Origin of the sequence: Turneriella parva DSM 21527 (genome assembly GCF_000266885.1) — a bacterium.
GTDB classification, from domain to species: domain Bacteria; phylum Spirochaetota; class Leptospiria; order Turneriellales; family Turneriellaceae; genus Turneriella; species Turneriella parva.
The window spans coordinates 976,639-1,030,143 of record NC_018020.1 but is presented as its reverse complement, the minus strand read 5'-3'; the positions used below and the strand labels follow the sequence as shown (position 1 = coordinate 1,030,143).

The 53,505-nt window shown below is 54.8% G+C and carries 62 protein-coding genes (2 of these 62 cut by a window edge); 21 read left to right on the top strand and 41 right to left on the bottom strand.

The window, feature by feature from the left end:
- The 4 genes from TURPA_RS04940 to TURPA_RS04925 form a co-directional block, all read left to right on the top strand.
- Positions 1-435, top strand: partial view of a PadR family transcriptional regulator gene (locus TURPA_RS04940; RefSeq protein WP_014802188.1) — the 3' portion only. It extends 141 nt beyond the left edge of the window; only the last 435 of its 576 coding nucleotides appear in the window; its start codon lies beyond the left edge, outside the window; it ends in the stop codon at positions 433-435.
- Positions 432-1,013, top strand: coding sequence for an NAD(P)H-dependent oxidoreductase (locus tag TURPA_RS04935; protein ID WP_014802187.1), 582 nt, complete (start codon positions 432-434; stop codon positions 1,011-1,013). Before TURPA_RS04940 ends, TURPA_RS04935 begins: the two co-directional genes overlap by 4 nt.
- Entirely contained in the window at positions 1,010-1,558 is a 549-nt protein-coding gene (locus TURPA_RS04930; RefSeq protein WP_014802186.1) for a DUF2269 family protein, read from the top strand. The genes TURPA_RS04935 and TURPA_RS04930 overlap by 4 nt, the downstream gene beginning before the upstream one ends.
- 86 nt (positions 1,559-1,644) lie before the next feature.
- Positions 1,645-2,454: an NADase-type glycan-binding domain-containing protein gene (locus tag TURPA_RS04925; protein ID WP_014802185.1), complete on the top strand. Its 810-nt coding sequence runs from the start codon at positions 1,645-1,647 to the stop codon at positions 2,452-2,454.
- A 13-nt stretch (positions 2,455-2,467) separates the two neighbouring features.
- Here the strand turns inward: TURPA_RS04925 and TURPA_RS04920 are convergent, their stop codons facing one another.
- The 5 genes from TURPA_RS04920 to TURPA_RS21430 form a co-directional block, all read right to left on the bottom strand.
- A complete protein-coding gene (locus TURPA_RS04920) occupies positions 2,468-2,815 on the bottom strand; it encodes a nucleotidyltransferase domain-containing protein (protein ID WP_014802184.1) in 348 nt (115 codons plus the stop codon).
- Positions 2,812-3,201 (bottom strand): HEPN domain-containing protein, encoded by a 390-nt coding sequence (locus tag TURPA_RS04915; protein WP_014802183.1) that lies wholly within the window; start codon positions 3,199-3,201, stop codon positions 2,812-2,814. Before TURPA_RS04915 ends, TURPA_RS04920 begins: the two co-directional genes overlap by 4 nt.
- Before the next feature lie 36 nt (positions 3,202-3,237).
- Complete coding sequence (locus tag TURPA_RS04910; protein ID WP_014802182.1) at positions 3,238-4,530, bottom strand: glycoside hydrolase 5 family protein; 1,293 nt, start codon at positions 4,528-4,530, stop codon at positions 3,238-3,240.
- Positions 4,531-4,621: 91 nt separating this feature from the next.
- Complete coding sequence (locus tag TURPA_RS04905; protein WP_014802181.1) at positions 4,622-5,023, bottom strand: DUF3703 domain-containing protein; 402 nt, start codon at positions 5,021-5,023, stop codon at positions 4,622-4,624.
- Positions 5,024-5,090: 67 nt separating this feature from the next.
- Positions 5,091-5,849 (bottom strand): AraC family transcriptional regulator, encoded by a 759-nt coding sequence (locus TURPA_RS21430; RefSeq protein ID WP_014802180.1) that lies wholly within the window; start codon positions 5,847-5,849, stop codon positions 5,091-5,093.
- Between the two features lie 154 nt (positions 5,850-6,003).
- Here TURPA_RS21430 and TURPA_RS04895 point away from each other — a divergent pair, with 154 nt between their 5' ends.
- Complete coding sequence (locus TURPA_RS04895; RefSeq protein WP_014802179.1) at positions 6,004-6,429, top strand: PaaI family thioesterase; 426 nt, start codon at positions 6,004-6,006, stop codon at positions 6,427-6,429.
- 32 nt (positions 6,430-6,461) lie between these two features.
- On the opposite strand, the gene TURPA_RS04890 is transcribed toward TURPA_RS04895, so the two are convergent.
- From TURPA_RS04890 to TURPA_RS04845, 10 genes are all read right to left on the bottom strand, one after another.
- On the bottom strand, positions 6,462-6,980 hold the full coding sequence (locus TURPA_RS04890) for a hypothetical protein (RefSeq protein ID WP_014802178.1): 519 nt from the start codon (positions 6,978-6,980) through the stop codon (positions 6,462-6,464).
- 107 nt (positions 6,981-7,087) lie between these two features.
- The gene (locus TURPA_RS04885; protein WP_157210400.1) at positions 7,088-7,756 is read right to left on the bottom strand and encodes a hypothetical protein; all 669 of its coding nucleotides are present in this window, start codon (positions 7,754-7,756) and stop codon (positions 7,088-7,090) included.
- A 290-nt stretch (positions 7,757-8,046) separates the two neighbouring features.
- The gene (locus TURPA_RS04880; protein ID WP_014802176.1) at positions 8,047-8,352 is read right to left on the bottom strand and encodes a hypothetical protein; all 306 of its coding nucleotides are present in this window, start codon (positions 8,350-8,352) and stop codon (positions 8,047-8,049) included.
- A 39-nt stretch (positions 8,353-8,391) separates the two neighbouring features.
- Positions 8,392-9,267 (bottom strand): alpha/beta fold hydrolase, encoded by an 876-nt coding sequence (locus TURPA_RS04875; protein ID WP_014802175.1) that lies wholly within the window; start codon positions 9,265-9,267, stop codon positions 8,392-8,394.
- Positions 9,268-9,283: 16 nt separating this feature from the next.
- On the bottom strand, positions 9,284-9,676 hold the full coding sequence (locus TURPA_RS04870) for a hypothetical protein (RefSeq protein ID WP_014802174.1): 393 nt from the start codon (positions 9,674-9,676) through the stop codon (positions 9,284-9,286).
- Positions 9,673-10,299, bottom strand: a complete 627-nt coding sequence (locus tag TURPA_RS04865) for a DUF4386 domain-containing protein (protein ID WP_014802173.1) — start codon at positions 10,297-10,299, stop codon at positions 9,673-9,675. Before TURPA_RS04865 ends, TURPA_RS04870 begins: the two co-directional genes overlap by 4 nt.
- Positions 10,286-11,281 carry an NAD(P)-dependent alcohol dehydrogenase gene (locus TURPA_RS04860; protein WP_014802172.1) on the bottom strand — a complete coding sequence of 332 codons (996 nt, stop codon included), beginning with the start codon at positions 11,279-11,281 and terminating at the stop codon, positions 10,286-10,288. Before TURPA_RS04860 ends, TURPA_RS04865 begins: the two co-directional genes overlap by 14 nt.
- Positions 11,278-11,709 carry a DUF6326 family protein gene (locus TURPA_RS04855; RefSeq protein WP_014802171.1) on the bottom strand — a complete coding sequence of 144 codons (432 nt, stop codon included), beginning with the start codon at positions 11,707-11,709 and terminating at the stop codon, positions 11,278-11,280. The genes TURPA_RS04860 and TURPA_RS04855 overlap by 4 nt, the downstream gene beginning before the upstream one ends.
- Before the next feature lie 70 nt (positions 11,710-11,779).
- On the bottom strand, positions 11,780-12,991 hold the full coding sequence (locus TURPA_RS04850) for an adenylate/guanylate cyclase domain-containing protein (protein ID WP_041948308.1): 1,212 nt from the start codon (positions 12,989-12,991) through the stop codon (positions 11,780-11,782).
- Positions 12,992-13,105: 114 nt separating this feature from the next.
- On the bottom strand, positions 13,106-13,762 hold the full coding sequence (locus TURPA_RS04845) for a hypothetical protein (RefSeq protein WP_014802169.1): 657 nt from the start codon (positions 13,760-13,762) through the stop codon (positions 13,106-13,108).
- 208 nt (positions 13,763-13,970) lie between these two features.
- Here TURPA_RS04845 and TURPA_RS04840 point away from each other — a divergent pair, with 208 nt between their 5' ends.
- Complete coding sequence (locus TURPA_RS04840) at positions 13,971-14,654, top strand: TetR/AcrR family transcriptional regulator (protein WP_014802168.1); 684 nt, start codon at positions 13,971-13,973, stop codon at positions 14,652-14,654.
- A 27-nt stretch (positions 14,655-14,681) separates the two neighbouring features.
- Here the strand turns inward: TURPA_RS04840 and TURPA_RS04835 are convergent, their stop codons facing one another.
- Genes TURPA_RS04835 through TURPA_RS04815 form a run of 5 tightly spaced genes read right to left on the bottom strand, consistent with a single transcriptional unit; the run spans position 14,682 to position 17,512 of the window.
- Complete coding sequence (locus TURPA_RS04835; protein ID WP_014802167.1) at positions 14,682-15,449, bottom strand: nucleotidyltransferase family protein; 768 nt, start codon at positions 15,447-15,449, stop codon at positions 14,682-14,684.
- Positions 15,450-15,454: 5 nt separating this feature from the next.
- Positions 15,455-15,865 carry a peptide chain release factor family protein gene (locus tag TURPA_RS04830; RefSeq protein WP_014802166.1) on the bottom strand — a complete coding sequence of 137 codons (411 nt, stop codon included), beginning with the start codon at positions 15,863-15,865 and terminating at the stop codon, positions 15,455-15,457.
- Positions 15,865-16,896, bottom strand: a complete 1,032-nt coding sequence (locus TURPA_RS04825; protein ID WP_014802165.1) for an aminoglycoside phosphotransferase family protein — start codon at positions 16,894-16,896, stop codon at positions 15,865-15,867. The genes TURPA_RS04830 and TURPA_RS04825 overlap by 1 nt, the downstream gene beginning before the upstream one ends.
- Positions 16,893-17,288 (bottom strand): type II toxin-antitoxin system death-on-curing family toxin, encoded by a 396-nt coding sequence (locus TURPA_RS04820; RefSeq protein ID WP_014802164.1) that lies wholly within the window; start codon positions 17,286-17,288, stop codon positions 16,893-16,895. Before TURPA_RS04820 ends, TURPA_RS04825 begins: the two co-directional genes overlap by 4 nt.
- Positions 17,285-17,512 carry an AbrB/MazE/SpoVT family DNA-binding domain-containing protein gene (locus tag TURPA_RS04815; protein WP_014802163.1) on the bottom strand — a complete coding sequence of 76 codons (228 nt, stop codon included), beginning with the start codon at positions 17,510-17,512 and terminating at the stop codon, positions 17,285-17,287. The genes TURPA_RS04820 and TURPA_RS04815 overlap by 4 nt, the downstream gene beginning before the upstream one ends.
- 264 nt (positions 17,513-17,776) lie before the next feature.
- Between TURPA_RS04815 and TURPA_RS04810 the strand changes: the two genes are divergently transcribed.
- Positions 17,777-17,989 (top strand): hypothetical protein, encoded by a 213-nt coding sequence (locus TURPA_RS04810; RefSeq protein ID WP_014802162.1) that lies wholly within the window; start codon positions 17,777-17,779, stop codon positions 17,987-17,989.
- 155 nt (positions 17,990-18,144) lie between these two features.
- Here the strand turns inward: TURPA_RS04810 and TURPA_RS04805 are convergent, their stop codons facing one another.
- Positions 18,145-19,089, bottom strand: a complete 945-nt coding sequence (locus TURPA_RS04805) for a hypothetical protein (RefSeq protein ID WP_014802161.1) — start codon at positions 19,087-19,089, stop codon at positions 18,145-18,147.
- A 289-nt stretch (positions 19,090-19,378) separates the two neighbouring features.
- Between TURPA_RS04805 and TURPA_RS21425 the strand changes: the two genes are divergently transcribed.
- From TURPA_RS21425 to TURPA_RS04785, 3 genes are all read left to right on the top strand, one after another.
- Entirely contained in the window at positions 19,379-21,133 is a 1,755-nt protein-coding gene (locus tag TURPA_RS21425) for a Kelch repeat-containing protein (protein ID WP_053332117.1), read from the top strand.
- Between the two features lie 96 nt (positions 21,134-21,229).
- A complete protein-coding gene (locus TURPA_RS04790) occupies positions 21,230-21,628 on the top strand; it encodes a hypothetical protein (RefSeq protein WP_014802159.1) in 399 nt (132 codons plus the stop codon).
- 2 nt (positions 21,629-21,630) lie between these two features.
- Positions 21,631-22,821, top strand: a complete 1,191-nt coding sequence (locus tag TURPA_RS04785) for a heparan-alpha-glucosaminide N-acetyltransferase domain-containing protein (RefSeq protein ID WP_014802158.1) — start codon at positions 21,631-21,633, stop codon at positions 22,819-22,821.
- A gap of 40 nt (positions 22,822-22,861) precedes the next feature.
- Here the strand turns inward: TURPA_RS04785 and TURPA_RS04780 are convergent, their stop codons facing one another.
- The 3 genes from TURPA_RS04780 to TURPA_RS04770 all read right to left on the bottom strand — a co-directional run bounded on the left by TURPA_RS04780 (position 22,862) and on the right by TURPA_RS04770 (position 25,424).
- Positions 22,862-23,845, bottom strand: a complete 984-nt coding sequence (locus TURPA_RS04780; RefSeq protein WP_014802157.1) for an ATP-dependent 6-phosphofructokinase — start codon at positions 23,843-23,845, stop codon at positions 22,862-22,864.
- Positions 23,842-24,267 (bottom strand): DUF3995 domain-containing protein, encoded by a 426-nt coding sequence (locus TURPA_RS04775; RefSeq protein WP_157210399.1) that lies wholly within the window; start codon positions 24,265-24,267, stop codon positions 23,842-23,844. Before TURPA_RS04775 ends, TURPA_RS04780 begins: the two co-directional genes overlap by 4 nt.
- Positions 24,268-24,365: 98 nt before the next feature.
- A complete protein-coding gene (locus tag TURPA_RS04770; protein ID WP_014802155.1) occupies positions 24,366-25,424 on the bottom strand; it encodes a DUF5018 domain-containing protein in 1,059 nt (352 codons plus the stop codon).
- A gap of 307 nt (positions 25,425-25,731) precedes the next feature.
- Here TURPA_RS04770 and TURPA_RS21420 point away from each other — a divergent pair, with 307 nt between their 5' ends.
- Positions 25,732-26,337: a GDSL-type esterase/lipase family protein gene (locus TURPA_RS21420; protein ID WP_157210398.1), complete on the top strand. Its 606-nt coding sequence runs from the start codon at positions 25,732-25,734 to the stop codon at positions 26,335-26,337.
- Positions 26,338-26,341: 4 nt separating this feature from the next.
- On the opposite strand, the gene TURPA_RS04760 is transcribed toward TURPA_RS21420, so the two are convergent.
- The 5 genes from TURPA_RS04760 to TURPA_RS04740 form a co-directional block, all read right to left on the bottom strand.
- On the bottom strand, positions 26,342-26,863 hold the full coding sequence (locus TURPA_RS04760; RefSeq protein ID WP_014802153.1) for a CsgG/HfaB family protein: 522 nt from the start codon (positions 26,861-26,863) through the stop codon (positions 26,342-26,344).
- Position 26,864: 1 nt separating this feature from the next.
- The gene (locus TURPA_RS04755; protein ID WP_014802152.1) at positions 26,865-28,007 is read right to left on the bottom strand and encodes a hypothetical protein; all 1,143 of its coding nucleotides are present in this window, start codon (positions 28,005-28,007) and stop codon (positions 26,865-26,867) included.
- 75 nt (positions 28,008-28,082) lie between these two features.
- The gene (locus tag TURPA_RS04750) at positions 28,083-29,816 is read right to left on the bottom strand and encodes an ABC transporter ATP-binding protein (protein WP_014802151.1); all 1,734 of its coding nucleotides are present in this window, start codon (positions 29,814-29,816) and stop codon (positions 28,083-28,085) included.
- A gap of 3 nt (positions 29,817-29,819) precedes the next feature.
- A complete protein-coding gene (locus TURPA_RS04745) occupies positions 29,820-31,094 on the bottom strand; it encodes a replication-associated recombination protein A (RefSeq protein ID WP_014802150.1) in 1,275 nt (424 codons plus the stop codon).
- Entirely contained in the window at positions 31,091-31,300 is a 210-nt protein-coding gene (locus TURPA_RS04740; RefSeq protein WP_014802149.1) for a hypothetical protein, read from the bottom strand. Before TURPA_RS04740 ends, TURPA_RS04745 begins: the two co-directional genes overlap by 4 nt.
- Positions 31,301-31,383: 83 nt before the next feature.
- Here TURPA_RS04740 and TURPA_RS04735 point away from each other — a divergent pair, with 83 nt between their 5' ends.
- Positions 31,384-31,869 (top strand): asparaginase domain-containing protein, encoded by a 486-nt coding sequence (locus tag TURPA_RS04735; RefSeq protein ID WP_014802148.1) that lies wholly within the window; start codon positions 31,384-31,386, stop codon positions 31,867-31,869.
- Positions 31,870-31,877: 8 nt separating this feature from the next.
- On the opposite strand, the gene TURPA_RS04730 is transcribed toward TURPA_RS04735, so the two are convergent.
- Together TURPA_RS04730 and TURPA_RS04725 are read right to left on the bottom strand one after the other, a co-directional pair.
- Positions 31,878-33,752, bottom strand: a complete 1,875-nt coding sequence (locus TURPA_RS04730) for a SpoIIE family protein phosphatase (RefSeq protein WP_014802147.1) — start codon at positions 33,750-33,752, stop codon at positions 31,878-31,880.
- 64 nt (positions 33,753-33,816) lie between these two features.
- A complete protein-coding gene (locus TURPA_RS04725; RefSeq protein ID WP_014802146.1) occupies positions 33,817-34,818 on the bottom strand; it encodes an LLM class flavin-dependent oxidoreductase in 1,002 nt (333 codons plus the stop codon).
- Between the two features lie 103 nt (positions 34,819-34,921).
- Between TURPA_RS04725 and TURPA_RS04720 the strand changes: the two genes are divergently transcribed.
- Positions 34,922-35,290: an SPRY domain-containing protein gene (locus TURPA_RS04720; RefSeq protein WP_014802145.1), complete on the top strand. Its 369-nt coding sequence runs from the start codon at positions 34,922-34,924 to the stop codon at positions 35,288-35,290.
- On the opposite strand, the gene TURPA_RS04715 is transcribed toward TURPA_RS04720, so the two are convergent.
- The 3 genes from TURPA_RS04715 to TURPA_RS04705 all read right to left on the bottom strand — a co-directional run bounded on the left by TURPA_RS04715 (position 35,287) and on the right by TURPA_RS04705 (position 37,264).
- Positions 35,287-35,682 (bottom strand): aspartyl protease family protein, encoded by a 396-nt coding sequence (locus TURPA_RS04715; protein ID WP_014802144.1) that lies wholly within the window; start codon positions 35,680-35,682, stop codon positions 35,287-35,289. The two genes, TURPA_RS04720 and TURPA_RS04715, sit on opposite strands and share 4 nt — an antisense overlap.
- 82 nt (positions 35,683-35,764) lie before the next feature.
- Positions 35,765-36,406 carry a hypothetical protein gene (locus TURPA_RS04710; protein WP_014802143.1) on the bottom strand — a complete coding sequence of 214 codons (642 nt, stop codon included), beginning with the start codon at positions 36,404-36,406 and terminating at the stop codon, positions 35,765-35,767.
- 6 nt (positions 36,407-36,412) lie between these two features.
- Positions 36,413-37,264 (bottom strand): class I SAM-dependent methyltransferase, encoded by an 852-nt coding sequence (locus TURPA_RS04705; protein ID WP_014802142.1) that lies wholly within the window; start codon positions 37,262-37,264, stop codon positions 36,413-36,415.
- 101 nt (positions 37,265-37,365) lie between these two features.
- Here TURPA_RS04705 and TURPA_RS04700 point away from each other — a divergent pair, with 101 nt between their 5' ends.
- The gene (locus TURPA_RS04700; RefSeq protein WP_014802141.1) at positions 37,366-38,148 is read left to right on the top strand and encodes a hypothetical protein; all 783 of its coding nucleotides are present in this window, start codon (positions 37,366-37,368) and stop codon (positions 38,146-38,148) included.
- Positions 38,149-38,220: 72 nt separating this feature from the next.
- Here the strand turns inward: TURPA_RS04700 and TURPA_RS04695 are convergent, their stop codons facing one another.
- Positions 38,221-39,279 (bottom strand): hypothetical protein, encoded by a 1,059-nt coding sequence (locus TURPA_RS04695; RefSeq protein ID WP_014802140.1) that lies wholly within the window; start codon positions 39,277-39,279, stop codon positions 38,221-38,223.
- 181 nt (positions 39,280-39,460) lie between these two features.
- On the opposite strand from TURPA_RS04695, the gene TURPA_RS04690 reads away from it, so the two are divergent.
- From TURPA_RS04690 to TURPA_RS23340, 4 genes are all read left to right on the top strand, one after another.
- Positions 39,461-39,925: a hypothetical protein gene (locus TURPA_RS04690; RefSeq protein ID WP_041948306.1), complete on the top strand. Its 465-nt coding sequence runs from the start codon at positions 39,461-39,463 to the stop codon at positions 39,923-39,925.
- Positions 39,926-40,129: 204 nt separating this feature from the next.
- On the top strand, positions 40,130-41,284 hold the full coding sequence (locus tag TURPA_RS04685) for an NADH-quinone oxidoreductase subunit D (RefSeq protein WP_245536826.1): 1,155 nt from the start codon (positions 40,130-40,132) through the stop codon (positions 41,282-41,284).
- A gap of 48 nt (positions 41,285-41,332) precedes the next feature.
- Positions 41,333-41,608: a DUF3817 domain-containing protein gene (locus TURPA_RS04680; RefSeq protein ID WP_014802137.1), complete on the top strand. Its 276-nt coding sequence runs from the start codon at positions 41,333-41,335 to the stop codon at positions 41,606-41,608.
- A gap of 65 nt (positions 41,609-41,673) precedes the next feature.
- On the top strand, positions 41,674-42,507 hold the full coding sequence (locus tag TURPA_RS23340) for a hypothetical protein (RefSeq protein ID WP_014802136.1): 834 nt from the start codon (positions 41,674-41,676) through the stop codon (positions 42,505-42,507).
- An 18-nt stretch (positions 42,508-42,525) separates the two neighbouring features.
- Here the strand turns inward: TURPA_RS23340 and TURPA_RS04670 are convergent, their stop codons facing one another.
- The 5 genes from TURPA_RS04670 to TURPA_RS21415 form a co-directional block, all read right to left on the bottom strand.
- The gene (locus TURPA_RS04670) at positions 42,526-44,067 is read right to left on the bottom strand and encodes a UDP-N-acetylmuramoyl-L-alanyl-D-glutamate--2,6-diaminopimelate ligase (RefSeq protein WP_014802135.1); all 1,542 of its coding nucleotides are present in this window, start codon (positions 44,065-44,067) and stop codon (positions 42,526-42,528) included.
- A 54-nt stretch (positions 44,068-44,121) separates the two neighbouring features.
- Complete coding sequence (gene ligA / locus TURPA_RS04665; RefSeq protein WP_014802134.1) at positions 44,122-46,155, bottom strand: NAD-dependent DNA ligase LigA; 2,034 nt, start codon at positions 46,153-46,155, stop codon at positions 44,122-44,124.
- Between the two features lies 1 nt (position 46,156).
- Entirely contained in the window at positions 46,157-46,873 is a 717-nt protein-coding gene (locus TURPA_RS04660) for a YqjF family protein (RefSeq protein ID WP_014802133.1), read from the bottom strand.
- Between the two features lie 37 nt (positions 46,874-46,910).
- The gene (locus tag TURPA_RS04655) at positions 46,911-47,315 is read right to left on the bottom strand and encodes a hypothetical protein (protein ID WP_014802132.1); all 405 of its coding nucleotides are present in this window, start codon (positions 47,313-47,315) and stop codon (positions 46,911-46,913) included.
- Positions 47,316-47,378: 63 nt separating this feature from the next.
- On the bottom strand, positions 47,379-49,445 hold the full coding sequence (locus TURPA_RS21415) for a sensor histidine kinase (RefSeq protein WP_014802131.1): 2,067 nt from the start codon (positions 49,443-49,445) through the stop codon (positions 47,379-47,381).
- An 89-nt stretch (positions 49,446-49,534) separates the two neighbouring features.
- Between TURPA_RS21415 and TURPA_RS04645 the strand changes: the two genes are divergently transcribed.
- Complete coding sequence (locus TURPA_RS04645) at positions 49,535-50,392, top strand: pirin family protein (RefSeq protein WP_014802130.1); 858 nt, start codon at positions 49,535-49,537, stop codon at positions 50,390-50,392.
- 23 nt (positions 50,393-50,415) lie between these two features.
- Here TURPA_RS04645 and TURPA_RS04640 read toward each other — a convergent pair whose 3' ends face one another.
- Positions 50,416-51,132: a hypothetical protein gene (locus TURPA_RS04640; RefSeq protein ID WP_014802129.1), complete on the bottom strand. Its 717-nt coding sequence runs from the start codon at positions 51,130-51,132 to the stop codon at positions 50,416-50,418.
- Between the two features lie 246 nt (positions 51,133-51,378).
- Between TURPA_RS04640 and TURPA_RS04635 the strand changes: the two genes are divergently transcribed.
- Positions 51,379-52,119: a hypothetical protein gene (locus tag TURPA_RS04635; protein ID WP_014802128.1), complete on the top strand. Its 741-nt coding sequence runs from the start codon at positions 51,379-51,381 to the stop codon at positions 52,117-52,119.
- 147 nt (positions 52,120-52,266) lie between these two features.
- Positions 52,267-53,505, top strand: the 5' portion of a protein-coding gene (locus TURPA_RS04630) for a hypothetical protein (RefSeq protein WP_014802127.1). Its footprint extends 90 nt past the window's final position; only the first 1,239 of its 1,329 coding nucleotides appear in the window; the start codon lies at positions 52,267-52,269; its stop codon lies beyond the right edge, outside the window.

The window sequence follows — 53,505 nt, the reverse complement described above, 5'->3', positions numbered from 1 at the left end:
CTGAAAAAACTCGAGCAGCAAGGGTTAATCCGCAAGGCAAAAACCCTCGATGCAAAAGGCACCGACCGTATCGTCTACGCAATTACCGCCACCGGCCGCAAGAAGCTGCAGCAATGGCTCGCCAAACCAGCCGAGCCGCTCGCTGAGCGTAACGAGCTCTTGCTGAAGCTTTTCTTTGGCAGCCAGCTTGATCATAACGGCATTCGCCGGCACCTGCAGCGCCACCAGGAAATGGGCGAGGCAACGCTCAAGGTTTATGCCGGCGTCGAAAAAGACATCGCCGATTACAAAGACAAGTCGCCCGATTACCCTTTCTGGCGCATGACGCTCGACTATGGTATCGAGCGCACGAAGATGGAGCTCAGATGGGTGAAGTCGGCCCACGAAATTCTCGACTCCATCGCCAAAAAGAAAACCGGGAGCAAAAAGCCATGAAAAAGATACTCGTCATCCAGGGCCACCCGCGGTCAGAATCATTGTGCGGCAGCATTGCGCGCGAATATGCAACGGCAGCGCAGCAAGGGGGAGCTCAGGTTGACCTGCTCGATCTGCCCCGGCTGCAGTTTGACCCCATTCTGCGCGAGGGCTATAAAGCAGAGCAGGCGCTCGAACCTGATCTGGCAAAGGCGCAGCAGCTGATTCGTGCGGCTGACCATCTCGTCTTTGTGTTCCCGAGCTGGTGGGCTTCGATGCCGGCATTGCTTAAAGGTTTTCTCGACAGAGTTTTTCTGCCGGGGTTTGCTTTCAAGTACCGCAAAAACTCCCCCTTACCCGAGAAGTTACTCAAGGGCAAAACCGCGCGCATCTTCATCACGATGGATGCCCCTGCGTGGTATTACCGCTGGTTCAACCGCGCGCCCGGGTTGCGGCTGTTGAAGTTTGCGACGCTCGAATTCTGCGGAGTGAAGCCGGTGAAATACCATATCTTTGGGCCGGTGCGTGGTGCACCTGAGAAGCGGCTGCAAAAATTTCTGAATGAAGCGCGCCGCACTGGTGCGCAGGAGGCAAAATGAAAAAGTTCAAAATCGCATTCGCGGTTGAGCTCGCGATCATCGGCGCGCTCACGACCTTGCTTTTTGTGGGTGTGTCGCTGCCAGAGGTCTTTCCACGTGCGGTGCACCGGTTTCTGCACATTCTGGGAGCGATCATCTTTCTCGGGAATATTGTCGTGAGTGCGCTCTGGTTCTCTGTCGCAGTGGCCTCGCGCAAGAACGATTGGTTCGCTTTCGCTGCAAGACTCATGAATATCACCGACCTCGCCTTTACGGGGCCTGGTCTGATTCTTCTACTCTGGAACGCCACCGTGCTCGTGGGTGCTTACGGTCATCCGCTTGCGGTTGAGTGGCTCAAATGGGCACTGATCTATTTCGCGGCGACGGGCGCTCTTTGGATGGGCGTGCTGATACCCCTGCAATTTCGCTTCATGAAGCAGGCAGATGCAGGTATCATGCCGTGGAATGATGCGCGGGAGCAGAAATTGCTCGGTCTCTACAATGCAGCGGGCGGCGCGGCAGTGTTGCTGGTGGTATTGAGTCTGGTGAAGATGGTGTTGAAGTAGATTCGGCCCGTCGTGACGGCTGACTCTTGAGCGAAAGACTCTCAAATAAATACTCGTCGTTTTGATGTGGGTTAATAGCACAGGTCATGACGCTTTACCGAAACTTCTCTCTCAAACTGCGCTACGCAATGATACCAGTGATACTGGTTCTGACCATGTATCCATCGGAGCCGCCCGCCCCATGTTCAGGGCAGGCAAATCCTTACTTGCTGCAAAATATCAGGAGTGCTGATTTCAGCTTGTTGCGGTACAATAGTGAAGACGTCTGGGGTAAAACCGGCGCCAAAGAAGGCGCGTGGGAATCGTGGGCAACCTCGACGCTCACTGCCGAAGGCAAGCCGCCGAAAATTGTCGCCGATGGCCCCGATGCCCTTGAGTCGCAAGGTAAAAACTACACCTGGAGCTGTATGTTCTCTGCCGGTTCTTTGATTGATAAGAGGACAGATACCGGGTGGTCTGAAGCCGTCGAGGGTGATGGCGTCGGGCAGGCAGTGCTTTTTCCAATAAAATATATTCCGCGCGGCAAGCGTAAGACGGCGACGCTGAAGATCTTTAACGGTTACGGCAAGTCGCAGCGCATTTGGAAGAACAATAATCGCGTGAAAGACCTGGTGCTGCATATCGCGAGTGCGCAGGCGGGAGGCATTGAAACCTGGACGTCCTATTCCCAGATTAAATCGCACTGCAAAGTTCCGTTGCAACTAAAGGACCAGTTTGGTTATCAGAAGATTACCGTTCCGCTCGAAGGTTGCAATTGGAATGTCCAGATATCAAAAGAAGACAGAGAAATGGGCATCGAGATCAAAGAGGCTCTGGTGATCGGTATTGAAATCGTTTCGGTTTATCCCGGCGATAAGTATAAAGATACGCTAATTTCTGAGGCGGATTTCTACTGAGCGCGCGGAGTAATCAAAGCAGCTTCACCATTTCACGCACCGCACTCTGCCAAAAACCAACAGTAGGGTCGGATGTCAGGTGCAGCCATTCTGCAGGCGTGTAGACCAGTGGCTCGATGTTGGCGTTAAAATCGCGTAGATCGTCAAACAGTGCGCCGCGTTCGTGAAACGGCAGATCGGTATCGGTAACGATAAACAGATCTACATCACTATCGGGTCGTGCTTCGCCCCTTGCGACCGAGCCGTACAGCCAGGCGCTATGCACACGGTCGGTGAGCATTTCCCTTAGCTTGGACGTGAAATCTTCGAGCGAAAGACCATTGAGCGGGTCTTTGAATGTGGGAAAAACAATCGTACTCATTGAGACTGCCCCAGCAGCAGCTTAACTTTGTTCAGAACTAACAAAGCCTCGCTCTGCGCCGATAATGCCGCTTCGCGATCGAGAAAGTCGCTGGGAATACCCTCGGGAAAAGCGTCCGGATAACGCCCGGAGATATAGTAACGATCTAGAATCTTGCCCGCGCGTTCGATCTCAGCATTGATCGCAAGTGCCTGCGCGATTTTCGTTACGGAGTGGCCCTTGATTTCTGAGGCGCCCCGTGAAAACGCCAGGCTCTTCAGTGCCTTCTCAGCAACCTGTTGAGCGATGTAGCAAGCTTGAGAAAAATGACCGTCTTCGATCGAATCGGCGAGCCATGCCGCGTCATCTTCGGCCTGCCTCAGCCAGTCAGCGGCACGTGAAGCCATGCCACTCTATGCGCAAGAGGGAAAGGCGCGTAAAGCCTATTTAAGCCTTCCCGCCACCTCACGAATCAACTTCAGCGTCGTCGCGTCGGTGTCGTAAACACTGTACCAACCCTGCGCTTCGTGCGGTGGGTCGCCGATGAAATTGTCGCCAGGTTTCCACTCGTTGTGCGCGGGCCGGCCCTCGCCACCCCAGGCCCAGATGTTGACGCCGGCGATCGGCGAATCCGTCTTCTGTGATTCGAGCACGTGGTAGAATGCCTGCGCGTAGAAATCGTCGCGCAGGGTCACGGGAGTGCCCGCCGCAAAGCGGTTCATGTCGCGTGAAAAACCGAACTCCTCGAAGACGAGCGGCTTGCCGAGTTTCTTCGCCATTTCGCGGTGTTGTGCCAGCTGTTTGTGCAGCACTTCGACAGATTTAGTGTATGTCTCACTCGCCTTCCAAGGGTTATAGAGCCCCGAGTTCTGCACCCAGATGTGCACGGTGGTATAATCGATATCTTTGTGGGAGTGATTCTTGACCTGGTCATTGCCCGAAAACTGGAAGACCTCTCCCATGGCACCGGTGCTCACCAGGTGGTTGCGGTCGAGCGACTTGATGAGCGCCGCAGACTCGGCGATCCACTTGTCATAGCTGTCGCCGCTCAGAAATCCGGCTGGCTCGTTTGCGAGCTGCCAGGCCATGATCGTCGGGTCGTCTTTATACGCCCTGCGCGTGACATGGTTCACGCGTGTCACGAGCATGCGCACGGTGTTGTGGTAGAAGCCGACTGCCACGGGGTTCTTGTAGAAACGGGTCACGTAGTAGTTGTAACGAAACCAGCGCCACCACGAAGAGAGTTTGTAGTCAGACCCGCCACGCGCCTGGGGGTCAAACTCGGGGTAAGGAATCGCTCCCTTGCCGGCCCACGCCTGGTACTGCCCAAAACCACCCGACCAGTGCCAGTAGTTGCCGAGCACCAGCACCGCGGTCATGTCGCGCTTCGCCATTTCAGCGAGCAGGTAGTCGAGCCCCTCGAGCAGCCTCTGGTTGTAGGCACCGGGCGCAGTCTGCAGCGCCGGCACAATGCGCCAGCGTTCGTTGTCAGGCCCTTCGCTCGCTGCCAAAATGCGCAGGTTCTTGATACCGAGTCTCTGCAAGCGGTCGAGCTCGCGTTTGAGGCGTGGCCGGTCGAACGCGCCGAGGTTCATGCCGTACCAAAGGTTCGCTCCCATGAAGGTGTACTTCTTGCCACCCCGCACGAGATCCATGCCGCGGGTTTGCACGAACGGATTGACAGCGTGCAGCGACGTTACCAGTGACGCGGCTATGAGCAGCTTGATTGTTATCATGGGTTGTTGTCTGGCAGATCGCTGAATTCTTCCGTAGGTGTCGACTGTTTACGTGCAAGCACCGGCGTAGATGATCGAGGCCTGACCAGCCTTAGCGCGGCTTTCGCTTGATACCCGCGAGTCCTTTCGCTTCGACATCAGCGTCTGCCAACAGTTCACGCAGGTCCTCAGGAATCGGCATGCGCGCGAAAATGTACACGTTGGCACCACCTGTATTGCCGACGGGTATGCGGTTCAGCAATGAACCCAGCCAACCACCTGCAATGCGCAGTATCTGGCCGAACACTTCAGTCAGGTTTGCTGATCGCAAGCCGAACCAGAGCATGCGGCAATGGATCGCGGTGTGCGGCACGGGGTGGTACTGTCCAATAATATGGGCGCGCTCGAGGTGCCGCCATGCCTGCGGCAAGTTTAGGCCGTTCAGGCTCGTGCGGTATTGGCGTAGTTCTTCTTTATAAGCTTCTTTCCAGGCTTTGGGCATCTTAAAGTTCATGATTCCTCCTATTGCTGGCTGAAGAATAAGCTTTGTGGGAGCGATCGACTTGAACGAAGCGGCTGCTTCAAAGAAAAAAATTCACCCGAAACCCGTTCTTAAAAAGCTCGGCTGGCCTGAGGCCAAACGCGCGTCGAAAGACCCGGTTGAAGTGTGCCTGGTCTGAAAAGCCCGCCCGGTGTGCTGCATCGCCAAACTGCGTGTGCTCTTCCAGGGCTAAGATTGCCTGTCGGGTTTTCTGCCAAAGCCTGTAGCCAGAAAAGCTGATACCCGTCTGTTCGCTAAACAGATGCCGAAATCGATCGGTCGAAAGGCCTGCTTCGGCCGCTGCCAGGCTGAGCGGCAGATTTTCCGAAGTTTGTTGCAGCGACTCTACCGCCCTGCTAATGCGCGTGTCCAATGCCGCGGTATTCGCGTGCTGCCTGTACCGGTGCATTATCGTGAGTACATCATCGCGTACCCGCTGATCACTGCCGGTCACCCTGCTTCGCAGTTGCCTGAGGTCTTCTTTCGTGAGCCGGTGGGCGACCTCTTTTGCTGGGTGCATTTTGGCCAAGACAACCTCATTCCACAGGCCATGGGAACATTGAATGGGGTCGAGCAACACCAGTGCAAATTCGTCGTCAGATCGCACGGTCTGGTGGCTGACCCCCGAGGGGATATAAGCGACTTCAAACTTTCGCTCCACACCGTCGCGACCGATTAGTCTTACCGGCTCGCGTGCCCCGATGACGAGTTGCGAATAGAAATGGCTGTGCCGTTCGGTCGCATAAGAAGGTCCGTTGTAGATGCCCATGTCGGGCCAAATGGTTAAGGTCGGTTGCATTATTTACGGCGAATGCTGACTATGACTCGCCTGCAATGGCCGATAGTTTTCTGAAATCCAGGGTTGTAAAGTCGGTTCTTCGTTTTCAGGTAATTTCAAGCCGCGAAGGTACAGACTGCTTGACGATACGAGTTCCGCACACAATACAAAGTCAGTGCCTCAGGGGGATCTCAGACTCGAACAGTTTTCTCAATCATTGAACGAATCGGCTCTGCTGAAATTTCTAAATCTCACGCTCAAATTCGAAGCCGACCAGATTGTGCTGCGGCTCGACCCGATTGAAGAGCGACACCGCGGTGGTTCAACGGGTGACTCGGTAAACGGTGCGGTCGTTGCCGCCGTCTGCGACATCGCAGTCGGTGCCACAATGGGGCTAAGCAAGCACTCACTGACGCAAGGCTCGGCCGTGGGTCGACTCGATATAAGAATGCGTAAGCCTATTGCCGGCAGTTTTTGTACGGCAGTTGCGCGCATCAAACGCCAGGCGCGTAACCTGGTCTATTCAAGTGTCACTTTCTTTGACGAAACGGGCAAGCTCTGCGTAGAGGCGCAGGGTACCCTTTATATGCAGCGAGTTTAAGAACGCAGCTGCAACGCCCGTGCGCCTTAAGATCAATCTGCAGCAAACTGCGCGCCGGCCATCACCTTCAGCATCTGCGGCCGTGTCTTTTTGAAATCCGCCAGAACGGCGCGTGTGTCGGGTTTTCTCAGGGCAAACTGAAAAGCGACGACCCCTACGCTGACCTTTCTGAATTTCCAGATGTTAATTTCTGCGTAACTGCCGTCGGCGGGCCAGGTGACAAAATCGAGCATGATCTCGCGCGTTTCAGGTATTCGTGCTGCTTCGTAGGGTGCGTCCGGGTGCTGCTTCTTGAGCGCTGCCACGAACAGCCGCACGATCTCTTTAGGATCGTTGAAATTTTTGAAAGCGCGCACCGAAACCATTTTCGTCCAGTTTTCCAGAGTCTCACCTTCGCGCAGGTATTCTTCGAGAGCCTGGTCAGCCGTTGCATCGGTATGCGCGAGAAAATAGGTTTCGCCATCGTATTCAATGCTCTTTTTCTCTGTGGGTGCATTTTCGGCCGCGAGCGGCACGCAGGTCAGAAATACTACGGCGATTCTCTTTATCATGTGCCCTGTTCAGCTACAGCGACGAAGAGTGCAAGCGAGATTAGATGATTCACCGCCCAATCGCAAAGTGCAGCTGCGAGCTGCAGGGGCAGTTTAGATGAGACAGTTCAATCGTATTCGATACGCCGCTTGCGCCAGCTGCCCCACTTAATCCAATTTCCATAGCTGTCGATCGAGAGCGGCCAATCGACAGCATCAGAGCCGGTTCCCGGAGGGCTGCGGTTCTCATGCCACGTGATGATATGCCCTTCTGGGGAGAGGCGCCATTCTTTCTTGCGCCGAAAGACCTGGCTACCCGGTGGCCCAAACCGGTTAGTCTCTTCGAGAGTAAGATTCGTGGGTGTCAGAATGCGGTAGGTCGATTCAATAACCCGCTGTACTGTCCCCGGCTTGACAGCATTGCCATCGCGGTAATCAAATTGCTCATGCCGGATGCGGAGGCCATGTGCAAAGTATTCATAAGTCGCCTTGAGTTTGGCTGTACCATCGGGATATTTATAATCCCTGAGCTTTCCATTCCCTTCAGCTTTCAGTTGCCCCACAGCGCAATTGGCCATGCACCGAACTACTTTTTCGACGACGCGGTGCTGGGCATCGAGTCTGATCTGAAATTCGGTATCACCGATGCGGTAGCGCAGATTGTTTCCGTCACGCACGATCGGTGCAGAATAATTGCCGAAATAGCTGCTATAGCCTGAGATTTGAACAAGGTTTCCGGCCTTGTCGAACGCCAGAAGGTCACTGCTGTCTTCGAGGGTGAGCACGGGGCCTGACAAACCGAACCATTCCGATTCGCGTCTTATCGTTTGCGGGCAAAGTGCTATGCCCTCATCACGATCAAAATAGTCGGCTGAAAAAACGTGACTGGGGCAGAGAGCCGTAAATGCGTGGCGTGTACGGCGAACGTCCAATGTCGTCACACAGGTGAGACCGAGCAGCATAGCCGCAGCCACTGCCGCGGCAATGGAATGCGCACTAGAAAACTTGAAATGGTTTCTGACTCGCATGCGGTTACGAAAATGCATCTCGGTGCCGGTAAAGTCTCTTTTTTTCAGGGGCACACCACTCAAATGCGCGGCGTGAGATGGCACAAGGCCCACGGCGTAAATAGCACCGCCGCGCAGAGTAATGCCAGCCAAACCAGGTTGCGTGCGACCATGTAGATATAGCGAGCGCGCGATGTCTGCCAATCAACCGCATGGTACCCCTCTGCCCATGGCCGCGCACCCAGAAGGGGCATCTTGCCGCTGCGAATGCCGCGCCACAATTTTCGCAGGTCGCTTTGCAGCATGAGGCACCAAATTGCAAAGAGCAAAACAAACAGCCAGGTGATCGGGCTGTCGCCCCGCAGGTTATGCCAGCACGCAATCATGGGACTCTGACGCCAGCGTGCGGCCAGTCTACCAAACGTCTAGCGAAAGCGCCGCCAGAACTCGCCCAGCTGTTGCAGCACTTCTTCGGGCGCCTCGAGCTGAGGCCAGTGGCCAATCGTGTCGCTTAGAAAATAGACCGGTGATTGCGGCAGATGCTGCCGGTAGCGCTCGGCCATGTGACGGCCCGAGTTGGGGTCTGCAGGCCCGCAGATGTAGCAGAGCGGAGTTTTTGTTTCGCGCATGGCTTGATGCCAGCGCTGCTGGTGTTTTTCTTTTTCAAAGACCAGCCGGCCGATGCGATAAGCAATTGCCTTACCTTCTTTGAAGTTTAGAATACTCCAGAAGTCGTCGAGCAGCTCTGCTGACGGTTTCGTGTCCCTGCCAAAGAGTGAAACGACGGGTCGTTCGACAGCCTTGCGCCCAATGCGCTGACTCAGAAACGCGCCCAGCCAGTCGGGTGACTGCGAGAGCACACGCTGTATCAGCCGCGGGCGATAGACATCGGTGAATAGGCCTCCGTTCATGAACGCGACCGAGCGAAACTTGAAGGAGCTCTCACTCTGCTGTGCCAACAGCTCTTGCGCGACACTGACGCCGAGGTCATGCGCGAGAATGTCGGCCTCGCGAATTTCGAGGTGGCGCGCGAGTGCGTTCACGACCTTTGCATAGCCTGCGAAGGTGTACTCGTGCTGCCGCGGCTTATCAGAGAAACCCATGCCGGGAAAATCGAACAGCACAACGCGGTGGCTTCTCGCCAGCTCGGGCACGACCAGGTGAAAGTCGTAGCTGTTATACGGGTATCCGTGTAGTAGCAATAGATCAGGCCCATGGCCATGGACCTGGTAGAAGATCTGCAGGCCGTCGACTTCGAGGTACTTGCCGCCGTTGAGCCACTTCTGTATGCGTTGAGTCATGTTCACTCCTCTTTGGTCATGACTTCCGGGAGAGTGAAAACTCCTGCAAAGCCAGACCCATCACTACAAACTTTTCCGAAACAAAATACGCTGCCCCCCATATGGTCAGTGAATCCCAATAGAGAGACATGAGCACCACAGAAGCAGCGCAGTAGGCGAGATTCAGAGTCGCGATGCCGCGCAAGAATGTCTGCCAGCGCCGTGGTTTGAGAAAGTGGCAGCTCAGCGAATACACGGCAAGGCAGACGGCTGTACCCGCGAGGGGGTACAGCACTGCAGTTGGCATTCCGAAGAACGGCACGAAAGCTGCGAGTACGACTCCCAGCATCGTCGCCGAATAGGCGGCGCCCAACCCGTCGACAAGAAAGATGTGTTTGGGCGAGAAAATAATCTTGGTGAGACTTTTCATAATTTTACTCCTCTAATAATCAGCCAGACACCGAATACCAGTTCAAACAGTCCACCGGGTACAGAAAGCGCGATGCCGTATGGCAGGCCGAATAATTCGAGCAGCGCGCCGGTTGCAAAAATGGCGTAACCCAAAAGACCCCAGAGAGCGAGCCAGCGCGGCACGAATCTCTGCTGAAAGAGCAAAAGACAAAACGGCAGGCTGCCTAACCCCAGCGCGAGCATGCCTGACTGGTAGCCGATGAAGTTTATTCTTTTTGCCGATGCTACGTGAGAAAGCGAAAGTGCATCGCCCGGGAACGCGAGCGACATGAGCGCGAACGCTCCCACTGCGAGTGCAAGACCTTCGAAGACGCGCGCAGTCACGTAGGTGTTGGCAGTTCTTGCGTTTGCGCTCGCGAGCGCGGGCCTTAGCAGCAGGCCGATCGCGATCACAACCACAGAATTGCTCAGCATCATTGCACAGCCAACAATCAGCTGGCCGCGCGCACCGAGCAAGACTGCGGTCGCATTGCCTGCATCGATGAGCGGCGCGACGAGCGACGTACCAATTCCGTACGCCAAAAACGCGCACAGAAAAAGTGTGCCCGCGATGCGTTGCCGTGACCTTTCAGATATGCTCATGAGTTCCCCTTGCTACTGTGACGACAACATTGCCCTTCTTGTGACCAGCTTCGACGTAGCGGTGTGCTTCGGCTATCTCATCGAGCGGGTAGGTGCGGTCAATCACGGGGTGGAGCTTACCCTGTTCTGCGAGATCGCTCACAATTTCAAGATCGACCCTTTTCTCAGCGGCAAGAACCGGCATGAGGCGGGGTTTATAGAAAGGCTGCAACAGCGGCAGGTAGAGCGTTTTGAGCGCGCCGGCTGCAACGAGTACCAGCTTACCGTCTGGCTTCACCCGGGTCAGATGGTTTTTCCAGTGTGTTTTGCCGACCGTATCGATGACAACATCGTATTGGGTTCTATCGTTTGCATACTCGGCACTGTTGTAGTCGAGCGCGCGGCCGGCGCCCTGCTGGCGCACCAGCTCGAGGTTGGCTGCGCTCGAGACGCCGGTCACATTTGCACCGAAATGCACGGCCAGCTGCACAGTTGCAGTGCCGACAGAACCCGAAGCCCCGACGATCATGACATTTTGCCCTGCTTTCAGGTATACTCTGCGCAGAAAGTTCAGCGCTGTGAGGTAGCCAAACGTCAGCGCTGCTGCAGCGTTGAAGCTGAAGCCGCGCGGCATGGTAGTCATCGTTGCCTTCTCGGGCAGTGAAACGTACTCGCCGTAGCCGCCGAAGCGCATCAGCGTCGAACCGAAGAGCCTGTCACCAGAACGAAAGCGGGTCACCTTTGCCCCGGTTGCGACCACCTCACCCGCGAAAATTCCCCCTAAAACTTTGATGCGGGGTTTTCTGAGTCCCAAAAAGAGCCGCACGCCCCATGGGTCGGGGCGACGCAGCCGCCAGTCGGCAGAGTTGACTGCACTGGCGTGCACGCGAATGAGCACGTCGCGCGGGCCGGGTACTGGTACTGGCAGTTCTTGAATTTGCAGCACTTCGGGTTCGCCGTACGCAGTACAAACGGCTGCGCGCATCAGGTTGTGCGTTTTCATATCTCTGCTCGCGGCCATTTTGACGCGTAACGGATAATCAGCAGCAGCAGGAGAACTTCGACCCCGGCAGCGAGATACATGTGAATCCAGGCTTCGCCTGCCAGATTAAACAATGTGTAAGGAATAAAAAGCGTCGCGATGAGCATATTGGTGATTCGATTTGCCTTTGCTGGCAAGGCGATAGACAGACAAATCATCAGCGCCGGGACCGTCATGGAGACCAGTGTCACCAGCAGAAACGTCTGCGAAATTTGAAAGGTAAATACCTTGCCTGCCGAAATATCAGTCAGTGACCCAGGCATGTATAAGTGGAAATAATCCACGTAGATGTAGAGAAACATGAGGCTCGTCCACAGCCCTGCCAGCTTCAGCCTTATGTTAACTGTGAATTCTGCGAGTTGGGGTTGCCGGTAAGTTTGTGTGTTCATGGTCTTGCTCCTTTGCAGCTGAGCGTGTTGATAGCTTACAGTGTAAGCCTGTCAAGCAAAATCGCGATGGTCATGTCGTGACTGCCTCGTAAATGAGAGTTGGCTGAGCCTTTCCCCTGACTGCCACCACATCAATCTCCCGCAACGCCATTCCCGGCAATCCATCGGCCGGCAGCCCGATCCGAGTTGCCTCTGATAGAAGAATTCCGCAGCCATACTGTTTCGTTAAGCCCTCGATGCGCGAGGCCAGATTCACGGCGTCGCCAATCGCGGTGTAGTCGAGTCGGCGTTCAGAGCCGATATTGCCGACAATCGCCTCGCCCGTGTGAATGCCGATGCCGATCGCGAGTGGCGCCATGCCGGGGTGCCGCGCGGCTATCTCGGGTAATGCCCTGGTCATCGCGGCAGCTGCCAGCAATGCATTCTCTTCGTCTCTTTCGGTTGGCCGGGGGGCTCCGAAAAAGGCCATGACTGCGTCGCCGATAAACTTATCGACCGTGCCGTTTTGCGCAAAAATGATTTCGGTCATCTTCGACAGGTAATCGTTTAGAAAATGCACCACTTGCTCTGGACTGTGCTTCTCGGCCATCGCGGTGAACGACCGTATGTCGGCGAAAAGAATTGTGATCCTTTGGGCTTTTCCCCCGCTGACGGGCAGGGTTTTCGCCGTGAGCAGTTCGCTGACAAGCTCGGGGGCCAGAAAGCGTTCCATCATGACCTTTGCGTTTGCCTCACGCATCATTTTCAGGTTAGAAATGGTGACGATGAGGCCGATCGCAAGCAGCATCAAGAGTGAGAAAAGCATCGGTACGAAATCAGCGACATTGCACCTGATAGCAAAATAGCAGAACATCGCGATTGCGTGTGCGCCAGCATAGAGAGTTCCCGCGACTGAAAACCGCAGCAGATTATACGAATAGACAAACAACCCCGCGACGAGAGCCATCCAGGGCAAAATCTGTGGACTTTGGGACACTGTCGGGTCAAAAAGAATAAGCGTGGTCAGAAGCACGTAGTCGAGGCTGATAGTGGCGAATTTGGTGCCGCGCCAATAGCTGTGCTGCGTTACCCAGACAAGAACAAGGCACGAGATGCAGGTAAGAGTTGCGTCCAGCGCGAGAGTCTGCCAGGTCGGTGTCACATTCGTGAAGTCAATGATATGGGTGTAGCCCGCAAAATCAGCGACCAGACTGAAAAGATTCAGGGCCAAGCGTAGTTTGGCGACCGTGCGCTCATTCTTGCGTTCGCGATCGAGTACAATCGAGTCAAATGGCGCAGACATCTTGTTAGAGGTTAAAGTTAAACCCGAAGTACAGCCCGGGTTCAAAGCCAAAGCACCTGAGGCACCAAAGGCTTACAATGTAAGCCTTTGGGTCTAAAAAAGAAATCCGCGCTTTCAAAACTTGAACCCCACGTGCAGCCCTGGTTCTATGAAGTAACTCGGCCAGCGGCTGTCGAGGCGTGCGAAGTCTGCTGGCACGTTGGTATTGATTGGCCAGTGCGTCACGGCAATCGAAGGTTCGATGAAGACGTGGTCGTCGCAGAAGCTGAAGTGATAGCCCAGTCGCAGCGTCATGAACAGCTGAAAACCCTCTTGCAGAGTCTTACCGTCGGGTGCCTTGAATTGCTGCAAAAGCGGCAACGCGTGTACGGCTGCGTAGAGGCCCTGCCACAGGTATCTTTGGTAGGCGATACCCACACCGTATGCGCGAACGTAGCCAGGGTAACGCTGGGCATCATCGCTCATATCGGGCCCCCAGGGTGTGCCCAGCGCGCGGTGGTAGGTCCACGTAATCGCCTCAACCGAAAGCACATCTTTTTTTGTCAGCCAATAACCGAAGTTGAGCTGGTAGAAATCGGGTGAAGGGCTCGCCACGGCATTCATCACCATGAAGAGCGAACTGCCGATAAAGTACCGGTTGAAGGGTTCTGCCGCCGGCGGTTCATTCTGTACGGTCGCCGATGCCGCGGCCGCTTTTTGCGCAGAAATGCTGCCCGCGCCGCTGAGTGCGAGCAGGGCGAGCAGTGCTGCCATCGAAATTGTCTTTTTCATTTTTTCTCCTCGCCGCGCGGATGCGAAATCGTCCCGACCCGGGCAGCGTGGTCGCTACGGCTTACAGTGTAAGCCTGTAAAGCAAGATTCATGTCCGCCGATACTAAACCGCCGAGGGGACTGTTTAGAATCGGCGGATCAAGGGGTTGACGCGCTGCATCGCAGCGAAAATGGAATCATTCGACTACACCGTAAGCCGGTTCAACCAGTGGCGCAAAAAAAGAAAACGACTGAATCCTCAATTCGCCGTCCCTTAAGCCGTGAGCGCGTATTGAAGGCCGCGTTGGCGATTGCCGACAAAGACGGCGTTGACGCGTTGTCGATGCGCAAGCTTGCCGCGAAGCTCAGCGTCGAGGCAATGTCGCTCTACAAGCACGTCGCGAACAAAGACGCGGTGCTCGACGGCCTTGTTGAGCTTATTCTGCGCGAGATGGTGATTCCCCCGGTCGGTACGCCGTGGCGCGAGGCAATGCGGCGCCGCGCTTGGTCGGTGCGGCATACTCTATTGCGTCATCCATGGGCATCTGTGCTGATCGAATCGCGCATGGCGCCCGGTGAGGCGCGACTCGGTTACGCCGACAGGGTGCTTTCGATCTTAAATAAGGCCGGTTTTCCGACTGAGCTGCAGTATCGCGCGTTTGTCATTCTCGACTGCTATGTCTATGGTTACGTTTTACAAGAAGTCAATTGGCCGACGAAAGAAGCAGACCGAAAGATGGCGGTCGAGAGTGTTAAAGAATTTGTGAAAGATGGCCGGTTTCCGAATCTAATGACCGTGGTTCAGCATGCAGGTTGGCTCAACGTGGCACCGGGTGCGAAACCCTATGATGCAGATTTTGAATTTGGGCTTGAGTTGATTTTAGATGGCATTGAAAAGCTCTTGCCGCGCTAGCGCACCGCTGTTGAAAACGAAACCGTCTCAACTGCGCAGCTTTTCAATCTCAGGTGCGAACCACTTTTGCCAGTGCCACGCATTCACCGCAACGGCCCGGCCTGCTGCAGCGTAAGTTTCGGGTGTGCCACAGTCGAACCAGTTGTCTTTGTGAACATAGGCACAGACAGTTTTTCCCGCAGCAATGAGCCCTGTGTAACCTGTATAGACAATGCTTGAAGGTTCGCTCTTGAGATAATCGAGCAGCACAGGTTCAAACACGGCAATGCCTGCATAGAGATGACTTCCCGAATTGTGGATTTCGAAAGTTCTGTTGATGTCAACGACGCGGTCATCTTCGCCGATCGTTATGGGAGCGATCTCATTCGCGCGCGGGTGCGGCACTACGACAATCGTCAGATCGGCCCCGCGTGCGGCATGAAAGCGCAAGAGTTTTGCGACGTCGACATCGCAGACAATGTCGGCGTTAGCGAGCAGGGTTGGCGCATTTCGTAAGAGGCTTTCACATTTTTTTACTCCACCGCCAGTATCTAAGAGTTGCGGTTCATGAGAAATATGCTTCGCCCATGGTTGCTCCAGGCGATCGAGAATATCGGTGACCGTCTGCGGCGCATGGTGCGTGTTCACGACGAGATTGTCGATTGTTTGTGGCGTTTCGCTATTTAATTGATAAAACAGATTCAGCGAATAGGCGAGCATCGGCAGGCCGGCGACGGGTAGCGCCGGCTTTGCTGTCTTATCGGTCAGCGGCCGAAGCCGCGTGCCGAGCCCGGCTGCGAGTAGAAAACCGTTCATACTATTTACCACTCTTCGCTTTTCCAGTTGGGAGTACCGGGTTTCTTGGCGGCTTTGGCTTTTGCTTTGCGTTTAGCCTTGCGCGCGCGGTCGAGTTTCGCGAGGCGCTTCTTTTTATGTACAGGATTTTCAATCGCGTTGGCATCGCGTTCTTTCTGCTCGAGTTTTTCGCAGAGCATGACACGCGCGGCGTAACGGTTCATACCCTGCGTGCGGTGCGTGCTGCACTTGATTTCGATGCCGCTGGGTTTATGCGACAACCTGACAGCAGTCGAGACCTTGTTCACATTCTGCCCGCCCTTGCCACCGCTGCGGATGAACGATTCGTCGAGATCGGCTTCGCGGATGCCGTGTTTTTCCATACGCGCCAGCAGCGCGTTGACTTTGCCGGGTGAGACGGGTAGGCGAAGATCCATTATGAAAGAACGTTTTGCGATGCGTTAGCGGCCAAATTTTCAAGCCGTTCAGAGCATGAGCGCAATTCTGAAGACTGAGCAGTAATTTCTTTCAACATCTGCCACGCAGGTTTCAGATACCCGGCAAAATCATCGCGGCCGAGTGCGGCCTGCCTGCCGAACGTGCCCATCGCCTTGACCGTCCGCTGAAAAGCACTCAGCTGCCAGTAGTGGTCGAATTCAGCGCGCGTCTGGCGGTGAATGTCTTTACCCTGTTCAAAGGCAAAGTCGATGAGCGTGGCGCGGCGCTCGACAGACAGCGGCGCATAGGCGTCGCAGAGCAGCGAGCAGAGGTCGTATTGCATGAGGCCCATGCGCGCATCCTGAAAATCGATGATGTATTGTTTATGATGAGGCGCAGACCCGTCATAGACAATAATATTCCTCGAATGATAATCGCGGTGCGTAAAGACCTTGTTCGGGTATGCGGCGAGCTGTTCGGCTATTTTCGTAAACGCTGCGCGGATTTCAGAAAGTTCCGTGTCAGTGACCTTTGCATGATAATACCCCAGCAAGGTGTGCGTAAGAAAGAACTCGAACTCGAACATCAGCTTTTCGATATCGAAGCTCAGTCGAAATGCCGGGCAATGCCCGTCATCAGCAAGGCGTTGCCAGCTCAGCATGTGCAAAATGGCCTCTTGATAGAGCAAATCCGCCTTGTCAGAATTCTCTTTGAGTGCCTGGTTAAGGCTCAGGTCGCCGAGGTCTTGTTGCAGCATGATGCCAGCCGCGGGGTCGGCAAAATAGATTTCAGGTACTGCGACGCCGCGCTCATGCAGAAAGCGCTGCACGGCGATAACATTCGGCATGTTGGTGGATGCGGTTGCAGTGTCTTCGTTTACGGCCACGCGAGTTGTCTTATCAGACAGGTGCAAGCGGTAATAACGGCGCGTCGAGGCCTCGGGCACGAGCGGGGTGATTTGGTCCAGTCTACCCGTGAGCTTTGCCGCGGCCAGCGCGCGTGAGAAGAGATCGAAGAGAGCGCTGTTCATTTCACTTTTTGGTGGTTTTCCCTGAGCCAGTCGGCGAGCTGCTTTTCACCGATGCTGCCGTCGGCCACGCCGAGCATGGTGATCACGGCATCAACTTCGGTGGCGTTGATTTCGTGGCCATTGATGATCAGGAATACACCCATTGCCGCAAAGGCAATGCGTTTATTGCCGTCGCCAAACGGATGGTTCTTTGCCAGTCCGTACCCCAGCGAGGCTGCCAGATCAAAAAGCGTCGCAGATTCTTCGTATGCAAATTTCTGCTGAGGTTTCGCGAGAGCCGATTCAAGCAAGGTCGCATCGCGAATTGCGTAAAGTCCGCCGTACTCCCGAATCAGTTCGCGGTGCATGGCAATGACGAGGTCTTTTGATAGCCATTTGGGCTCGCGCTTCATTTTGCCAGTTCGCGCAGAGCATTCTTGTACTGACCCGAAAACTTGGCGAAAGCACGCATACCTTCTTCAAAATCGGGGTTATGCGATTTCAGCAATATGCCCTCTTCGGTCTCGATGGTGGTGACTTCATCACCCTCTTTGAGCTGGTATTTATCGAGCAGGGCTTTGGGTAGGGTCACCCCCTGCGAATTGCCGATAGCGCGTATTTTGGTCTTGTGACCCATGTTGTTACACAAGTTATAACATTGGACTGGCCGTGGCAAAAATATTTGCATTTGATCTTTAACCACCGTTAAGCGTGATGAGATTTGCCCTAACCGACGTGAATGCGTCAACGAAACCCCAGGAAGGAACGCGGGTTTGAAGTGATTTTCCATGGGATAATGTGCAAACGACTTTCGGCGGATATTTGGACTTAATGCGGTGCCATTCCTTTGACGGCAAAATACTTCTGTTCACGCAGACGCGTGTCCTTTCGGGTATACCCCATGAAAAAAATCTTGCTCTACGCGGTACTCACCGCTATTGGCTGCGCTGCACTCGGCGCACAGACACCAGCACCTGCGCCGGCTGGCCCGAAAGGGCCACAGCGGCCGACAAAAACCGCCACGCCAGAAAACAAATCAGCAAAACCAAATCAGCCTGCCCCCAATGACGGAAGCCAAAAAGGCATTACCCGCCCCAAGGGTACTGGCGGTTAAGCCAGAAATCTCTTCGGTGCGGCAACTCACATATTCGTCCACGTCCGCCCTTCTGGCTGAGTGGGAGTGAAATTTGATCAGCCCGGTAATCACCTTGCAGCACAAATTGCACTCCGCCCAACGACTATCACGCCGTTAGGTGTGACTCTGCTATTCTAGAAATCGCCAGCTACGCGGTAGGCCAACCCTATGTAGGGAACCGCCTGGTTCACCGCCTGCCCGCTGAACGGATCGCCGCCGACGCCGCCCGTGCGAAACCGGTGCGTGAGGTGAAACTGTACTAGGAGTATCAGCATCGGCGCCTGCGCCGTACGGTTGGGGTCCGGTTTGAGGCGGTAGGTGATGAGCGGTCCGATGCGCTGTTGAAAAGCACTCTCGTCGGCGAGCGCCCGCTCGACGCCGCTCAAGCCGTCGGTATTGTAAAAGGCGTGCGAGAAGTTATAGCGAATACCGAACGTCCAGTGGTCGCTCGCAAGCCAGAGTATATCGGCGTCGTTCACGATCGCGAGGCCGCGGTTGGGTTGTAGAATATCGAGAACCGGATCGTAGAACGCCGCGACCTGGCTTTCTCCGGGGCGCAGATTCAGACGTTGCTCCTGCCAGAAGCCGCGGAACAGGTTGCGCACCACGATGTTGCCGAAGCGCAACTGCTTCTGCGCTCCGAACGTGAACATGTTGCCGAGCGAACTCTGTGCGAGGCCCGTCTGGTCACTGCGCTGCTTGTCGCTCCAGTCTGCCGCTGGGGAGCCATAGGACTGCTGCATACCAAAGGCGCCAAAGTAACCCACGAGCCGGTAGCCTGCGGTGAGATTCAAAATGGCGAGGGGCGCGAACTCTAGGTCGGCACCGGCCTGCACGAGCGCGGGCGAGGTGAACAAGACGCCCGACCCCCCTAAGTGCGAGCCCTTGAGAATAGGCTTCTCAGAGGCATCGTATAGCCAGTGCCGGTAGCTGAGGCGCGTCTCATTAAAGAGGCCCAGAGGATTGTAGCGGAGCGCGGTCATGTTCTGCCAGGGAAAGTTGCCCGGCGGCTGCGTCTGCGCCGCAGCACCAGACTGCAGAACGAATGTGCATAAGAGCAAGCCAGCAAATTTTTTCATGAGTACCCTCCGAAAGCGTTTGGGTTAAGCCTTACTTTACCCGTTCGTTTATGAACAGCGGTCAATCGATACGCGTGGTAATCCAGCTCCCGTAAAGCCTTTTCTTTGACTCTGGCAAGATCAGCGATGCTGGCCCGGTGGGTAAATCAGGCATTTCTAAACGACTCGGTTTTGCATTCGCTTTAGCAGCGATATCGAATCCTGAGCTGCGATGGCTTAGGTGTGGCGAATCCAAACCGTCGGTCGAAAGCAGCTTTACAGCCCGGTTGTTTCGTCTCGCTATGGTTGAGTGGGATCTCGTACGTCTTCATTTGTTTTTCGCCGTTCGGTGGGCTTTGCCCTGAATCTGGTTATGGTTCTTGCGCTGACCGGAGCCCTTGTCACGTGCAATTCATTAGTGGGCGAAGCGGAGCGCATACGCAAGACATATGAAGACAGCAAGACCCCCAAGGATTGCGCAGCGACACAGAGCTGCGGCCTGCCGCGTTCGGTCGGCGGCAGCGTCAGTGGCCTCACAGGTACCGTCGTGCTCAGAAACAATGCAACCGATGATCTGACCCTGTCTGCAAACGGGCTCTTTACCTTCGCGACACAGCTCGCACAGGGTGCAGCCTACAGCGTCACTGTCTTCACGCAACCTGCCGGGCAAACTTGCACCGTTTCAAATGCCACCGGCACGGTCGGCGCAGCGAATGTCACGAACGTGAATGTCACCTGCGTGAACAACTTCACGGTCGGTGGCACAACGACAGGGTTGACCATCGCTATAACCCTGCAGAATAACGGCGGCAACAACCTGAGCGTAAGCGCCAACGGCAGTTTTACTTTCGCCGCTGGAGTGGCCGATGGCTCAACCTACAGTGTCACGGTGCTCGCGCAGCAACCGGGGCAGAATTGTACCATCACAAACGGCAGCGGCACCGTATCAGGCGCCAACATTACGACTGTCACGGTTACCTGTGTCAGTCTTTGTTCAATGTCGCGCCTCGACGTTATTCAGACGAGCAATTGGTCTCTGGTGCAGGGCTACTTGCAGGCAGAAGCGGCGAAAGGTGTCACCGGCGACCCGAATGTTTACACGATCGCCGGGCCGCCAGGTACCGATCGCTGGCATGGTGGAGTATTGGCAGCCAATGGAAAAATTTATGGCAACCCGCTGACGGCTACCAATTATCTGGAAATCGACCCGGCGACCGAAACCTACGCCACGTTGGGCTCCGCACCCGGCGGCTATGCGTACACCAGCGGCACGCTCGCGTCGAACGGAAAAATTTACCATGCTCCGTACGCACAGACCCTACCGCGCGCCTTTACTCCTCCATCAACCGTCAGCAATACGACGGGTGCGGCTGCCTCGGGTGGGGTGCATTTGACTGGCACAGTGATGGCGCCGAATGGCTTTGTTTATGGCATGCCCAACAATTACTCCAGCGTGTTAAAGATCAATGCCTCGACCGATACGCATTCGTATTTTGGTTCGCCGACGGGTACGGGATATAAATGGGCAGGTGCAGTGCTTGCCCCCAATGGAAAAATCTACGGTGTGCCAGGCCAGGCGACCGACATATTGGAGATCGATACCGCGACGGACACGCTGCAGCAGTTTGGCACGTTCGGTGGCGCGATTGACCGCTGGCATGGCGGGGTGCTCGCGAACAACGGCAGAATCTATGCAGCACCGGGCAGCCTCGGTACCATTCTCGAGATTAACCCCACGACGCAGGCCACGCAAGAATTCGGCAGCTTTGGCGCGACTGCGTTTAACTATCTCGGGGGTGTTTATGCTCCCAATGGAAAAATCTATTTTATTCCCCACATGGCGACGCAGGTCATCGAGCTTGATCCGAGTTCAAACACGACGCGCTTCGTTGGCCCTGACCTCGGCAACAACAGTAACAAGTGGGTAGGCGGTGTTCTTGCATCAAATGGAAAAATCTTTGCCATACCGAGATCGAGTTCATCGACAATACTCGTGATCGACACTCTTTCTGTGGGCACGCTCTGCACACCGGTGCTCGAGTCTGCTTATTTTAACAAATATTGACGATAATCTGTCACAAGCGTTGACCGCATCGCGTCAAGATTCTGTAGACGAGCAGTGAAAACATCTGCTGCATGATAATATTCTGAGGCACCATTTATGAATCCATTTTTTCTCGCAGCATCGGTACTGACAGTCATTCTGGGGGTTGCTCATTCGATTCTCGGTGAGCGGTTGATCTTCATTCCGCTGAGAACGCAGAAGCCCTCGGGTGGCATTAGGCCCGTTCTGCGCAACGGCCATCTTGGCATTATCTGGGCCACCTGGCACCTGACGACTGCTCTGGGCTTCAGCCTTGCCGGTGTCTTCTGGCTGATGGCTTTAGGTCTCCCGAAAACGCCACACCAACAGCATTACGGCCTCATAATTTCGGTAGGCTTTCTGACCTGTTCATTTCTTGTGGGCTACGGGACCAAAGGCAGGCATCCCGGTTGGATTGTTCTGGCGATGAGTGCGCTTTTGACGATGGCAGGTAGCTTCACAGGGGTTACGATATAAACATGCGCAACTTTTCCCTCGACCTTCTGCGCGGCCTCACGATCGCGCTGATGATTATCGTCAACAACCCCGGCGACTGGAAGGCGATGTTCGCCGTGCTGCGCCATGCCGAGTGGCACGGCTTTCTCGGCGCCGATATTGTGTTTCCGCTATTTCTATTCGTGGCAGGTTATGCCGCTGCACTCAAGATAGACAGGTTGTATGGGCCGACGACCGCAGGCGGGCCGCACTGCGCCAGTGCGCTTACCCTCGAAGAACGCGAGCTGCCGGCCTATTACCTGCCGCTCATGCGGCGCGCGGCGATTTTGTTCTTGATCGGCCTGTTTCTGAATGCGTGGCCGTTGGGTCTCTTGCCGGACACTGAGTTTTCTTTCGGTCACCTGCGCGTGTTGGGTGTGCTGCAGCGCATCGCGATCTGCGTGCTGGTCGGTGGTGTGCTGCTGCGCCGCGTCGAGACGGTGCGGGGTTTAGTTTCGGTGTTAATCCTTATTTTTCTGCTTTATGAATTCTGTATGCGAGTGCCTTTGGTCAAATTTGCGGATGTATTTTTCGGGCGCAGTTTTGAGCTGCAAAATAATTTTGCGCGGCTGGTAGACATAAGCGTCTTGCCCGAGGCAATGCTCTATAAAGTGCGGAAAATTGCCTTTGATCCCGAAGGTCTTTTAACTTCTCTTACCGCGATCATGACTTTTCTCTTCGGTGGCCTTGCGTTTCGTCTGGCGTTGCCCTGCATCGCCACAACCCAGCACAAATTCAGAAATTTTCTGCAGTCGCGCTGGGGTCTTGCGAGCATTTGCGCGGTATTGGGTTTCGCGCTTGCCAATTTTGAACCCATCAATAAAAATCTCTGGACAATACCTTTTGTTCTGCTGACAACTGCGGCTGCGACGGCACTTCTGCTGGCCCTCGAGAAGTTCGATTTCGGAAAGCGGCGGTTTTGGCGGCACCTCGCTCAGCCATTTGCCGACATGGGCAAGAACCCGCTGCTGATCTATGTGCTGAGCGGCATCGTCGGCAAAGCGCTCGCGCTCTATAAGTTATCGCCGCAGCTCAGCGTGAAGCAATATCTCTACGGTGGTCTCAACATATTCTCGCTCGAGGGAAAATTGCAGTCGCTGGTTTATTCGTTATTGCTGCTCGTGGCCGTCTCGCTAATCGCGCGCGTGTTGCGCAGAGTGCCGTTGCGCGTGTGACCTTTGGCATCCGTTGGCAGGCTACTGAAAAAGCCGCCATTCAGATCAGAATTTCCATCAGGCGCAGTCTTTCAGGTGTCAATGCCAGTGGGCGCCTGCGCACCGAAGCTATCGGCACTAAACGAATGTCGTCGCCCACCAGGGCAGTCATCATGCCCGATTTGCCTGCCGCGATTGCATCGACTGCGGCGACCGCAAAGCGTGTCGCCAGAATACGATCTGACGCCGTCGGTGAGCCGCCTCTTTGCGTGTGGCCCAAAACACAGAGGCCAATACTCTCTTCGGGAAAAGCAGCCTGCAGTCGCTTGGCGACGGGAGCTGCGCCCCCTGTCTCGTCGCCTTCGGCGACGACGACGAGCAGCGAGCCGGTACGCGTTTTGTGGCGTTCTTTGAGCTTCTCTTCAAGCGATCGCCAGTCGGCGTCGGTTTCGGGAATCAGAATGCCATCGGCAGCGCCGGCCATGCCCGCCGCCCACGCGAGATAGCCCGAATCGCGGCCCATAACCTCAACGGCGAAAATGCGTGCGTGCGAATCTGCTGTGTCGCGAATGCGATCGATTGCCTGCATCGCCGTATTGACTGCCGTATCAAAACCGATGCAAACGTCAGTGCCTTCGACGTCGTTATCGATGGTCTTGGGTATACCCATGACGGCAAACCCATGCTCCGCTGCAAAGGCAGCCGCGCCGGTAAGCGACCCGTCGCCGCCGATGACGACGAGGCTGTCAATGTGCGCTGCGCGCAGTTGTTTAGCCGCTTCGGCTCGCCCTTCAGCTGTTGTGAAACGCTTGCTGCGCGCCGAACGCAGTATTGTACCGCCGCGTGGCACTGCGGCGCGAAGCACCTCGGTCTCAAGGTGCAGAAACTCGCCATCAATGAGCCCGTCATAGCCGTGCGCGACACCCACAATGCTGAAACCCGACCGTTCAGCAGCCAAAGCCACGGCGCGAATGCAGGCATTGAGGCCTGGCACGTCGCCTCCTGAGGTTAAGATCGCGATGCGCTTTGCTACCTTTGTTGTCATTGCAACCCCAACAGCAAAGCTAGAACTGCAATTAACAGGCAAAGAGGCGTAAAGAATCTTGTGTCATTGATGCCAAATTTCGTATGCCTGACTCTTTTGAAGAGGCCAAAATACCTGAAATCACCGATGGCTCGCAATAGAAATATTGAGAAGATTAACCACATTGAACAACTGAGAAAAACATCAGACAATACAGGCAAGCGTATTGAAGCCATTCGAGCAAACACCATGCAGGCAAACAACAATAATCCGGCAGCGACGATCAACGTGGGCAGCGCGCCAGGCATCGGTCGAACGGTATTCATATCTTTGGTGGGTAAGACAGATTCGCTGCCCCAGCGGCCGCCAAAGGCCCAATAGACGTGCAGCACCGACAGGCCGACAAAAATGATGAATAAGGGAATACCGCTGAATAGATTCATTCGTTTTAGCTTCAGAGGGGCTGATTGAGCTTTCAACCGCATTGCGAAACCATCGACGTCAGCGTAAAGCCTCATTCGACGTCAGGCTCGCAGCGCGGCTAGCTATCACAAACCCGTCGCGTTGACGCGAGGTTGTACTTTGTATTCAGATAGCAGAACACCTTGTCTTGTTCTGTTTGCGAGAGCGCGGCATCGAAGTACAGAATTTCTGCAATGTCTGCTTCGAGATTGCCGTTTGAAACATAATTCGCATTCGACCCGCTTCCATTAGTGTCATAAGTTGCGTATGTTAGACCTGACGATGTCTTTTCATCGCCATTCCAGATTTCGTTAACGCTTATTGCCGCCACCTGCACGCTGCCTATGGCGATAAAATTATTCAGTCCAAAATCAAGGGCCGAAGTGAAATTGTAGCCTGCGCCGTTGCGTCCCTGAATAAATGAAGTCGGCGGGCCGTTGGTCAGGTCGAACGCCCTGCCCTGTGGGCCATGCAACGTTAGAATATTGCGAAGACTCGTGTCAGCCGTTACGGCGATAACAATAAAAAGCGAACCGTTGCTCTGGTCGTTAATATTCGTGTCTGGCCCAGACATCGTCGAATTGGCCGCGTCTGTGAAACTCGCAACTGGCATGCCGTTCACGCGATTAGTTCTGTAGATCGGTCTCTGCCCGAGGGTAGCCTGTCCCATGTGGTTGGCTGTGCCGCTCTCGTCGTTCCAGTTGGCGATGTCGGCACCATCGCCGAGCGCGAGTGAGTCGGCGCGCAACCACAGCCGCAGCGAGCTGCCGCCATAACTGCGCGGTGCGGTCAGCGTCACGGTGTATGTTTTTTTTGAGCCGTCGGCTGCCGTGACTGTGTAGAAAAGAGGCGATGCATAGTCATTGCTCGTCACTCCGCTTGTCTGGGGCACGCCGGCGACGCTGACACTTTGGCCAGTCGTCGTGAAGGTTGCCACCTGCGGCGAAAGTGTTGTCAGCGTGGGCGCTATCACGCTGATCTGCGTGCCGGTGATGATGCCCGTCGCGCCGATTGCGGGAATCGAATAGGCAGTGATTTTGGCGCCTTCGCCGGGCACCCAGAATTTACCCCAGCTCGAGCACGCCAAAAGACAGAGAGGTGTGGCGCAGATAAACAAGATGGTATTTATTCGCGGCATAGGGCGGCGCATCACGTCTGTATTGTGCCTCACAGCGGCAGCAAAAAATGTGCCCCGGCATGCAACCTCGTATCGTTAATAAATCCTGCTCTATACATCATTCGCCAGGCGCTGAATTAACTGTTCACGGGCTTCTACCCCAGAGTCCGATAATCTAACGGGCCGCCCTCGGGCCCGATCAGCAAGGTTGCTTCTGCTTGACGCCCTGTGTCAATGGTGCACCGTGCAAAACCGATCATTTTTAGCGTGCGGAGATAAAGTTGAAATGCGTTTAACGACCCAGTATTTATTCAGGGCCTCAACATTTGTGTTTATTCTATTTCCCTTTTTGTATCCCGTGAACAGCTCGCCCGAACTGACACCTGAGACGCTGACAATTGTGGCGCTCGGCGATTCGATCACCTGGGGTTACCCCAACGGGCGCTCGTGGACTGAGATTGTCAGCCGCGACACCGGTGTGAAGATTATCAACCGTGGCATCAGCGGGCAGACTCTCGGCGAAATGTCGAACCGGCTCGAGCGCGACGTGCTCGACGCAAAACCAGCAATCTGCATCATCATGGGGGGCACGAACGACGTCTTTCACAGCGTGCCGACTGAAGAGATGATGGCGAATCTCAAGCGCATGGCGCGAATTCTGAAGGCCAAAGGCATTATGCCAGTCATCGGGCTGCCGATACCTCTTGGCTGGCAAAATTCTGAAATGCGCCTGCAAGAGCTTCGCAATGAAATTGCCGAAGCGGGTTTTGTCACCATCGACTTCGCGCACGACTTTTACGTCGATGCGAAGAATTTCAAGAGGCTTCTGCCCGACGGTATACACCCTTACGACCAGGGCAAGAAGATCATGGCCGAGCGCCTGAAAAAAGAACTACCGAAAATTCTGAGCGCTTACGCCGACTTCATTAGATAATCTGCTATCGGCTTTTTTGGTGGTCTTCGAGGCTGCGCTTGAGTGCGGCCGAGAGATCGCCAATCGCGTTCTTTATACTTTCTTCGTTGCGCAGGCTCGCGGTGACAACCACCGAACCTGATTTCAAATCGACGATCTTAATGACGAAATATTTCAGCACGTCTTTTTCTTTCTCGGCAAGCGCGCCCGAACCAATGACGATCGAGTCGGCGCCCGCGAGCTTGCCGATTTCGACGGCCTTGTTCGGGTCGACGAAACCCGAAGCGCCGAGTTTCTGTTCTTTGACGAGGCGCTCAAGCTCAGTGCGTTCGACCACGTCATAACCGAGCCGCAGAAATTCATGAATCAACAGGTCAGAGATCTTGTCGTTTTCGCGGTAGCTGAGGCGATCCATCTTAAAGATGGCGACGCGTTTGATCGTCGTTGGGTCGACATGCTTTGAGATGACAACCTCCATGCTGTTGCGGCACGCCTGCAGGCCAGCAATCGCCACAATGAGGATTAATAAGTGTAACGGAGTACGCATGTTATTTGACTGCAGCTCTGATCAAATGCTTCGCGGCGCCGACAACCACGATTCTTCGCCCATCGATCGAAGCCGGCAATCGCCCGGCGAGCGCATCGGCCGATAATGACGGCACATCGAGTTCGACCACCAATTCACCTGGAGCAAAGTGTTCGCGACGAATTTTGCGAACACCGCGCAGGCGCGAAAGTACAGTTTCGAACCGTTTCGCCTGCTGAATGTCAGCGATGCCTTCTATGGCAAGCGTTACCGGCCTTTGCAGACCTGACAGCCGAAAGATCAGTTTCTGAATAAACTTCGGCGCGAGGTCACGGGCGGTATCTTGAATTGCCTTCTTGCCTGCGACGAATTCAGAGGTGTGCAGCGCCGGCACCCTTGAATTGAGGCCGTCTGCGTAGAATATTTCTCCCGTGTCTGACGCCACGGCTTTTGCCTCGACGCGCGCATTGCAGGCTGCCATGCCGCGCATTAACCCGCCAGAGGCATCTTGCGCGGTTTCGCTGAACGCCTCGCCCATGATGAGAATGTCGGCGCCTGTTCGGCGCATGAACTTAACGCGTTCGCCGGCCGATTTGAAGATTGCCGCATCGGCTTTGCGCATCGCTGCATAGGTAGCAGGGTCTATCACCTTAAAACCCGCTTCACCAAACTGGCGTATAAATTCAGTCTCGCCAGCAGGGTCAGGTACCGTGCTGCGAATATGCGTCTCGGGTATGATAACCATGACGCGCCATTCGCGCATAATGCCATTCTGTTTAATAATCTCCATCAGCGGCATGGGGCTGACTGCGACTTCAAGCGTGACAGTGACGCTCTCTGCAGTCGTCGTTTCGTTCAGCGTACGCAGCACCTGCACGAGCCCGCCGGCATGCGTGACCACCCGGCTGTACGCGAGCGTGAAGTCTTCGGTATCTGACCGCGAGGTGACGTAATAGCCAATCGTCTCTTCGACCGCTGTTTTCAGCGCGGCATGGCGCGCCGCTTCTTGCGCAGCAGTTTTATCGCCTCCCAAGATTTCTGCTGAGCCCTTCGCAATCACGATGAGACTGCCGTCGGCTGCGGGTTTCGCCTGCAGGTTTGTTGCACTGAAAACGCAGAACAAGATCAGCAGCTTGCTCATCGGGTGGGCAATGTTTGGTTTCAAGGGTAGATCCTCTTAAAGTATTGAACCCAGCAAACTGAGCAACTGCAGCGTGTCATGCATTTTCGCAGACCCGCTTCAGGTTGACGGGTGCTGCCTGCGCCAGAGCGTCGCATAGACGCCGTTCAACTGCAGAAGTTCAGCGTGCTTACCCTGTTCGGCAAGTTTACCTGCCTTGATGACCAAAACGCGGTCGCAGCGCGCCGCGAGTGCGAGCCGGTGCGTCACCGCAATCACGGTTCTGCCCTTACGCACGCGTTCGAGCGTCTCAAAAATTTCGAGCTCGGTGCCCGGGTCGAGTGACGAAGTTGCTTCATCGAGAAAAAGAATGCGGGGATTTCTCACCAGCGCGCGCGCAATTGCCAAACGCTGCTTCTGCCCGCCCGACAAAAATGCGCCTTTCTCACCTACCGGTGAGTCGTAACCCTGCGGCATCGCCAGAATATCTTCGTGTATGCCCGCCTCGCGGCAGGCGGTTTCAATTTCAAGCTGCGTCGCATTGAGGCGGCCTAGCCTCACGTTCTCGCGCACGCTCGTATTAAAAAGAAATGATTCTTGAAAGACGACGGCGCTGTGCCGTGTGATCGAATCGCGGGTGACCTGGCGCAGGTCGTGGCCATCGATTTCTACAGAACCTTCGATCGGGTCGAACATGCGCATCATTGCCTGCACCAAGAGGCTTTTGCCCGCGCCCGACGGGCCGACGATTGCGACAAATTCATGGTTTTTGATAGTGAGTGAGATATTTCTAAGAATACGGCGCTGCCCGTCGATGCCATAGCTGAAATTCTTGAAGTCGATCTGCTCGTTGAACGGTGGCAGTTCGGGCGCGAAACGAATTTCTGGCAGAGTCGACTGCTCATTCAGAATCTGCTCAATGCGGGTGAGACCGGCGGCCGAGTTAATAATCGAGCCCGAATATTGTGCGAGATAATAAAGAGAGGCTGAGAACGCGGTGAAAACTGTGTAGAAGGCGACGAGACCGCCAAGCGAAATCGCGCCGCTGAACGCCATAGATCCCCCTATGGCTAGAATACCAATCTGCAGAAGATAGATGCCGATGCTCGACGAGCGTTCGAGCGCTGCGGTAAAAAAGGCACCCCTGAGCGCAGTGGCCGCGAGCGCCTTGAGTTTTTCGGCGAAGCGTTTGCGCATAAAGTCTTCGAGACCGAATGCGCGCACAACGTACCGGCCCGAAGTTGCCTCATCGACGGCGTTCAGAACTTCGCCCTCTCGCTGCTTACGCAGCTCGGCAGCACCGCGCGCCTTGGGTGCGAAAATGCGCGGGCCCAAAAGGCTCATCGGCCATACCAGTTGTGCAAACAGCGCCAGGCGCCAGTCGACCCAGAACATGACACCATTGTAACCGATCATATCGAAAACGGGTTTCCAACCCCAGGGGAGCCAGGTTTGAAACGTGTGCTCGACTGCTGCCATGTCAGTCGAAAAGCGCGCCGCAATATCGCCCGCAGGCTTTTTGAGAAAGTATGAAGACGACAGATGTTGCAGGCGTTCATACAGGCGCTGGCGAATTCTGGCGACGACATCGGTGAACATTCTTGCATGCGTATAATCAGCGAGCATACCTGCAGCCATTGCAACGACTGTCGCGACGCCGAGCAGAAGAAGAATATTCGCCATGGCGACGCTGCTGCGCGCCGTAATACCATCATCGATTAACTTGCTGAATGCGATGGGTATAAACGAGTTGAACCCCATTTCGATCAGAATGCAGCTGATGACAATGCTGAGCGCGACGGGGTTGCCGCCGAACCAGCGCAAAAGATGAATGATAAGCGTTAACTGCTTCACAAGTCAATATCCGTATTTGTCGCCCCAGATCTTTTTTAGCGCCTCGCGAATCTCGCGTTCGCGCGCGTTATTGCCCGGATCATAGAGCTTCTTACCACTCAGCGCCTCGGGCAGGTACTCTTGCGGCGAGAAATTGCCCGCCTTGTCGTGCGCATATTCATAACCCTGGCCGTAGCCGATATCTTTCATCAAACTTGTCGGTGCATTGCGCAGGTGCAACGGTACTGGCAGATTGCCTGTCTCGCGTACAACCTCTTGCGCTTTATTGATCGCCGCATACGCCGCGTTGCTCTTGGGTGAAGTTGCGAGATAGGTGGCTGCTTGCGCGAGCACGATGCGCGCTTCGGGGTAGCCAATCGCATTCACGGCCTGAAAGCAATTAAGCGCGACGACCATAGCGGTCGGGTTGGCGTTACCTATATCTTCTGAAGCGGCAATCAGCATACGCCGCGCGATGAAGAGCGCATCTTCACCGCCTTCAACCATGCGCGCGAGCCAATACACCGCGCCATTGGGGTCGCTGCCGCGGATTGATTTGATAAATGCGGATATAATGTCGTAATGGTTATCGCCCGCTTTGTCGTACAGCACGGGATTTTGCTGCACGATTTCGAGAACAACCTTATCGGTGACCTGTGGGTCACCGATAAGGTTGTCTATAACGAGTTCGAAAACATTGAGTAACCGCCGTGCATCTCCTCCCGAAAGCCTGAAGAGAGCTGCAGTTTCAGCGAGTTGAATTCGTTTGGTTTTGAGAAAGCTGTCTTTCTCCATCGCCGTATGCAGAAGTCGCAGCAGATCGGCCTCATCGAGATTTTTCAGAATGTAAACCTGGCAGCGCGAGAGCAGCGCCGAGATGACTTCAAATGAGGGGTTTTCCGTCGTCGCGCCGATCAGCGTAATCTTTCCCGTTTCGACGGCGCCGAGCAAAGAATCTTGCTGCGACTTTGAAAAGCGGTGAATTTCGTCGATGAAGAGCACCGGCTTTTCCGTGAAGAGACCGCCCCCTGAAGCCTTTTCAATCACTTCGCGAATATCTTTGACGCCCGAGTTGATTGCACTCAGCGAATAGAAGGGCCGCTTGAGTTCAACTGCGAGAATATTCGCGAGCGTCGTCTTGCCGACCCCCGGCGGCCCCCAGAGAATGATCGATGGTAACGTCTTGCTCTCGACGGCCCGGCGCAGCACCGCACCTTCACCGACGAGGTGCTTTTGGCCGACATATTCGGCGAGCGACTTCGGGCGCATGCGCTCGGCCAGCGGTGCACCAGGCTTCATTCTGTATCGACCCCCCCGTCTGCGTTGGTGAAAACACCTTCCAGTCGCAGGCTGCGCATAGCTCCCACCGCATGTTCGAACCGGCCTTCTGCGCACAGGCCGGCGATACCCGCTTCTTCGAATGCCCCGATTGCAGCCGCAATGAGGGCCGTGCGTACTGCCTCCGCTACATCTGCAGAGGTAGACCTATTCGCCCGATTTGGCATGGGTTAAGAAGACACCGATCCATGCGCCGTAAACATCTTGCCATGTTCATTCGCGCACCGGCATTTACCCCCTCGGGGGCAATTTGATCAGAATACTGGCTACCGGTGGCACTCTCGATGTCGACAGCATCGATGAGGGGGATGTCTACTATTTTCAAGAGTCTTACGTGCCCAAGATTCTGGCGCAGTGCCGCAACGAAGCTGATATCGTTGTCGAGACTCTCTTTCTCAAAGATTCGCTCTATCTCACCGATCTCGATCGGCAACAGATTCTTCAGCATGCCAAAACATGCGATGAGCTGAAAATCGTCGTCACCCACGGTACCGACACCATGGTCGAAACAGCCACAGTGCTGGGGGCAGCGGACATTGCGAAAACCATTGTGCTCACCGGCGCAATCGTGCCCTACATGGCGCCCGAATCAGATGCGACATTCAACCTTGGTTTCGCGCTCGCATGCGCGCAGACCCTCGCACCGGGAGTCTACATCGCGATGAACGGCAAGATCTTCGCGTGGAACAACGTGCGCAAAAACCAGCAGCTCAAGGTATTCGAGCCGCTGCGTTAGCCGCGCCTTTAACCGGGCAGGCGATCAGTCAGTTTACTGGCCTTTTCAATGAGGTTGCTGTCGGTATCGGCTGCGCGCTGTGCCAGCAGCGGGGCCCTGCCGGTCTCACCGGCTTTGGCCTCGAGCGCTGCAAGCTGCAGAAGATTTTTCGCGTGCCGGGGTTCTCGCCAGGCGACCCGGCGCGACAGGCGACGCGCTTTGGCAAAGTCTCCGTGGCGGGCGAGTGCCGTTACCATCGCGAAAAGGCCATCGGTTCGGTCGGGCCGGTAGTCGACTAATTCGGCAAGTACCGCAATCGCTTCAGTATATCGCTTTTCTTTCAATACGCGCCGTGCATCGCCGAGCTTCATGTCGCACGCTGCATCGTCGAGCGCTGAATCTGCAGGGCCCTGGTACGAAAAAGATAGCAGCGAAAGGTCATCGACGAGGTCAGCCTGTTCTTCAATCGCGCGCTCGAGCACACGAATATCGGTGCCATGGTTTGCGACCAGATCGAGAAACCGATTTTCGTCGTAGTTGATGTAGCGCTCGCCGCGCTCGACCTCATCAGCCGGCACCTGCTGCCCCTCAAGCACGACGTCGTCACGACCGTCTGAGCCCACGATCAGCGTGTCACCCGGTAAGAGCCGCGCAACCGTCAAATGAAAATCAACAGGAATCTCAGACGTACCGAGTTTTCGACCGTGCATGTCGGGTTCGAAGAAACGTGCCTCGCCGCCGCGCACAAGAATTGCGCGCGGGTGCTCCAGGTTGATGTAATAGATGGTGCCTGTCGCCGAATCGAATAGCCCCATCGCCATCGAAACGAGCATTGCTCCGTCAAAAGACAGAAACAGTTTGTTGAGTTCGCCCACGGTTCGACCGAGCCATTCTTCGGGCTGCAGGTTTTCCGGTTCGGTGCGCGCTCTCTCGAGAAGTGCGCTAAAGGCCGAAGCGAGCACGAGAACTCCGCCGGCGCCCTGAAGAGATTTGCCCATGGCGTCGGCATTCACAAAGAAAACATACCGGCGTTCGCCCAACGTTACTGTATCGAGCTTGCAGTAGTCACCGCCGATTTCGCCTTTCCACTTTTTGAAGGCAAAACGTTTTTTCTGCCGTACGAGAAAGTCAGCACGCACCTTAGGGTCGAGCCCTTCGCCCGAGTGTTGCATGAACGGGTTCACAAGCCGCGCGGTTAAAAAATAGTCGCCGTCTTGCGCCTGTTTCAGCGCGCGAATTTCTTCGAGCGAACCCGAGAGCCTTGCGCTGTGCGCCGAAATTTCACCGGCCTGGCGTACCTGCTCGAGCTCACCTTGCTGCAGTCGTGAGACGATGACCGCCATGAGCATTGCGAGGGCCCATTCGGCGATCAGCAGCAGCGACAGGTGAACCCAGATCATCGTGGGCGAGAGTTGCGGGCCCGCGATCACTTCGGGCAGAACACCCAACGTCTTCAAAACTGCGCCAGTACCCATGAAGAGAGTGCACACAATTGCGGTGACGAGGCTCGCACGAAAGCCTGCCACAAGACCCGTTATGCCGGCCGCCATGGGAAAAATCAAATTAAAGGGGCTCGAGAGAAAACCTGTCCACATAGAGACGACGCCGAGCACAAGAGTGTCCAGCGCGACGAGGGCAATCACGAAAAATTCGACGAAGCGCATGTGGTAATAGGCCCACGTGCCCGCGAGGTTAAAGGCGAAGTGAATGCCAATAATGGCGAATAAAACGTTCATGTAGGGTGCATTCGCCAGCGGCAGCAGAATGGCACCGGCAATCAGCATCAGCGCCCGCATCGCCACGGCAGCCAAGAGGTTAATGCGGTAGATTTTTCTTTGCCGGGCAAGAAACGCGTCGATCGCGCTCTGCACTTCGGGTGGGTTATTTTGGGTTTCGCTGCTCATGAGTTGTATCGCAGCGCATGCCTTGCGCGCGCCAGCTCAGGCAGTCAAGCATATCGGTTTTGCCTCAGGCTGCGCGCGTCGACAGTTCTTGGCGCACCTGCGCCGCAATTTCATAAGATGACAACCTTGCGTCGTGGTCATAAATATGCCCCGACAAAATGAGTTCGTCGGCCTTCGTCTCGCGTATCAGATATTCGAGGCGGCCTTTTACCGTAGCGGGTGAACCCACCGCCGAAAACGCAAATATACCCTTGAGCATATCTTTGAGCTCAGGTGCGAGGCTGTCAAAATAGCCCTGCCGGGGTGGCGGCAATTTTCCCGGGCGACCCGTGCGCAAGTTCACGAATGCCTGCTGCCCTGAACTCGAAAGCAGCTCGGCTTCAGCATCGCTCGCTGCAGCCACCACGTTCACGCCGAGCATTACGTACGGTTTCGCGAGAAATTCCGATGGCCTGAAGTGCTCGCGGTAATCGGCAATCGCCTGCATCACCAGGCCCGGAGCAAAGTGCGACGCGAACGCATAAGGCAGGCCATAAGCTGCCGCAAGCCGTGCGCCGAAGAGCGATGAGCCCAGAATCCAGATGGGTACTTTTGCCCCTGTGCCGGGTACAGCGTGCACCGGTGATTTCGGTTCGGGGGAGAAATAATCGATCAGCTCGGCGACGTCATGCGGAAACTCTTCGCTCGTAACCGCAAGGTTTCGCCTTAATGCGCGCGCAGTCATCTGGTCAGAACCCGGTGCGCGGCCAAGCCCCAGATCAATGCGGTCGCCGTAAAGCGCAGCAAGCGTACCGAACTGTTCGGCGATGACGAGCGGTGCATGGTTCGGCAGCATAATGCCACCGGCACCGACGCGAATTTTTTTCGTGCCAGCCGCAACATGCCCGATCAGCACCGCGGTTGCGGCGCTCGCAATGCCCGGCATGCCGTGGTGCTCCGCGAGCCAGAAACGGTTAAAGCCCCAACCCTCAGCGTGCTGCGCCAGATCGAGAGTGCGCCGAAACGATTCTGCGGCATCGCTGCCTTCAGTAATCGGCGCCAGATCTAAGACAGAGAAGGGAATCATTTTGTGAAATATCCGCCTAATCTTCGCGCCCGGCCATTTTTCTGGTGCGCAGTTCACGAAGACTGGTATACCGGCTAAGTGCGCCTGAGATTCGGGGCTCGCCATGCAGACGGTCAATATCAACGCGACAAAAGAATGGGAAGTGATTTTTAACGAAGGCGCGCACTGGCGTATCGGCATTTACCGACCGAAGCTTCGCAGCGCCGCCGAAATCACTGAACTGGAGCAGCACACTTGCCCCGAAGCGTTCTTGCTATTGGAAGGCAATCTGGTGATGGTCAGCAAAAATAAAGAGGGATTTCTCACCGAAACGCGCCTTGAGCCGAAGCAGATGGTGGTCTTCACAGAACCCCACGCAGGCTATTCACCCGATGGCACCGGCGTCGCTTATGTTGTTGAAAACGCCATTTTTGAAACAGAATATACAGCGATCAATTCGGGCGAAGTCACCCGTAAGGTGGCCGTGGGTTAAAGCAGATCGACTACCATTTTACCATCGTGTGCCGGGTTGCCGGTGAGTCGCTGGTTTTTGGGGTCTGGGTACAGATCAAGAGTTTCGAGAACAAGGTAACCCATCTGCGGCGGCGTGCCGATAGGTAGCTCCATCACGTTCATGTCCGCGTCACGATCATTGACAATTATCCGTACGGGACTAAAAACCCGACGTTGTACTTTTCCATTGGCCGTTATGACTTCGCGCCGACTGCGTTCTGTCAGCCCCAGTTTCTCAATCAGGTCAATCGGCATGCAGAGCATCGCCGCGCCGGTATCAACAAGAAAGTCTACAGTCAATTCAGCGAGCTTCTTTTGTGCAAGAGTGTCTGCATAGTTGATGACCTGCGCTGCCTGCATGATCTTGCCCATGGTTAATGCCTCCTGTAAAGAGAGAGGTAGTCAAGAAATAATGGCCTGACGAAGCTGCTCAAGATTTTGTTTCGGATAACCCTTAAAACTTATCAGCCAGCGGGTTACCGAGAGCTTGCAATTGTGCCCGTGCACCACTGCGCACGTCGCCGGGCATCTGTGGTATAATGCGCACAATCTTGTCTTGATTGACCATCGCATGTGCAATGTTGCCGACGATTTTCCCGTCGCGCAGCACCTTGATAATTTCGACCATCATCTTGTCGTCGAGCAGGTCGGCGAGTTCGCCGAGTTTCGCGTTGAAGTTCTTCAGCGAAAGGTCTTTGACCACCTGCGCGACAATCGGTGATTCCATCAGGTTGCCAATGCGGGCAGTAATTTCTGGGCTCGCGTAGAGCGCAACCTGGCCCATATAATCGATGCGCAGCGACTTGCCGATCTTCGCGGCGGCCTTTGGGTCCATGTAGATCACGACCTGTGCGATGATATACGGCGTCAGATAGTCGTGCGCGAGCTTGGCGATTATAAAATTCGGTATAAACTGCGTCGCCACGGCCATAACCTTGAAAACGGGCTTCTGCAGCTCTTCGGTTCGATGAATATAGTCGTGAATCTCTTTGTGCACTTTCTCGAGCGTGCTCTCGTCGAGTGACGCGAGAAAACTTAGGTCGCTGTTGGTAACGAGGGTCTCTTTCAGCTCTTCAATGAGTGATTCTTTGTTCATATTACCTCAAAACTCCACGACGGCCAGCGAGGCTGATGCCAGCGGCAGGCGCGAGGTGAGTGTTAGCTTTTTCATGATCTGCTGTCCGTTCAAAGATTCAAATTTTTTAGCACCGCATTCCATGGCGACGGCGCGCATCTCTTGTGGTGTCGCCCCGTAGGTGAAACGCTCATTGTAGACGATGTCCATAATGAACGGCATCACCTGTACCGCCAGGTTCTTTACGGGGTCGGTCATTTTGCTGTGCCAGTAGTCGAAAACGACCAGCGTGCCGGCGCCGAAATAGTCGCGGCATGCGGTTAGCGTGTCGCGCACCACTGCCTCGCTGACATACATCGAAACGCCTTCCCAAAGCACGAGCGTCGCAGTCTTCTGCATACCCGAGCGTTCAAAAATTTCGGTCAGTGACTCTTTCATAAAGTCTGCTTCGATATAATGCGGAGCTTCACCGGTAATGCGTTCGTTGCGCAGATAGAACTTCTTGCGGCGTTGCGTCGCGGGAAAATCGAACTCCCACACGCCGTGTTTGATGTCGTCGGCGAGCCGCAGCGCGCGTGAATCATAGCCCGCACCGAGCAGCGCGACCGGCACTTTGTGCGCGAAGCGGCGTACGTAGTTATCCATGAATGCGTGCCGCAATGTGATAAAGTCGAAAAGGCCGAGGCTGGCGGCATTGACGAAGAACGAGGTGAACTCCGGCAGAATCGAGAGCCGGTTGAAGATGGCCATGTAGAAATCAGAAAGAAAGCGCGCCGCATACCTGTCTTTCAAGAGGCTCGTTTCGCCATAATACGTATTCTCGAGCGCCCGAATGAGGGCGACCACTTCTGCCGTGCGACTCGGCGTATTTTCTAACATGGGTAGATTTCTTGCCGATAATGAAGGGGGACAAGTAATTTATCCCCCTCCGCCTCTGGCACCTCCCCCGCATGCGGGGGAGGCTGGGAGGGGGACACACGATGTTCTTCAAAGCAAAACAAAAAAAAGAAGTCTACACAGCCGAGAGCAAGGTACAGATTCTCGACAAATTGCGCGAAAAGTACCGCAAGGCGCAGCAGCAATATGGTGCGAGGCTATTTGACAGCCAGCTGCTCGAGAACCGCATTAGCTTTCAGCGGGCGAACCAGTCAGATTTTCAACGCTTTATTCTCGACGAGATGAACTTTTTCAAGCAGATGCAAGAGAAGGGCGAAGAAGAAGCGGCCAAACGCAAGCGGCAAGAAGAAGCCGACGCGCGCATGCGCGAGATTATGGCTGCCAACGATGCGCTGATTGCGCACTACCCCGACGTCTTTTTTCATCCGCTGGCGACGCTCGAATGCCGTCGGCTCGTGGGCGCGGTTTCGAATCTTTTTCCCGATATCGAGTCTGAGCTGCGCTACGTTTTTCAGGGGCGAAAAGAGTGGGGCGAAATCCGTTTTTATCTGGCGGATTTAGAACGTTTTATCTATAAACCGCCGATGCGCATGACCGCGTTTCTTGCCGCCTATGTTGCCCAGTTGCAAAAATGGGGCGAGGCGGGCCGAGACGACGCCGACCGCAAGTTCTTACAAACCGCCGCGATGTGCCTGACAGGCATCACGAACGAACTCAAGACAAATCTCGATTCATTGATCGACGCTGACAAGCTCAAGGCATCGGCGATCATTGCAAAGCTCGATGCGGTCGTCGCCGACTTTCGCCTCACCGATTGGGCACAGCATGGGCTAGCGCTGAGGGCACAGAAGAAGTTAGGGCTTTGAATGCTTTTGTCACCCTGAGCTCGTCGAAGGGTGGCAATTCTGATCATGCTTCGACAGGCTCAGCATGACAAATCATTTTAACGCCTCTTCCAGGTTCAACTCTGACATCGCGTCCATCTCTTGAAACTCGAGTGTCGCACGGGTTTTGCCGCTGCCGAGATTGACGCTTTTCGTGACAACCGCCGAAAACTGGCCGATGCTGTCTTGCGCCTTTTGAATACGAAAGAGGTCAGTGAGGCCCGGCTGAAAATGGCGCAGTAGCAGGCGGTCTGAGAATTCAAGCTCAAGCCCTTTCATGTCGAGTTGCTGAATCGGTAAGGGTTTTGGTTCTTCAAAGACGAGGCCAACTTTGCGCAGCTGGGTTTCGAGCGCAACACCGATCTTTTTTACAGTCTGCAACAAAACCTCGTCGACAAAGCGCGGCATGTTGATCTGTATATAACCGATGGGTATCTTTGTTTTATAGAGAATTGGTACGGTGACTTCGGCCTGCAGGTTTGCCGGCACCTTAAGATCGCTCTTCTGAATCTCTGAAAGGTAGATATCCTGCGGAAAATACTGGCGGGGATTAAACTTCGCCGGCGGTTCGGGGCTGTAATAGATGATGCGCGGGTTCTTCTGCAGGTGCTTAAGTCGCATGTCGCTCGTTTCTCCGCTACCCAGAAATATCTTGTGATACGGTACAAGCTGCTTGATTTCGCTGTCAAAGAAGTTGATCACAAATCCGTTGACTTTTTTCTTGTTTGCCTCGATAACGAATGCAATTTCTTTCGACGAAGTCAGGTTCGTCATAAAAAAACGCGATGAATTATCAGTTTCAGAAACATCTTTGAGCGTATCGTCGGTGATTTCGAGCGCATGCGGGCGCAGAATCTCGGTCGGGCCGTTGCGCAGCAGAAAAGCACAGACGGCGACGATGCGCTTCTTGTTGTGGCGAATCAGTACCCGCCTTTCGAGCGGCGAATCAAGAAATTGTGTGCGAATCTTGAGCTCAAGACCTGAATCGAGGTGCGCGTACGAGATAAAACCCGCAGGGTGCTCTGCGCCCTCAACGAGCAGCGAGCACGGTTTTTTGCCCATGACCGTATTGAGTACCTGGTGTACCTGCTGTAGCTGCGTAACTTTTATCATCGATCGGCGATCCTAAACCCTACATTGCAAGCCTGATGGCCGACATAGTAAGTCAATTCATTGCCGAGAATTTACCATACCAAAAAGAAGTGCGTGCCGCCTTGCCGGTGCCAAAAATATCTCGTTTTCGTGCGACCGCATTTGGCTTGACGCAGGCTTCGTGAGCGAATTTTGAATGCCCATGGCCAATGCAGATTACGACGCAAAATTTATGAGGTGGCTTTACAAATATCTGCCTTACATCGGAGCTTTCATGTTCTTTGGCCAGGTGCTGGGGCCGGTCGTGAATCTGGTGCGTTACAGCACAGGCGAAAAGATACAGGCGCAGTTCGTGAGCAAGGTACGCTTTGCCACTTCAAATACGAGCTCGCGCGGTATCGGCCAGAGTGATTGTGCTTATAATTACCGCGTGCCGGGTTTTTCTCAAGACCCGTACCTCATCAGTGGTTGCTTTCTGGCCTTCGCGCGAAACCCGCTGCCGGGTGATGCAGTCACAGTCGTTGTGTACCAGCAAGACCCGTCGCTGATCGTGTCATCGGTCAGCTTTACTCCAGATTATCTGCGGCTTATCACAGCAGTTGTGGGCCTGTTGATGCTGCTTCTGGCGCGGACGCTGGTACGGCGTTTTGGCAAGGTTGAGTTATAGTCATTCGACTCTCTGTTTCCCGAAGGGAAACGAAGAGTCGAAAAACAATTTACGTGACAGCGAGATGATCGGGACGCCTTAGCTATGCAAGGCGAAGTCAACGCGAACAACCGTAACTTCACGAACCTGCCCGCAGGTGACGGCACGCGCTGGCTGCCAGTGACCCAACCGGGTGTGCGCGTGGGTGAGCTGCCCGACGGCCGCATGCGCATTAACCTGGGCCCCTCGCACCCGGCAACTCATGGTATTTTGGAAAACCATCTCATTCTGAACGGCGAAACCATCGAGTCGGTCGATATTCACACGGGCTATGTGCACCGCTGCTTCGAAAAGCTCGGCGAGCACTATGGCTACAATCAATTTCTCGTCTGCACCGACCGCATGAACTATGTCTCGACGCCGATGAACAACATCGGCTGGATTCTCGCGGTCGAGTCGATGATGGGCATCACTGCGCCGCCCAAAGCCCTCGTTGTGCGAATGATCATTTCTGAGCTTTCACGCATCATCGACCACATTATCTGTCTCGGCATTCTCGGCGTCGACCTGGGCGCGTTCGCGTCTTTTCTTTATATGTTTCACAAACGTGAAGACATCTACCAGATTCTCGAGAAAATGACGGGCGCACGTTTGACGAATACCTTTTGCAGGGTCGGCGGTCTTGAGAAAGATATATATCCTCAGTTTGTTGAGGATGTCAAAAAGTTCTTAAAAACTTTTCCGAAGGTGCTGAACGAGACCGACACTCTGCTGACTAAGTCTCGCATCTTTTATGACCGCACGCGAGGAGTCGGTAAAATATCGGGCGAGCGCGCTCTCGCCTATGGTTTCACGGGCCCGAACCTGCGCGCTGCGGGCGTCGACTACGATGTCAGGGTGAGTTCGCCTTACATGTATTACGACCAGGTCGACTTCGATGTGCCGATCGGCGAAGACGGCGGCGTCTACGACCGTTACCTCGTGCGCCTCGAAGAAATGCGCCAGTCGCTGCGCATCATTGGCCAGCTCGTGAACAACATTCCCGAAGGGGCATACCACGCCGATTTGCCGCACGCCTATCTGCCGCCAAAGCACAAAGTCTACACTTCAATGGAAGACCTGATCTATCACTTCAAGATTATCATGCACGGTATCGAGGTGCCGACCGGCGAACACTATTTCTCGACCGAAGCGGCTAACGGCGAACTCGGTTTCACAATCGTCTCGCGCGGCAAAAAGAGCCCGTGGCGCGTGCACGTGCGCCGGCCTTGCTTCTGGTATTATCAGGCATTTCCCGAAATGGTGACGGGAGGCCTCTTGGCCGACGCGATCGCGAACATGAGCTCGATGAACGTCATCGCAGGTGAATTAGACTGCTAAGGAGCCCGCCCTGAGTAGCGCAGCGTATCGAAGGGCTGGTGAATTGGATTGTTGACATCGTTTCGCCTGCTGGGTTACCTCGAGGGAATTTCATTTCTGCTGCTCATGGGCGTCGCCATGCCGCTCAAATACTATTTGGGCCAACCCCTCGCAGTCAGAATCGTCGGCTCGCTGCATGGATTACTCTTTGTGGTTTATTGCGTCTGGGCGTTTATTCTTTTTCTCAGGGAAAAGTGGCCAGAGACTCAATTGATATTATGCTGGGTGCTTTCGTGTCTGCCGTTCGGTACGTTCTGGTTCGACCGTAAATATCTGAAGCCTTAACGCCTGCCATATTCCCAGCCAAAAAAATGGCGTTTACGCTGTCGCCTTGGCGATAATTCTAATGCATGTTTCGCCATTGCCTCTTATTTACAGTATTATTATTATGTCACTGCCAGAGCTGGGAAGGCTTCGACAAACCCGCCACTTCAAAGTCAGGTGCGCCGGGTGCATGCACCGGCCCCATTGCGAGCGTCACTGTAACTTCGGGTGGCACAAACTTCACAACGGTGCCCACAATCACAGCAAATGGTTCGGGGACTGGTGCCACTTTCTCGGCATTGCTCACGCCGACGACAGTCGCCAGCTACACAGTCAACTCTGGTGGCACTGGCTTTACAGGGCCAGCGTTTAGTGGCACTGTAAATGTTTCGGGCGGTGGAGGCACAGGTGCGTCGGCAACGCCTGTCATGAGTTATACGGTAACCTCGTTCGCAGTGGGTGCACCCGGTACCGGATACACCACCGGCGGCCCTTACCCTTGCAACTGTACCGGAGGTGGGGGCACAGGTGCAATAGCGGGGGTTACTGTGACTGCTGGGCAAATTGGCACGGCAATGGTTCAGTCTGGGGGGACAGGGTACTCCTCAATGTGTACTGTAGGCCTCGCGCCGCTGGGGCCGGGCACTGCCGGTAATGTGATCGCAAATCTTGGCAATGGAAGTGTAGCCTCGCTGACGCTTACGGGTTCGGGTTCAGGTTATACATCACCACCTACTGTGACTATCTCTGGTGGCGGTGGTAGTGGAGCAACAGCGTTTGCCAATCTGGCGCCGACCAGCGTTGCCTCTGCGAGCATTACTTCGGGCGGGTCAGGCTATGGCACGGATACAACGGTAAGCATTACCGGTGGCGGTGGTACGGGCGCGACAGCAACGGTGCAGATAAGCGGATGCCCTTAGTCTCGGCGCGTTCTCAGATTACCTGATTTTTAAAGAGCCCATTAACTTTAGTGCAGTGTCGCGGTCTGAAAAGTGCAGCGTCTTATTGCCGATAATCTGGTAATCCTCATGGCCTTTGCCGGCGATCACCAGCACCTGTCTTGGTCCGAGAATCTGTAAGCCAGCGCGAATCGCCTTCTCGCGGTCTGAGATCACCAGATAGCGCGCGGTCTTTAGACCCTTGCGCATATCTTCGATGATATTCTTCGGGTCTTCGCTGCGCGGATTGTCATTGGTGAGAATGCACAGGTCTGAATGCAGACTCGCGACCTCTGCCATCTGTGGGCGTTTGTCTTTGTCGCGGTCGCCGCCGCAGCCGAAGAGGCCGATGACACGCGCGGGCGTGAGTTCTTGTGCGGTCTCGAGCACCTTGGCAAGCGCGTCGGGCGAGTGTGCATAGTCGATGATGACCGCGCGCTGCTCTTTGCCGCGCAACACTTCAAAGCGACCGGGTACAGGTTCGACCTGCTGAATTGCGGCGAGGGCTTCTTCTGTGCCGAAGCCGAGGCAGAGTAATGCCAGAAACGCTGACGAAAGATTCATGAGGTTGAAGCGACCGAGCAATCGTGTTTTGATAAAGTAACTCTTCTGGGCAAATACCAGCACGCAGCTGTAACCGTCGAAAGTCGCTTCGACATCGGTGATGTAGGCGTCTGCTGTCTTGTCGCGCAGGCTCAGCGAAATAACCGGGAAAGAAGGTGTTTGGCTCTTGAGCCAAAGGTACAGGCGGCGCCCGTAGTCGTCATCGATACAGATGACGGCACCCTTCGCAGATTCGGGCTGCTTGCGTGAAGAGAACAGCATGTATTCAAAGAGCCGGCGCTTCGCCCGGTAATACGACTCCATGTTGCGGTGGTAGTCGAGATGGTCTTGCGTCAGGTTCGTAAAAATACCAATCTGAAAGTTGATGCCTTCGAGTCGCCCTTGCGCCAAACCATGCGAACTGGTTTCAAGGCATGCATAAAGGGCCTTCTGCTTCTGGCCCTGGTGCAGCATACTCTGCAGGGTCACCGTGTCGGGGGTCGTCATGCCCGTCACAGTCTTATGGCGTGAAACCTCCATACCCAGAGTGCCAATATACATTGAGGTTTTGCCCAGCTGGTTCAGCGCCTGGTACAGCGAGTGCGCGATGGTTGTCTTGCCGTTTGTGCCGGTGACGCCGACACAGGCCATGTAGCGCGTGGGTTCGCCGAAAAAGAATGAAATCGTTCTGCCTGCGGCCCTCAGAAAATCAGGGGTGAAGAATATTGGCAAGTGCAGGTTATAGCGCGCGTCGCGAAATATCTCGTCTTTATATTCGCGGTCGATAAAAACGGCTGCCGCCTGCTTGTCGAAGGCCTCCCAGATGAAGTCTTTGCCGCTGACCTTGCTGCCGTCGTATGCAAAAAAAGCTGAGCCTTTTTTCACTTCGCGGCTATCTTGGGTCACCGACTTGATTTCGACGCGGTCTTCAACGCCGAACGCTTCCCAGCCGAGAGATTCCCAAATGGGACGGGTAAAGTCTGTTGCGACTGCTTTCATAGCGCCAATAAGCTATGGGCTTAAGCCCATAGCTTATTGGCGCGAACAGCGAAATTAGAGCATAGCGGCGAACTCTGCTTCGCTTATTATTGGCACTCCCAGCTCTTTTGCTTTTTGCGCCTTACTGCCCGCATCGGCCCCCACCACAACGAAATCGGTTTTTTTACTGACCGACGACGATGCCCGGCCGCCACGGGCCTTAACCTCTGCTTCGGCCCCATCGCGTGTGAATTGTGTCAAGGTTCCGGTAAAAACAAAGCTTTTGCCCACGAATGCGTCAGAGATTTTTGCGCGTTCTTCGCGCACAATTTCGACACCGTTTTTCACAAGCTTCTTCAGCCGCGCTTTATTGACCTTGTCGGCGAACCATTGCTGCACCGAGGCGGCAGTGCCGGGGCCGATCTCGTGAATCGCGGTCAGCTCGGTTTCGGTTGCCTCGGCAAGCGCCTCGGGACCGGCAAAATGATCGGCCAGAATCGATGCCACATGCTCGCCCACGTTCGGTATGCCCACGGCGGTCAGCAGTTTGCTGAATGAAATTTTGCGGCGTGCGTCGATCGACTGCAAAATTTTCGCCGCGAGAATTTCGCCCATGCCCTCAAATTGCAAGAGGTCGGCCTTGGTTACGGCGAACAAATCAGCATAGTCGGATATCACTTTGTTCTGGTAGAGTTTCGCAACCCATTCGGCTCCCAATGATTCGATATCGAGCCCGTTTTTGGAGACAAAGAACTGCAGAAACGCCTCGTTCATTTCGGGGCAGGCCGCATTCACGCAGCGAAAGAACACGTCTTCACGTTCGAGCGGTCTGCCGCACGATGGGCATTTTTTGACGAACGCAACGGGTTTGGCCTTTTTAGCACGCTTGTCGGCCACTGCCGCCACAACTTTGGGTATTACATCGCCCGAACGCACAACCTCGACATAGTCGCCCTCGTGCAAGCCGAGGCGCTCGATCTCGTCGGCATTGTGCAGAGAAGCGCGAGCGACCATGACGCCGCCGAGGTTTATCGGTGTGAGTTCGGCCACGGGCGTAACAACACCTGTGCGCCCGACCTGATAGACTACACGTTCGAGTTTCGTGACCCCCGATCGCGCGGGAAACTTCAGTGCGATCGCCCAGCGTGGTGCTTTCGTCGTCGCGCCAAAGTTTTCCCATTCGGTGGTGTCGTTCAGCTTAATCACGAGCCCATCGAGGTCGTACTCGATGTTGGCTCGGCTCACGATCATCTCTTCGTAATACTTCGCGACGCCGTCAAAATCTGCCGTCAGGTGGTACGCCGAAGTTCTGAATCCTAATTCTGGAAAGACCGATTTCCAGATAGAATCTTGTTTGCGCATTTCTTTCGCGAAACGCTTCTTGGGGTCGTCGAATTTTGCGAGCGTGTACGGGAAAAACGACAGCATTTTATCTTTCGCCTGCGAGGAGTCTTGCTGCCTCAGCGCACCGGCGGCGGTGTTGCGGGGGTTTGCGAAAAGCTTTTTGCCGTCTTTGGCCTGGCGTTCGTTGATCTTTTGAAAGTCGGCCAGCTTGATAATCACTTCACCACGAATCGTGACCTTCGCGGGCGGGCTATCGACCATGAGCCGCAGCGGAACATTCTTTACCGTCTTGACGTTGTGCGTGATGTCTTCGCCGACCTCGCCGTTGCCGCGCGTTGACCCGACAACGAGCACACCGTTCTCGTAAACGAGGTCGATCGCGAGCCCGTCAAATTTCGGTTCTACGTGGTAGACGGGTTCTTTAATGCCCGCCTTCACGAGGCGGTCGTGAAAGGCCCTGAGTTCTTCAAGGTTCATCGCGTTGTCGAGGCTCATCATCGGCGGGTCGTGCTTCACCTCGGCAAAATCTTCGCGAACTTCACCGCCGACTTTTTGCGTCGGCGAATCGGGCCTCAGCCATTCAGGGTGCAGCGCCTCAACCTGCTGCAGCAGGCGCATCTTCTCATCATATTCGGCGTCAGAGATTTCAGGTTCATCTTCGAGATAATACTTGCGGTTATGGTAATAGAGTTCGTCGATCAGCTGTGCATAGTCGCCGGCTGAAAAGTCGGCGGCGTTCCGTGCACTTTTTATTCTTTTGGGCATACTAAGTAAGTTTCTCGCCGGCATACACACTGACGTCTGAGCCTTCAGCCAGCAACACAGAGTGCGGCTTCATGCCCGTCAGGCGCGACCACGCCTCGCCATAAACTGCGCCGAAGTCGACGTCGACGCGATAGTCCTGCAGAGTGTAGGTGCGCCACGACGGGTGTTCAACGCGGTACTCGATTGTGCGCTGGCCCTGGCCGCCGGTGTAACCATAGTAGTGTTCGGTGATGAAATCTTCGAGGCTGCCGGGTTTCAGATTTTGCGGATATATACCCGACACGGCGCTGATCGTCTGTGTGCGGTCTTCTTCGACGAATGTGTACACCGCTTTGAGCTGATTATCAGCCACGCGCACGCGCTCTGCCATCTTGCGCGTGACATAGTTTTCGTTGAAGAGTAGATTGGCCACCAGAGTAATCGCTTGGCGCGGCACAATTTCCCGAATGAACGCAACACCCCGGCGCAGTTCACCCTCATGCACTCGCTTCAGATAAAAGCGCAGATTAATTTCGGGAAAATTAACATGCCAGGGAACTTTGAAGCCTTTCACCCGCGTTTGCTGAAACTGAAAGGCGACGAGCGAGACCAGTGCCTTGCCTTGAAACAGGTCGAGTTCTGTGCCGGCCGGTACGAATTTTTCGAGCAGCGACTGCGCGACCTCGTAATTTGCCATGAAAAGATTTTGCCACTTGGCAGTGAGAAAGGGACGTTTCATATTTTATGGTGCGCGCAGCGCACCATAAAATATGAAACTAGAACAACGTGTAAAGTAGGGCTTCGATTTCTTTGATGTCTTTGCTGCCTTCAGGCAAAATATACTCTTTGAAGTCGCCCTTACTCTCTTTTATGATCAGCGCTGTGCCGCGGTCACGGCTGCGGGCGAGACGCTTCTTCTTGATTGCCTCGTCCATGCGGGCAAGAACGGTATCGAATCGGTCTTTGCTTAACCGGCGTGTGGCGGGTTCACCGCCGTCATATTTGCGCGACTTCATGTCTTTTTTGACAGGGGCAAAATCGAGTACGTAGGTTGATCCGTCTTGCGTGAATTCGTACGAGTTGCCGTGGCCGTCGACGTATTGCAGTACAGGCAGGGGCTTGTCTTGCGCGGCCAACCCGCAGGTAAGCAGGGCCGAGGTAAGTGCAGCGATAAGTCTCATGTGGCCTCCATAGGGGTAGATCGCCCCCGGGCGGCAGGGCGTGTCAATTTTTGAGCGTTCAATCTAAGCCGCCGATACCTGCAGCGCCCGCGGAATACTGATACTAAAAGTCGCGCCGTTGCCCGGGCTTGAAGTCGCCCAGACCCTGCCACCATGTTTGTGTACAATACGCTGTACGATAGCAAGGCCTATGCCACTGCCTTCAAAATCGCTCGTTTTGTGCAACCTCTGAAAGGGCGAAAACAGTTTATCAGCCAGCGCCATGTCGTAACCGACTCCATTGTCTCTGACGTGATAGGTTGTTTCGCGCTCGTTCTGCTCAGAATAGATTTCGACATGGGGCCTCTCGCTGCGCGACGAATATTTAAGGGCATTGCTGATGAGGTTGTAAAAAACCTGGCGCAGCAGTTCTTTGTCTGCGGTCACGTGGTGCAGCTCTTGAACGTTGACCGATGCGGTTGTAAACGCACGGTGGCTGGCTTCGGCGACGACGTCGCCGACGAGTGCGCGCATGTCGACCTGCTCTGCCCTAATAGCCTGAGTGCCGAGCTTTGCGAGGTCGAGCAGATCTTGTATCAGTCTTTCCATGCGTTTGACCTGCGCGCGCATTGAAATCAGAATCTCGAGTGCCTGAGGGGTGAGTGAGCTACCGGCCATTTTTTCGAGCATGGCCGCATAACCCTCGAGGGTGTGCAGCGGCCCTTTCAGATCATGCGATACCGAATAGGAAAAAGCTTCGAGTTCGGTATTGATGTTTTTGAGTTGCGCGGTGCGCTCAGCCACCTTGATTTCAAGTTGTTCGTTCGCCTCGACCAGTTCTTCGCGTGCCTTATGCCTTTCGGTGATATCGATCGTAAGGATAAAAATGCCCTCTGGAATTGGCTGAATGCTCATTTCATACCAGCCGACCCGACCGTCTGCATGCTCGAACGGGGTTTCGAGATGCCTTGGCTCGCGCTGTTGCATCGTGTGCATCAGAGTAGAAAACAGATCGGTTTTTTCTACGCCGGGATACAGGTCGAGAAAGCGCTTGCCCAAGAGCTCGCTGACCGGTTTTTGTGCCTGTTTGCTGACGGCTTCGTTCACATAAAGATACACCCAGTTGCGGTCGATGATCTGAATGCCTTCGAGCATCGAATCGAGAATATGCTTCAATCTGCTTTCGGTTCGCAAGATAGCTGAGGCCTTTTCTTGCACCTTCGATTCCAGTTGTTTATTGAATAATTCAAGTTTTGCTTCTGATGCAAGCAGTAGCGCATGCTGTTTGTTGAGTACCCTTGCGTTCAGCCAGGCGAGCGAAAAGAGTACCACCATGATGAGTAAAATCAATACCGCGACGCCGAATTCAACGGGATATTCTTCACCCCAGCGGCCGCGCAGTCGCAGATAGCCAAACACAACGGGCACGACGAAGATCGCCGGTATCAGCAGCAGCGCTGATTTGCTGCCCGCGAGGCGCTTCGTGAAGACGCCGACGAAGCCACGCTCGGGCGTTGCATAAAGCACCGAAAGCGCCATAACGAAAAAGCACAGCGCTGTATGTATCGCCATCGGTGTATATTTCACCAGAGGTCCGTAGAATTCGGGCACCTGGTACAGATAGCCCAGAAGGCTCAGCACTGAAATTGCAAGCACTGCCGTGCCACCCACCTGCGCGGCATAGGCCGCGGCTCTGCTTTTTTTGTTCAGCAAAGCCATCGCGGGTGCGAGCAGTACGAAGCAGGTGGCCGTATTCGGCGCTACACGATTGGGTATGTTGTTGACGACTTCATCGGCAAGTTTGCTCGCGAACAGAATCTGGTCGACCTTGAATTCAAGACCCCAGAAGATCTCTGCCAGCCGCAACGCAGAGGGCACAACGATAACAAATGTCAAAAACAAAACCAGCGGCTGCACGAACCTCTTTTCTGGCGCGCGCAGCTGCAGAAGGTAGATGAATCCGCTCAGAATGAAGAAAACCGCCGTCAGCGGGTTCATCGAAACAAATTTGGCGATCGGCTGTTTCACAATGCGCCAGTCGAGCTGCCAGCTGATGAGCACTGCGATCGCGAGTGCAATCACGAGTATACTGTGCCATTTGCCGGCCTCGACCAGCTGTGCTTCCAGACGCCTGTTTCTGTGGTCGGTCATATCGGTAGATGAATGTCCCACTGAACCAGAGGTGACATTCAGCAAAGAAGAAAAATGGATGCTGACCGAACCTCTGCTTAGATTGAGCCATGGCCCGAATCATTAGCGGAAAATTCAAAGATCTTGGCGACGGTTTTCAGGTGCTGCGCATTCTACCGCACATCGACGCGCGTACGGTAGGGCCTTTTGTATTTGTCGATCATTTCGGGCCTGCGACAATCAAGACAGGCGACGAACTGACGGTGAGGCCGCACCCGCATATTGGGCTTTCGACGATAACCTATCTCTACAGCGGCGTCATTCGCCACCGCGACAGCCTTGGCACCGAGCTACCCATTCGCCCCGGCGAAGTCAACTGGATGACGGCGGGCCGGGGCATTGTGCACAGCGAACACTCGCTTATCGAAGACGGCCACAACCAGATTGAAGGTATTCAGACATGGGTGTCGCTGCCGGTCGAACATGAAGAAACCGAGCCGGCTTTTGACCACTACGGGGCAGACGTGATACCGGTGCTTGCCGGTGCAGGTTACGAAATCCGGCTGATCGCTGGTTCGCTCATGGGCAAGATCTCGCCCGTAAAAACACACTCGCCGCTTTTTTATGCCGATGTGCGCGCGCGCGAGGCGGCAACGATCGATCTGCAGCTACCTGCAGGGCAAGAAGGTGCGCTCTATGTTTCGCAAGGTTCGTTCACAGTCGACGGCCTTGAAGCAAAAGTGGGATCTATGATTGTCTTCGGTTCGGCCTCTGAGATTCGTCTTGAATCCCCCTCTGCTGCGCGCGGGGTTTTGCTCGGCGGCAAGAAACATGCCGAAGCGCGCCATCTCTGGTGGAACTTTGTCTCGAGTTCTAAAGAGCGAATCGAAAAGGCAAAAGCCGACTGGAAGGCGAATGCCATGGGCATCGTACCGCACGAAACTGATCGAATACCTTTGCCTGAATAACGGGTTCGTTTTTCAGGGACCCTCTATCCCTTGTACTCACCCGCCACGGCACGGTCGGTGATGCCGAGAAACTTTTCAATTTCGGCTTCGAGGTAGAGCGCCTCTTCGGGCGCGTCGAGGTTGGCTATCAGTTTGCGTTCGCGGCCGTTCTTGAGCAGCACGCTCACCGCATAACGGTACCAGGCAGTGCCTTTGTTGGTCTGCACGGTCTCTTTGCAGAATATCTGGTCGATCTCATGCGTGGCGATGGTGCCCGAATAAAGCCATGGCAGCGGAAAATGCCGCAGCCTCAGGCTGCCGCGGTCGACTGTGATCGTTGTGGTGTTGATAAACCCCGCGATGGTGTAATACGTCAGGCCCAGACCGACGGCGACGTGTAGCAGCGGAAACACCAAAAAAATGACAGAGAATGCAGAAGGGGTGCCGTCGCCGCTACCGAGTGAGAGTGAATACCACAAGACCAAGAAGCTATCCCACACGACGCAGAAGACTGCGAGAAAAATAAATACCGGCCGGAACCAGCGGTTTGAAAACACCAACGCACCGCCCTCTTGGCTCATTTTCCAACGGGCGGGAATCGGAATCACCCCCCTCGCCGCACGAGGTTTGTCTGGCGCTGCGGCGTCACCCGGGTTAAACGTAAACACAGCGCCACAAGCGCCGCACTTGGCGATCATCTGCTGAATATTGATGCCATCGGCGGCAATGGGCTTATGGCAGCGTCTGCATTGAAGATCCATGGAGCTGACTTTCAGAGTTGGTTTGGTCGGTCAATGTTTACGCAGGCATCTGGAATAAAATGGGAGAAATTAAACCACGGAGGGCGCAGAGGTGCCCGGAGGTTTGTTGACAGGGTGCTCGGGCAATGGCAGGTGCGTGCTGCAGCGAGTTATGTATCCCAATCTGCCCCAGATTTTTATCTGAGACCGTTATACACATAGGCTTATGCCTTTACGTCGCATCGGCAGGTGGCGAAGTCTGATGACATGATCGCCAAGTTTCGCTGCCCACGAAAAATCGCTGCATTTGCAGGTTTGATACTTTCGCTCGGAGCCGGTATCTCTGTAATGCGCGCCACCGAACCTAAACCGACGATCGTCGAACTCATCAACAAACTGAAGCCCGATTCGTTGCGCAGCCAGAACGGCAAATGGCTGCAGACCTGGGTTGAAGACCCGGGGTTTGACGACGATGGCATCGCTAAAGTCGATATCTCCAACGGTTATGCCGCTTTTGTGGATACGGGTACTGGTGCAGGTTCTGTGCGTCATGAATTTGCGATTTATTTTCCTGAAGGCAAAGGGGCCATTCTCGCGCATTACTATGAAAACGATATGGATACCTATCGCAGCGAACTAAAATTCTACCAGCTGAATCACGGTAGACTCGAACCAATAGCGGGGCTCTTGCCCCAGGTTCACTGCCGAGATCTGGCTTCACCGGCTACGCTGAAGCGCTTCTATCAGTTACCGCAACTTGCGAGCGCGGGCGACGCAGGAATTTTGCCGACGTACCAGTTGCCCAGAAAAGGCACGGCGATCAGCGCCTATTGTGACACTACCAAGAACAGATTCGGCGTCGAAGCAGCGCTCAGCCTGAACGAAAAGTTGAACCATGATGAAAAGGCAGCGATTGGCAACACCCTGGATTTTCCGACCTGGGTAGAGTTCACCTGGAACAAGAAGCAAGGTGTTTTCGCGACAGGCAAGAAGCATCGGCGCAAATAAACCGTAAGGTTCGGCAATGTACTTGTCTGTGGTGTCCGAAATAAATCTCAGCAAACAAACTTGACGCTCTGCTTTGGCGCGATACCTTGAGCTATGAAAAGTTTTTCTCGTGTTCTTCTGTTACTCTAGAGCGCGATACCGGCGACGGTGTTTGCCGAACCGCCGGCAACAGCGACCGACCCGACGGTGTGTGCCGCTGGCTCATCTGATAATTGTTACCTCTCAGATATTAACGGCGTTAACCAGCCGCTCGATACTCAGACCCGTGGGTTGGGCGTACCGAACCGTCTCATTGAATCTGATATGAACATGTTCATGAACCCCGGCCAGCTGATGAACTATGGCACTGCCTATCTCGAAGGCTGGCTCGGCGCTAACCTTGTCTGGGGTGGTGCGACCGTGCCTCTGCCAGCGAACCAAAAGCTGGCAGTCTTCGTACGACGACCGCTCAACGCCAACAGCGCGCTCGGGTCAACTCAGGCGTTGTTCGATAAATTTCCGCAGGCGGGCGGTCTTACGAGCGGCGTCACCGGGTACGCCGGTGATTTCACCGGGGCACAGCTTGGCATTCTTAACAAAACGAACAAAGGTTTCGGCAATCTCGACCTCATGTATGGTATGGCGATGGGCGACCTGAATCTCGGTCTGCGGGTCAGCTACGCAAACATGCGTAACGGCGTCGATACGGCGGTCGCTGCGACCGGCACCGTCGCAAAATACATGATGAGTGCGCACAATATTGGTGTCGGCCTCGGTGTGCAGTGGAAAAACCTCGGGCCGGGTTATCTCGACCTGTCGCTTTCGAGCGACCTGCCGCTTATGAATATCGAATACAACACGACAACCACGACGGGCAGTGAAAATACAACCGTCAAAAGTTCGGCGGCCCCATCGATCGGTTTTCTTGGACGGTATGTTATGCCAGTGGGTCAAGACCGCCTGATCATTGCAGCTAATTTCGACCAGTATAAGATGCCCTATGAAATTCGCGGCGCCAACCTTGCCGCGACGGCGATCTCGCATGGCGCTTCTGCATCCGCATTGAACATCGCGCTAGACGCAGCTTACCACCAGATGTTTCAAGAGGGCAAGCTCAAGGTAATTTATTCAGCCGGTGTAGGCACTGCATCCGTCACATATACATCGGTGAATAACGTGACGCAGAGTAACCTGTCGTTCGAGAAAGACCATTTCTACATACCCGTTGGGGTTGCGGTTGAGCACAAGACTTTTGAAACCTTCAAAACGCGTATGGGTGTACGCAAGAATGTTTTCTCAAACAAGACCAGCACCGATAAGACCGCGACACAGACCATCACGACCGACCGTGCATTCTTCGGCGAAGACGAACTGATCGTCGCGATGGGCTTAGGCTGGACGCCCGCC

What these genes read in the sequence shown, in the direction of transcription:
- TURPA_RS04915 (WP_014802183.1), bottom strand. Translation starts at nt 3,201, where the DNA reads ATGGCTTCACGTGCCGCTGACTGGCTGAGGCAGGCCGAAGATGACGCG.
- TURPA_RS04660 (WP_014802133.1), bottom strand. Translation starts at nt 46,873, where the DNA reads ATGAAACGTCCCTTTCTCACTGCCAAGTGGCAAAATCTTTTCATGGCA.
- TURPA_RS04655 (WP_014802132.1), bottom strand. Translation starts at nt 47,315, where the DNA reads ATGAGACTTATCGCTGCACTTACCTCGGCCCTGCTTACCTGCGGGTTG.
- TURPA_RS04725 (WP_014802146.1), bottom strand. Translation starts at nt 34,818, where the DNA reads ATGATTCCCTTCTCTGTCTTAGATCTGGCGCCGATTACTGAAGGCAGC.
- TURPA_RS04670 (WP_014802135.1), bottom strand. Translation starts at nt 44,067, where the DNA reads ATGAAAGCAGTCGCAACAGACTTTACCCGTCCCATTTGGGAATCTCTC.
- TURPA_RS04870 (WP_014802174.1), bottom strand. Translation starts at nt 9,676, where the DNA reads ATGAAAAGTCTCACCAAGATTATTTTCTCGCCCAAACACATCTTTCTT.
- TURPA_RS04805 (WP_014802161.1), bottom strand. Translation starts at nt 19,089, where the DNA reads ATGAAAAAATTTGCTGGCTTGCTCTTATGCACATTCGTTCTGCAGTCT.
- TURPA_RS04715 (WP_014802144.1), bottom strand. Translation starts at nt 35,682, where the DNA reads ATGGGCAAGATCATGCAGGCAGCGCAGGTCATCAACTATGCAGACACT.
- TURPA_RS04760 (WP_014802153.1), bottom strand. Translation starts at nt 26,863, where the DNA reads ATGCGTACTCCGTTACACTTATTAATCCTCATTGTGGCGATTGCTGGC.
- TURPA_RS04685 (WP_245536826.1), top strand. Translation starts at nt 40,130, where the DNA reads ATGCGCATTAACCTGGGCCCCTCGCACCCGGCAACTCATGGTATTTTG.
- TURPA_RS04835 (WP_014802167.1), bottom strand. Translation starts at nt 15,449, where the DNA reads ATGAACGGTTTTCTACTCGCAGCCGGGCTCGGCACGCGGCTTCGGCCG.
- TURPA_RS04880 (WP_014802176.1), bottom strand. Translation starts at nt 8,352, where the DNA reads ATGATTGCGTGCTGGCATAACCTGCGGGGCGACAGCCCGATCACCTGG.
- TURPA_RS04645 (WP_014802130.1), top strand. Translation starts at nt 49,535, where the DNA reads ATGGCCCGAATCATTAGCGGAAAATTCAAAGATCTTGGCGACGGTTTT.
- TURPA_RS04850 (WP_041948308.1), bottom strand. Translation starts at nt 12,991, where the DNA reads ATGTCTGCGCCATTTGACTCGATTGTACTCGATCGCGAACGCAAGAAT.
- TURPA_RS04855 (WP_014802171.1), bottom strand. Translation starts at nt 11,709, where the DNA reads ATGAACACACAAACTTACCGGCAACCCCAACTCGCAGAATTCACAGTT.
- TURPA_RS04640 (WP_014802129.1), bottom strand. Translation starts at nt 51,132, where the DNA reads ATGGATCTTCAATGCAGACGCTGCCATAAGCCCATTGCCGCCGATGGC.
- TURPA_RS04635 (WP_014802128.1), top strand. Translation starts at nt 51,379, where the DNA reads ATGATCGCCAAGTTTCGCTGCCCACGAAAAATCGCTGCATTTGCAGGT.
- TURPA_RS04690 (WP_041948306.1), top strand. Translation starts at nt 39,461, where the DNA reads ATGGCCAATGCAGATTACGACGCAAAATTTATGAGGTGGCTTTACAAA.
- TURPA_RS04770 (WP_014802155.1), bottom strand. Translation starts at nt 25,424, where the DNA reads ATGCCGCGAATAAATACCATCTTGTTTATCTGCGCCACACCTCTCTGT.
- TURPA_RS04705 (WP_014802142.1), bottom strand. Translation starts at nt 37,264, where the DNA reads ATGTTAGAAAATACGCCGAGTCGCACGGCAGAAGTGGTCGCCCTCATT.
- TURPA_RS04710 (WP_014802143.1), bottom strand. Translation starts at nt 36,406, where the DNA reads ATGAACAAAGAATCACTCATTGAAGAGCTGAAAGAGACCCTCGTTACC.
- TURPA_RS04935 (WP_014802187.1), top strand. Translation starts at nt 432, where the DNA reads ATGAAAAAGATACTCGTCATCCAGGGCCACCCGCGGTCAGAATCATTG.
- TURPA_RS04920 (WP_014802184.1), bottom strand. Translation starts at nt 2,815, where the DNA reads ATGAGTACGATTGTTTTTCCCACATTCAAAGACCCGCTCAATGGTCTT.
- ligA (WP_014802134.1), bottom strand. Translation starts at nt 46,155, where the DNA reads ATGCCCAAAAGAATAAAAAGTGCACGGAACGCCGCCGACTTTTCAGCC.
- TURPA_RS04740 (WP_014802149.1), bottom strand. Translation starts at nt 31,300, where the DNA reads ATGCCAAATCGGGCGAATAGGTCTACCTCTGCAGATGTAGCGGAGGCA.
- TURPA_RS04820 (WP_014802164.1), bottom strand. Translation starts at nt 17,288, where the DNA reads ATGAAGCGCGAGCCCAAATGGCTATCAAAAGACCTCGTCATTGCCATG.
- TURPA_RS04845 (WP_014802169.1), bottom strand. Translation starts at nt 13,762, where the DNA reads ATGAAAAAGACAATTTCGATGGCAGCACTGCTCGCCCTGCTCGCACTC.
- TURPA_RS04745 (WP_014802150.1), bottom strand. Translation starts at nt 31,094, where the DNA reads ATGAAGCCTGGTGCACCGCTGGCCGAGCGCATGCGCCCGAAGTCGCTC.
- TURPA_RS04720 (WP_014802145.1), top strand. Translation starts at nt 34,922, where the DNA reads ATGCAGACGGTCAATATCAACGCGACAAAAGAATGGGAAGTGATTTTT.
- TURPA_RS04695 (WP_014802140.1), bottom strand. Translation starts at nt 39,279, where the DNA reads ATGATAAAAGTTACGCAGCTACAGCAGGTACACCAGGTACTCAATACG.
- TURPA_RS04905 (WP_014802181.1), bottom strand. Translation starts at nt 5,023, where the DNA reads ATGAACTTTAAGATGCCCAAAGCCTGGAAAGAAGCTTATAAAGAAGAA.
- TURPA_RS04815 (WP_014802163.1), bottom strand. Translation starts at nt 17,512, where the DNA reads ATGGGTCACAAGACCAAAATACGCGCTATCGGCAATTCGCAGGGGGTG.
- TURPA_RS04775 (WP_157210399.1), bottom strand. Translation starts at nt 24,267, where the DNA reads ATGAATCTATTCAGCGGTATTCCCTTATTCATCATTTTTGTCGGCCTG.
- TURPA_RS04930 (WP_014802186.1), top strand. Translation starts at nt 1,010, where the DNA reads ATGAAAAAGTTCAAAATCGCATTCGCGGTTGAGCTCGCGATCATCGGC.
- TURPA_RS21415 (WP_014802131.1), bottom strand. Translation starts at nt 49,445, where the DNA reads ATGACCGACCACAGAAACAGGCGTCTGGAAGCACAGCTGGTCGAGGCC.
- TURPA_RS04780 (WP_014802157.1), bottom strand. Translation starts at nt 23,845, where the DNA reads ATGACAACAAAGGTAGCAAAGCGCATCGCGATCTTAACCTCAGGAGGC.
- TURPA_RS04790 (WP_014802159.1), top strand. Translation starts at nt 21,230, where the DNA reads ATGAATCCATTTTTTCTCGCAGCATCGGTACTGACAGTCATTCTGGGG.
- TURPA_RS04925 (WP_014802185.1), top strand. Translation starts at nt 1,645, where the DNA reads ATGACGCTTTACCGAAACTTCTCTCTCAAACTGCGCTACGCAATGATA.
- TURPA_RS04830 (WP_014802166.1), bottom strand. Translation starts at nt 15,865, where the DNA reads ATGGATCTTCGCCTACCCGTCTCACCCGGCAAAGTCAACGCGCTGCTG.
- TURPA_RS23340 (WP_014802136.1), top strand. Translation starts at nt 41,674, where the DNA reads ATGTTTCGCCATTGCCTCTTATTTACAGTATTATTATTATGTCACTGC.
- TURPA_RS04785 (WP_014802158.1), top strand. Translation starts at nt 21,631, where the DNA reads ATGCGCAACTTTTCCCTCGACCTTCTGCGCGGCCTCACGATCGCGCTG.
- TURPA_RS04730 (WP_014802147.1), bottom strand. Translation starts at nt 33,752, where the DNA reads ATGAGCAGCGAAACCCAAAATAACCCACCCGAAGTGCAGAGCGCGATC.
- TURPA_RS04810 (WP_014802162.1), top strand. Translation starts at nt 17,777, where the DNA reads ATGAAAAAAATCTTGCTCTACGCGGTACTCACCGCTATTGGCTGCGCT.
- TURPA_RS04890 (WP_014802178.1), bottom strand. Translation starts at nt 6,980, where the DNA reads ATGATAAAGAGAATCGCCGTAGTATTTCTGACCTGCGTGCCGCTCGCG.
- TURPA_RS21430 (WP_014802180.1), bottom strand. Translation starts at nt 5,849, where the DNA reads ATGCAACCGACCTTAACCATTTGGCCCGACATGGGCATCTACAACGGA.
- TURPA_RS04860 (WP_014802172.1), bottom strand. Translation starts at nt 11,281, where the DNA reads ATGAAAACGCACAACCTGATGCGCGCAGCCGTTTGTACTGCGTACGGC.
- TURPA_RS04865 (WP_014802173.1), bottom strand. Translation starts at nt 10,299, where the DNA reads ATGAGCATATCTGAAAGGTCACGGCAACGCATCGCGGGCACACTTTTT.
- TURPA_RS04825 (WP_014802165.1), bottom strand. Translation starts at nt 16,896, where the DNA reads ATGAACAGCGCTCTCTTCGATCTCTTCTCACGCGCGCTGGCCGCGGCA.
- TURPA_RS04700 (WP_014802141.1), top strand. Translation starts at nt 37,366, where the DNA reads ATGTTCTTCAAAGCAAAACAAAAAAAAGAAGTCTACACAGCCGAGAGC.
- TURPA_RS04910 (WP_014802182.1), bottom strand. Translation starts at nt 4,530, where the DNA reads ATGATAACAATCAAGCTGCTCATAGCCGCGTCACTGGTAACGTCGCTG.
- TURPA_RS04875 (WP_014802175.1), bottom strand. Translation starts at nt 9,267, where the DNA reads ATGACTCAACGCATACAGAAGTGGCTCAACGGCGGCAAGTACCTCGAA.